This window comes from Burkholderia sp. 9777_1386 (genome assembly GCF_015712265.1).
Taxonomy (GTDB): Bacteria; Pseudomonadota; Gammaproteobacteria; order Burkholderiales; family Burkholderiaceae; genus Burkholderia; species Burkholderia cenocepacia.
Map to the genome: position 1 here is coordinate 1 of NZ_JACCQB010000045.1, position 56,145 is coordinate 56,145.

At 64.4% G+C, this 56,145-nt stretch carries 56 protein-coding genes and 1 pseudogene (1 of these 57 only partly in view); 36 read left to right on the plus strand and 21 right to left on the minus strand.

Annotation, left to right across the window (positions count from 1 at the left end):
- Positions 1-300: 300 nt before the first annotated feature.
- Positions 301-867 carry a cytochrome b gene (locus tag H0X91_RS26515; RefSeq protein WP_034202907.1) on the minus strand — a complete coding sequence of 189 codons (567 nt, stop codon included), beginning with the start codon at positions 865-867 and terminating at the stop codon, positions 301-303.
- A 42-nt stretch (positions 868-909) separates the two neighbouring features.
- Positions 910-1,284 carry a cytochrome b562 gene (locus H0X91_RS26520; RefSeq protein ID WP_034202906.1) on the minus strand — a complete coding sequence of 125 codons (375 nt, stop codon included), beginning with the start codon at positions 1,282-1,284 and terminating at the stop codon, positions 910-912.
- 164 nt (positions 1,285-1,448) lie between these two features.
- On the opposite strand from H0X91_RS26520, the gene H0X91_RS26525 reads away from it, so the two are divergent.
- The 18 genes from H0X91_RS26525 to H0X91_RS26610 all read left to right on the plus strand — a co-directional run bounded on the left by H0X91_RS26525 (position 1,449) and on the right by H0X91_RS26610 (position 20,641).
- Complete coding sequence (locus H0X91_RS26525; RefSeq protein ID WP_034202905.1) at positions 1,449-2,111, plus strand: response regulator transcription factor; 663 nt, start codon at positions 1,449-1,451, stop codon at positions 2,109-2,111.
- Complete coding sequence (locus H0X91_RS26530; protein ID WP_196433508.1) at positions 2,111-3,460, plus strand: ATP-binding protein; 1,350 nt, start codon at positions 2,111-2,113, stop codon at positions 3,458-3,460. The genes H0X91_RS26525 and H0X91_RS26530 overlap by 1 nt, the downstream gene beginning before the upstream one ends.
- 798 nt (positions 3,461-4,258) lie before the next feature.
- Entirely contained in the window at positions 4,259-4,906 is a 648-nt protein-coding gene (locus H0X91_RS26535; RefSeq protein ID WP_012493063.1) for a lytic transglycosylase domain-containing protein, read from the plus strand.
- Between the two features lie 24 nt (positions 4,907-4,930).
- Positions 4,931-5,284, plus strand: a complete 354-nt coding sequence (locus H0X91_RS26540; protein WP_012493064.1) for a TrbC/VirB2 family protein — start codon at positions 4,931-4,933, stop codon at positions 5,282-5,284.
- Positions 5,285-5,303: 19 nt separating this feature from the next.
- Positions 5,304-5,624 (plus strand): type IV secretion system protein VirB3, encoded by a 321-nt coding sequence (locus H0X91_RS26545; protein WP_152332077.1) that lies wholly within the window; start codon positions 5,304-5,306, stop codon positions 5,622-5,624.
- Between the two features lies 1 nt (position 5,625).
- Positions 5,626-8,106, plus strand: coding sequence for a VirB4 family type IV secretion/conjugal transfer ATPase (locus tag H0X91_RS26550; protein WP_196433500.1), 2,481 nt, complete (start codon positions 5,626-5,628; stop codon positions 8,104-8,106).
- Complete coding sequence (locus H0X91_RS26555; RefSeq protein ID WP_124633340.1) at positions 8,103-9,254, plus strand: type IV secretion system protein; 1,152 nt, start codon at positions 8,103-8,105, stop codon at positions 9,252-9,254. Before H0X91_RS26550 ends, H0X91_RS26555 begins: the two co-directional genes overlap by 4 nt.
- 15 nt (positions 9,255-9,269) lie before the next feature.
- Positions 9,270-9,980 carry a P-type DNA transfer protein VirB5 gene (gene virB5 / locus H0X91_RS26560; RefSeq protein WP_196433501.1) on the plus strand — a complete coding sequence of 237 codons (711 nt, stop codon included), beginning with the start codon at positions 9,270-9,272 and terminating at the stop codon, positions 9,978-9,980.
- Between the two features lie 181 nt (positions 9,981-10,161).
- Positions 10,162-10,866 (plus strand): virB8 family protein, encoded by a 705-nt coding sequence (locus tag H0X91_RS26565; protein WP_006488313.1) that lies wholly within the window; start codon positions 10,162-10,164, stop codon positions 10,864-10,866.
- Complete coding sequence (locus tag H0X91_RS26570) at positions 10,863-11,687, plus strand: TrbG/VirB9 family P-type conjugative transfer protein (RefSeq protein ID WP_124633342.1); 825 nt, start codon at positions 10,863-10,865, stop codon at positions 11,685-11,687. Before H0X91_RS26565 ends, H0X91_RS26570 begins: the two co-directional genes overlap by 4 nt.
- Positions 11,680-12,903: a type IV secretion system protein VirB10 gene (gene virB10, locus H0X91_RS26575; protein ID WP_109341878.1), complete on the plus strand. Its 1,224-nt coding sequence runs from the start codon at positions 11,680-11,682 to the stop codon at positions 12,901-12,903. Before H0X91_RS26570 ends, virB10 begins: the two co-directional genes overlap by 8 nt.
- A complete protein-coding gene (virB11, locus tag H0X91_RS26580) occupies positions 12,900-14,051 on the plus strand; it encodes a P-type DNA transfer ATPase VirB11 (RefSeq protein ID WP_196433502.1) in 1,152 nt (383 codons plus the stop codon). The genes virB10 and virB11 overlap by 4 nt, the downstream gene beginning before the upstream one ends.
- A complete protein-coding gene (locus H0X91_RS26585; RefSeq protein ID WP_012338854.1) occupies positions 14,044-14,418 on the plus strand; it encodes a hypothetical protein in 375 nt (124 codons plus the stop codon). The genes virB11 and H0X91_RS26585 overlap by 8 nt, the downstream gene beginning before the upstream one ends.
- Positions 14,415-16,127 carry a type IV secretory system conjugative DNA transfer family protein gene (locus H0X91_RS26590; RefSeq protein ID WP_062910119.1) on the plus strand — a complete coding sequence of 571 codons (1,713 nt, stop codon included), beginning with the start codon at positions 14,415-14,417 and terminating at the stop codon, positions 16,125-16,127. Before H0X91_RS26585 ends, H0X91_RS26590 begins: the two co-directional genes overlap by 4 nt.
- A complete protein-coding gene (locus H0X91_RS26595) occupies positions 16,124-17,971 on the plus strand; it encodes a PriCT-2 domain-containing protein (protein ID WP_124633343.1) in 1,848 nt (615 codons plus the stop codon). The genes H0X91_RS26590 and H0X91_RS26595 overlap by 4 nt, the downstream gene beginning before the upstream one ends.
- Before the next feature lie 74 nt (positions 17,972-18,045).
- A complete protein-coding gene (locus H0X91_RS26600) occupies positions 18,046-19,059 on the plus strand; it encodes an LPD7 domain-containing protein (protein WP_185643678.1) in 1,014 nt (337 codons plus the stop codon).
- Positions 19,060-19,179: 120 nt separating this feature from the next.
- The gene (locus H0X91_RS26605; protein WP_230205738.1) at positions 19,180-19,584 is read left to right on the plus strand and encodes a hypothetical protein; all 405 of its coding nucleotides are present in this window, start codon (positions 19,180-19,182) and stop codon (positions 19,582-19,584) included.
- Position 19,585: 1 nt separating this feature from the next.
- Positions 19,586-20,641, plus strand: coding sequence for a relaxase/mobilization nuclease domain-containing protein (locus tag H0X91_RS26610; protein ID WP_196433503.1), 1,056 nt, complete (start codon positions 19,586-19,588; stop codon positions 20,639-20,641).
- Positions 20,642-21,153: 512 nt separating this feature from the next.
- On the opposite strand, the gene H0X91_RS26620 is transcribed toward H0X91_RS26610, so the two are convergent.
- The 3 genes from H0X91_RS26620 to H0X91_RS26630 all read right to left on the minus strand — a co-directional run bounded on the left by H0X91_RS26620 (position 21,154) and on the right by H0X91_RS26630 (position 24,358).
- On the minus strand, positions 21,154-21,963 hold the full coding sequence (locus tag H0X91_RS26620) for a TlpA family protein disulfide reductase (RefSeq protein ID WP_124633345.1): 810 nt from the start codon (positions 21,961-21,963) through the stop codon (positions 21,154-21,156).
- Between the two features lie 579 nt (positions 21,964-22,542).
- Entirely contained in the window at positions 22,543-23,133 is a 591-nt protein-coding gene (locus H0X91_RS26625) for a DUF4410 domain-containing protein (RefSeq protein ID WP_034202893.1), read from the minus strand.
- A gap of 220 nt (positions 23,134-23,353) precedes the next feature.
- Positions 23,354-24,358 (minus strand): hypothetical protein, encoded by a 1,005-nt coding sequence (locus H0X91_RS26630; RefSeq protein ID WP_196433504.1) that lies wholly within the window; start codon positions 24,356-24,358, stop codon positions 23,354-23,356.
- A gap of 183 nt (positions 24,359-24,541) precedes the next feature.
- Here H0X91_RS26630 and H0X91_RS26635 point away from each other — a divergent pair, with 183 nt between their 5' ends.
- From H0X91_RS26635 to H0X91_RS26645, 3 genes are all read left to right on the plus strand, one after another.
- Complete coding sequence (locus tag H0X91_RS26635) at positions 24,542-24,793, plus strand: type II toxin-antitoxin system Phd/YefM family antitoxin (protein WP_124633346.1); 252 nt, start codon at positions 24,542-24,544, stop codon at positions 24,791-24,793.
- Positions 24,793-25,212, plus strand: a complete 420-nt coding sequence (locus H0X91_RS26640) for a type II toxin-antitoxin system VapC family toxin (RefSeq protein WP_196433505.1) — start codon at positions 24,793-24,795, stop codon at positions 25,210-25,212. Before H0X91_RS26635 ends, H0X91_RS26640 begins: the two co-directional genes overlap by 1 nt.
- A gap of 119 nt (positions 25,213-25,331) precedes the next feature.
- Complete coding sequence (locus tag H0X91_RS26645; RefSeq protein WP_060265443.1) at positions 25,332-26,057, plus strand: class I SAM-dependent methyltransferase; 726 nt, start codon at positions 25,332-25,334, stop codon at positions 26,055-26,057.
- A 162-nt stretch (positions 26,058-26,219) separates the two neighbouring features.
- On the opposite strand, the gene H0X91_RS26650 is transcribed toward H0X91_RS26645, so the two are convergent.
- Both H0X91_RS26650 and H0X91_RS26655 read right to left on the minus strand, forming a co-directional pair.
- Entirely contained in the window at positions 26,220-26,684 is a 465-nt protein-coding gene (locus H0X91_RS26650) for a hypothetical protein (protein WP_012493077.1), read from the minus strand.
- Positions 26,685-26,762: 78 nt separating this feature from the next.
- A complete protein-coding gene (locus H0X91_RS26655; RefSeq protein WP_077021669.1) occupies positions 26,763-27,164 on the minus strand; it encodes a hypothetical protein in 402 nt (133 codons plus the stop codon).
- 167 nt (positions 27,165-27,331) lie between these two features.
- Between H0X91_RS26655 and H0X91_RS26660 the strand changes: the two genes are divergently transcribed.
- The gene (locus tag H0X91_RS26660; RefSeq protein ID WP_227743184.1) at positions 27,332-27,655 is read left to right on the plus strand and encodes a helix-turn-helix domain-containing protein; all 324 of its coding nucleotides are present in this window, start codon (positions 27,332-27,334) and stop codon (positions 27,653-27,655) included.
- 273 nt (positions 27,656-27,928) lie between these two features.
- Here the strand turns inward: H0X91_RS26660 and H0X91_RS26665 are convergent.
- Positions 27,929-28,403: pseudogene (locus tag H0X91_RS26665) on the minus strand (GNAT family N-acetyltransferase).
- Between the two features lie 235 nt (positions 28,404-28,638).
- Between H0X91_RS26665 and H0X91_RS26670 the strand changes: the two are divergent.
- Complete coding sequence (locus H0X91_RS26670; RefSeq protein ID WP_196433506.1) at positions 28,639-30,303, plus strand: ABC transporter ATP-binding protein; 1,665 nt, start codon at positions 28,639-28,641, stop codon at positions 30,301-30,303.
- Between the two features lie 18 nt (positions 30,304-30,321).
- On the opposite strand, the gene H0X91_RS26675 is transcribed toward H0X91_RS26670, so the two are convergent.
- Entirely contained in the window at positions 30,322-31,359 is a 1,038-nt protein-coding gene (locus tag H0X91_RS26675) for an aldo/keto reductase (protein ID WP_034202889.1), read from the minus strand.
- Positions 31,360-31,486: 127 nt separating this feature from the next.
- Between H0X91_RS26675 and H0X91_RS26680 the strand changes: the two genes are divergently transcribed.
- The 3 genes from H0X91_RS26680 to H0X91_RS26690 all read left to right on the plus strand — a co-directional run bounded on the left by H0X91_RS26680 (position 31,487) and on the right by H0X91_RS26690 (position 34,217).
- Positions 31,487-32,368 carry a LysR family transcriptional regulator gene (locus H0X91_RS26680; RefSeq protein WP_006494625.1) on the plus strand — a complete coding sequence of 294 codons (882 nt, stop codon included), beginning with the start codon at positions 31,487-31,489 and terminating at the stop codon, positions 32,366-32,368.
- A 176-nt stretch (positions 32,369-32,544) separates the two neighbouring features.
- The gene (locus tag H0X91_RS26685; RefSeq protein ID WP_006488445.1) at positions 32,545-32,844 is read left to right on the plus strand and encodes an ArsR/SmtB family transcription factor; all 300 of its coding nucleotides are present in this window, start codon (positions 32,545-32,547) and stop codon (positions 32,842-32,844) included.
- Positions 32,845-32,864: 20 nt separating this feature from the next.
- Positions 32,865-34,217 (plus strand): pyridoxal phosphate-dependent decarboxylase family protein, encoded by a 1,353-nt coding sequence (locus H0X91_RS26690; protein WP_196433507.1) that lies wholly within the window; start codon positions 32,865-32,867, stop codon positions 34,215-34,217.
- 3 nt (positions 34,218-34,220) lie between these two features.
- Here the strand turns inward: H0X91_RS26690 and H0X91_RS26695 are convergent, their stop codons facing one another.
- Positions 34,221-35,138 carry a LysR family transcriptional regulator gene (locus tag H0X91_RS26695; protein WP_006488454.1) on the minus strand — a complete coding sequence of 306 codons (918 nt, stop codon included), beginning with the start codon at positions 35,136-35,138 and terminating at the stop codon, positions 34,221-34,223.
- Positions 35,139-35,282: 144 nt separating this feature from the next.
- Between H0X91_RS26695 and H0X91_RS26700 the strand changes: the two genes are divergently transcribed.
- The 5 genes from H0X91_RS26700 to H0X91_RS26720 all read left to right on the plus strand — a co-directional run bounded on the left by H0X91_RS26700 (position 35,283) and on the right by H0X91_RS26720 (position 43,603).
- Positions 35,283-36,506 (plus strand): Zn-dependent hydrolase, encoded by a 1,224-nt coding sequence (locus H0X91_RS26700; RefSeq protein WP_006488437.1) that lies wholly within the window; start codon positions 35,283-35,285, stop codon positions 36,504-36,506.
- 119 nt (positions 36,507-36,625) lie between these two features.
- Entirely contained in the window at positions 36,626-37,093 is a 468-nt protein-coding gene (locus H0X91_RS26705) for a cupin domain-containing protein (RefSeq protein WP_006488377.1), read from the plus strand.
- A 326-nt stretch (positions 37,094-37,419) separates the two neighbouring features.
- Positions 37,420-39,885, plus strand: a complete 2,466-nt coding sequence (locus tag H0X91_RS26710) for a GH92 family glycosyl hydrolase (protein WP_006493304.1) — start codon at positions 37,420-37,422, stop codon at positions 39,883-39,885.
- A gap of 65 nt (positions 39,886-39,950) precedes the next feature.
- Positions 39,951-42,629 (plus strand): GH92 family glycosyl hydrolase, encoded by a 2,679-nt coding sequence (locus H0X91_RS26715; protein ID WP_060265462.1) that lies wholly within the window; start codon positions 39,951-39,953, stop codon positions 42,627-42,629.
- A 152-nt stretch (positions 42,630-42,781) separates the two neighbouring features.
- A complete protein-coding gene (locus tag H0X91_RS26720) occupies positions 42,782-43,603 on the plus strand; it encodes an SDR family NAD(P)-dependent oxidoreductase (RefSeq protein ID WP_034202882.1) in 822 nt (273 codons plus the stop codon).
- A gap of 87 nt (positions 43,604-43,690) precedes the next feature.
- On the opposite strand, the gene surE is transcribed toward H0X91_RS26720, so the two are convergent.
- From surE to H0X91_RS26735, 3 genes are all read right to left on the minus strand, one after another.
- Complete coding sequence (gene surE / locus H0X91_RS26725) at positions 43,691-44,470, minus strand: 5'/3'-nucleotidase SurE (RefSeq protein ID WP_062910114.1); 780 nt, start codon at positions 44,468-44,470, stop codon at positions 43,691-43,693.
- Between the two features lie 189 nt (positions 44,471-44,659).
- The gene (locus H0X91_RS26730) at positions 44,660-44,968 is read right to left on the minus strand and encodes an AzlD family protein (RefSeq protein ID WP_006486305.1); all 309 of its coding nucleotides are present in this window, start codon (positions 44,966-44,968) and stop codon (positions 44,660-44,662) included.
- Positions 44,961-45,695, minus strand: coding sequence for an AzlC family ABC transporter permease (locus H0X91_RS26735; protein WP_058902653.1), 735 nt, complete (start codon positions 45,693-45,695; stop codon positions 44,961-44,963). Before H0X91_RS26735 ends, H0X91_RS26730 begins: the two co-directional genes overlap by 8 nt.
- Positions 45,696-45,820: 125 nt before the next feature.
- Between H0X91_RS26735 and H0X91_RS26740 the strand changes: the two genes are divergently transcribed.
- The 3 genes from H0X91_RS26740 to H0X91_RS26750 all read left to right on the plus strand — a co-directional run bounded on the left by H0X91_RS26740 (position 45,821) and on the right by H0X91_RS26750 (position 47,900).
- The gene (locus H0X91_RS26740; RefSeq protein ID WP_006486309.1) at positions 45,821-46,279 is read left to right on the plus strand and encodes an Lrp/AsnC family transcriptional regulator; all 459 of its coding nucleotides are present in this window, start codon (positions 45,821-45,823) and stop codon (positions 46,277-46,279) included.
- Between the two features lie 225 nt (positions 46,280-46,504).
- Complete coding sequence (locus tag H0X91_RS26745; RefSeq protein WP_062910113.1) at positions 46,505-47,074, plus strand: hypothetical protein; 570 nt, start codon at positions 46,505-46,507, stop codon at positions 47,072-47,074.
- Between the two features lie 148 nt (positions 47,075-47,222).
- Positions 47,223-47,900: a YebB family permuted papain-like enzyme gene (locus H0X91_RS26750; protein ID WP_006486296.1), complete on the plus strand. Its 678-nt coding sequence runs from the start codon at positions 47,223-47,225 to the stop codon at positions 47,898-47,900.
- Positions 47,901-47,954: 54 nt separating this feature from the next.
- Here H0X91_RS26750 and H0X91_RS26755 read toward each other — a convergent pair whose 3' ends face one another.
- From H0X91_RS26755 to H0X91_RS26775, 5 genes are all read right to left on the minus strand, one after another.
- Positions 47,955-48,587 (minus strand): LysE family translocator, encoded by a 633-nt coding sequence (locus H0X91_RS26755; protein WP_058902654.1) that lies wholly within the window; start codon positions 48,585-48,587, stop codon positions 47,955-47,957.
- A gap of 142 nt (positions 48,588-48,729) precedes the next feature.
- Positions 48,730-49,599 (minus strand): PASTA domain-containing protein, encoded by an 870-nt coding sequence (locus H0X91_RS26760; protein ID WP_060265467.1) that lies wholly within the window; start codon positions 49,597-49,599, stop codon positions 48,730-48,732.
- 106 nt (positions 49,600-49,705) lie between these two features.
- Entirely contained in the window at positions 49,706-50,038 is a 333-nt protein-coding gene (locus tag H0X91_RS26765) for a DUF2322 family protein (RefSeq protein WP_006493310.1), read from the minus strand.
- Between the two features lie 53 nt (positions 50,039-50,091).
- Positions 50,092-51,525 (minus strand): MFS transporter, encoded by a 1,434-nt coding sequence (locus H0X91_RS26770; protein ID WP_058902656.1) that lies wholly within the window; start codon positions 51,523-51,525, stop codon positions 50,092-50,094.
- 22 nt (positions 51,526-51,547) lie between these two features.
- The gene (locus tag H0X91_RS26775) at positions 51,548-52,249 is read right to left on the minus strand and encodes a flavin reductase family protein (RefSeq protein WP_027812970.1); all 702 of its coding nucleotides are present in this window, start codon (positions 52,247-52,249) and stop codon (positions 51,548-51,550) included.
- 211 nt (positions 52,250-52,460) lie between these two features.
- Between H0X91_RS26775 and H0X91_RS26780 the strand changes: the two genes are divergently transcribed.
- Both H0X91_RS26780 and H0X91_RS26785 read left to right on the plus strand, forming a co-directional pair.
- Positions 52,461-52,787 (plus strand): thioredoxin family protein, encoded by a 327-nt coding sequence (locus tag H0X91_RS26780; protein WP_006485487.1) that lies wholly within the window; start codon positions 52,461-52,463, stop codon positions 52,785-52,787.
- A gap of 10 nt (positions 52,788-52,797) precedes the next feature.
- Positions 52,798-53,217 (plus strand): secondary thiamine-phosphate synthase enzyme YjbQ, encoded by a 420-nt coding sequence (locus tag H0X91_RS26785; protein WP_012493085.1) that lies wholly within the window; start codon positions 52,798-52,800, stop codon positions 53,215-53,217.
- 88 nt (positions 53,218-53,305) lie between these two features.
- On the opposite strand, the gene atsR is transcribed toward H0X91_RS26785, so the two are convergent.
- From atsR to H0X91_RS26800, 3 genes are all read right to left on the minus strand, one after another.
- The gene (gene atsR / locus H0X91_RS26790; protein ID WP_058902657.1) at positions 53,306-55,126 is read right to left on the minus strand and encodes a hybrid sensor histidine kinase/response regulator AtsR; all 1,821 of its coding nucleotides are present in this window, start codon (positions 55,124-55,126) and stop codon (positions 53,306-53,308) included.
- Position 55,127: 1 nt separating this feature from the next.
- Positions 55,128-55,631: a molybdopterin-dependent oxidoreductase gene (locus tag H0X91_RS26795; RefSeq protein WP_006485477.1), complete on the minus strand. Its 504-nt coding sequence runs from the start codon at positions 55,629-55,631 to the stop codon at positions 55,128-55,130.
- A 68-nt stretch (positions 55,632-55,699) separates the two neighbouring features.
- Positions 55,700-56,145: the 3' portion of a response regulator gene (locus H0X91_RS26800; RefSeq protein WP_006485493.1), read on the minus strand. The gene runs 430 nt beyond the window's last position; 446 of the gene's 876 nt are visible here — the last part of the coding sequence; its start codon lies beyond the right edge, outside the window; the stop codon is at positions 55,700-55,702.

The window sequence follows — 56,145 nt, forward strand, 5'->3', positions numbered from 1 at the left end:
GGGACATCAGCCACTACCTGATGCACCGGTACAACTGGATACGGCCGCATCAGTTCAATGACGGACTGGCGCCGGCGGTTGCGGAAGAAAAACTTAACGCAGTGTCCGGGATCAGTTGACCACTACAGGCCGCCGAGTGTATCTCAGGTCTTGGGAAGATTTCGTGTGAATGGCTCACCTTTTGCAAGGTAAGCGGAAATATCGACTATCGACACTGCCGCATGCTTTCCGCAATGCACGTGCGAATGAAGTCGCTTGCTACGACGTGCGTGAGCATCCGCTGACCGTTGTGTATGTCGCTCAGTTGCGGTCACCAGAAGAAAGCGTGTGTCGCGCGACGCGCGTGGGCAAGGGCAGAATGCGCGACAACACGTTCTCGGACTTGAAAAGTTTGTGTGCGAGCGCGCCTAGCACGTGCAAGCCAACCAGTGCAGCCAATCCGTAAGCCGTCAGCGCGTGCAGTTCTCCCAGCCAGTGCGACAGTTCGTGGCTTTTGGGCACCAGCGTCGGCAGCGAGACAAGTCCGAAGCAATTGGCGGTGTGTCCAGCCGCATTTGTCTTCATCCACCCGAGCACGGGAATGGCGAGCATCAGCACATAGAGCAATCCGTGGACGCAACGTTCCGCAAGATGATTCAGTGTGCCGGCCGGATTGACCGACGGCGGCAACTGGCGACGCATGCGCAGCCGATTCACGATGCGAACCGCCACGAGTACGAGAATGGCGACGCCGATCGACTTGTGCAGGCCGACGAGGTCCTCGTTGTCGTCCAGCAGCAAGCCGACGATCAGGTTGCCGATCAGCGCGGCGGCCAGCAGCCAGTGCAGCAGGCTGATCGACAGCGGATAACGGGTAACGGTTTTCATGACGGAATGCCTGTTCAGTGTCGAAAGCGCGCTCGGCCCGGGTTAGCCGAGCAGGTCGTGATAGTGTTTTTTCGAACCGTTGATTCGCCGCAACGCTTGCTTCGCGCCCGGTAGATCATTTGCTTCGATGGCCCGGTCGACGACGGTCAGTTCATCGCGTAACGTACGCATGCCTTCATCGTAGGTCGGCTGGTCATTGCGATAGTGCTGGCGGCTCGCCTGTTGCACATCGCTTTCTAGCCGGGTCACGTAGCCGGACATTTCCGGAATCGTCCGACTGTTCATCGCACCCTGCATCGCATGCTTCATGTCCCGCATCAGTGTCTTGATTTCGCCGGCGTGGGCAGGGGCGGCTGCCACGGAAAGCAGCACGCCCAGCGTTGCGCAGAAACGGAGTCTGAATGACAGGCTGTTCATGGTTGTCGGCTCGATTGCGTATGTCGATGACCGCGACCTTATGGTGCCGACGTTAACGGATTCTTAAGGACCTGATTTTTCTACGACCCGCTTGATGCGGGCCCGCGCCTGCGGTTATCGTGCGGCAATGGACGTCATGTCCGGACCAACAGGAATGCAACGTCATGCGGGTGTTACTCGTGGAAGACAATAAGCTGATCGGAAGCGGGGTGGAGGACGGCCTAATTGAGGCCGGCATGACGGTTGACTGGGCGCACGATGGCAGGCATGCGCAACTCGCACTCGAAACCACGCCGTACGACCTCGTCGTGCTCGATCTTGGCCTGCCGCGCATGTCCGGAACCGAACTGCTCGAGTGGATTCGCAAGCGCCGCGACCATACGCCGGTGCTGGTAATGACGGCCCGCGACACGGTGGCTGACCGTGTGAGCGGCTTGAGTGCGGGCGCCGACGACTACCTCGGCAAGCCATTCGACCTGACCGAGCTGATTGCCCGCTGCCGTGCGCTCGTGCGGCGCTCGCAGGGCCGCGGCACAGACACAATCGAATACGGCGACTTGTCGGTCGATCCCGCGCTGATGGCGGCCACGCGCGGCACCGACCGGATCGCACTGACGTCGCGAGAATGCGCGTTGCTGGTCGAGTTGCTGGCGAACCAGGGCCGTCCGCTCTCTCGCGCACAGCTCCAGGATTGCCTCTATGGCTGGAATGAAGAGATCGAAAGCAACGCGATCGAAGTACACGTGTCGAATCTGCGCAAGAAGCTAGGCGCCGACCTGATCCGGACGATTCGTGGCGTCGGGTACGTGGTGGAGAAGGAATCGTGATGCGCTCGATCCGACAACGGCTCACCTTGCTCGTGCTGTCGGGTGTCGTGGTGATCTGGGCTTACTCGCTGGTGTCGAGCTACCGTCAGGCAATTCACGAAGCGGAGGAGTGGGACGAAACCCGCATCCAGCAGATCGCCCGGGCGTTCGCCGCGCTCAATGCTTCCGATCTCCCGGCCTTTGCGGACATCGCGCTCGGTTCGTCAGAAGACGACGATGGCGACGACGATGCCTCGCCGCGGATGCTGTATGAGGTCAGCGACGCCGGCGGACGAATCCTGGCCGCGAGTCCCGGGCTTGCCTCGCTCGATCTGCCGGTGTTTCCGGCTGCGGCATCGAGTCCGATCCGACTTGGCAATCCGAAGTGGCACGCCTACGTGCTGACCGATGCCGCGCGTGGCCGTACGGTGCGCATCTTTGAGCAACGTACGCGTCGTTCGGATCTGTCCGCCGAGGTCGCGCGTCGCGTCGCACGGCCGCTCGCATTCGCGTTGCCCGTGCTGGCAGTACTGATCTGGCTGGCCATTGGCCGCAGCCTGACGCCGCTGCGCACGTTGTCTGAAGCGATCAACGCACGTTCGCCCGACAGCCTCGACGCCATCGGTACGACCGGCATTCCCGACGAAGTGCGGCCGTTGGTCGCTGCGCTCAACACGTTGTTGCAGCGTTTGCGCGACTCGATCGACCGCGAACGCGCGTTCACCAGCGACGCAGCGCACGAGCTCAAGACCCCGCTCGCCGCGCTCAAGGTTCAGGCGCAGGTCGCGCTTACGGCACGCGATCCGGACCGTCAGCGACGCGCGATGCAACGGGTCGTCGAGGGCGTTGACCGCAGTACGCATCTGGCGGACCAGTTGCTCGCCCTGGCGCGACTCGACGAGACCGTGCAGTTGCCCAGCGAGGACGTCGATCTCGAGCGCGTGGTGCAGACCTGCATTAAAGACTACCAAGCGCGTGCAGACCGCAAGCGGATGTCGCTGATATCCCTCGTCGACGGTCCGGTCGTCGTCCATGCACCGTTGACGTTGGTCCGCGTATTGCTTGATAACCTCGTCGAGAATGCGATCAAGTACGGTTGCGAACAGGGCAACATCGAAATCGCATCGTGGCAGGGTGCCGGCTCGGTCAGCCTTCAGGTGCGGGACGACGGCCCTGGCGTCCCGGACGAAGATCTATGCCGCTTGCAGGATCGCTTCTTTCGCGGCGCGGGTCACGATGAAAATGGCAGCGGCCTGGGCCTGTCCATCGTCGCGCGCATCGTGGCAAAACTGGGCGGGAGTCTGAAGTATACCGGCGGGTTGAACGGCGGCGGATTCGGCGTTAGTGTCACGTTACCTGTGTCGGCTTGACCTGGGTTTGCCGTCACTCGAAGATCGAAAGTTGATTCGCGCCATCTCCCATGTGCTAGATGCGCATGCGACGTTCAAGGCATCCCTTAAGTACAAACTCAATATATTTCGAATTTTGAATGAATTTTGCATAATTGTATCTCTGTCGCCGGAAAGCCTCGTAATGCCTAGGTCGATATCTCCGCACTTGAACGCACCGGCATAGCGAGTATTCGATTCATGGCGATATGGAAGTAGATTTCAGCTGGACATCGGGGCTTCAATTTGCGCCGATGCCGCCACCCGGACAGTCCGCTGGTTAGCCTAGGAAGCGAGCCCTGATAGTGCCGGGGTCGGGCACAGGCCCGCGCATTGTTGTGTCTGTGGACAACGCGACGAGCCGGTTCGGATGCGGTACTTCACGCAAACTGAATCGACCTTCAGCTGCTTCGGAGCGACGTGAGCGGGTATCGAGCGGCGCGGCAAACCGGGGCGCACTGACACGGTTTAATAGACACACACGTTCGAGCCGATTCCGTTTTCAATCGGCGATACAGAGCCAACCCGACGGGAAAACCCGTCGACAAGACGGGTTTGGGTCTGTGCTTGACCGCTGCTTGAATTCCCTCGTGTTCCCGCCATCGTTTGCGCGGGACCAACGGCGAGGGGACAGATCATGCGTGTGAACGATAATATGGACGTGATATCGCTTCGCGGCCGAGCCGAGAGTGCGACTGCCATGCGGATGGCCGGTCCGGCCGTATTGATGATATGTCGATCCGATAATATCAGCGCGGGCTGCGCCAGCGGAGATGGGCGATGACCACGCAGGACTTCGTGGCGTTGGCTCAGCAGTGTGCGCCCGCCGTCGCTCCGCAGACGTTGGCTGCCATTGTGCGCATCGAATCGGGATTCAATCCCTACGCTATCGGCGTCGTCCATGGTCGATTGGCGAGACAGCCTCGGCATGAGAACGAAGCGATCGCCACGGTCGAGGCATTGCAAGCGGCAGGCTGGAACTACAGCGCAGGCCTCGCGCAAATCAATCGAGCAAACTGGTCCCGTTACGGATTGACCGCGAGGACCGTCTTCGACGTCTGTCGGAACCTGAGCGCTGGTGCGGCGATTCTTCGGGCATGTTTTCTGCGCGCTCGCGTCATTCATATCCATCCACAAGAGGCGTTGCGCGCTGCGCTGTCGTGCTATGCGAGCGGGAATTTCGTAACCGGATTTCGCGTCGGATATGTGCGACGGATTACGGAAGCAGCGGCGTCGGGCGACACTTTCGTCCCTGCGCTGACGTCAGTTGCAAAGCCGATTCCGGTGATACCCGACCGTGTGACTGGGTCTCGGGCTGAGAGCCGCGGGCGCTCGACTCCTGTGTCTCCTCCACCCTCGAACCCGAACGACGATACAGCGCAAAGCCAAAATAACGGTGGAGTCGCAGGCAGTGCCGTGATCTTCTGAGCAAGGCAGGCAGAATTCGGCCGGATGGAGTGCATTATGAAATCTGTATTCCTAATTAATATAAGCGTCGTGAAATTGAGAAAAACGTATGTTGCGTGGATCTCGTTGAATTGGCGCCGCATCGCAGTGCTCAGCGTGCTTGTCATGGCAACCCCCACGGCATCTGCGCAACTCAGTCAGGTCAATACCTTGCTGATCACTATCCAGAACACGTTGCTCGGTGTAGGCGGGGTGGTGTGTTCGATTTCCATCATCTGGGCTGGCTTCAAGATGATGTTCCAGCACGCCCGGTTTGGCGATATTGCGCATGTTTTCATCGGCGGCCTTTTCGTTGGGTGTGCAACGGTCATTGCTGGCATGTTGATTCCGACGGCCTAACGTGAACACGGAGCTGATTGTGGACACACTCTCTGATCCTGTATTCAAAGGCTGCACGCGGCCAGCGATGCTATGGGGCGTTCCACTTGTACCGCTGTTGACGGTCGGTGGCGGTATGCTGATCCCGGCAATCTGGGTATTGATGGCGAGTGCGGCTTTGGGCGTCGCAATCGCACTGTTGATCGTTCCCGTGTTCGCGACAATGCGCATGATTACGCGTCAGGACGACCAACGTCTCGCTCAGCGCATGCTACGCGCGAAAATGAGACTGCACCAGCGCAACCGACGCTTCTGGGGCGCGCATGCCTATGCGCCGATCCGATTTAAGGCGCGAGGGTGACATGAGCGCACCGTCGGCACATGCAACCCTCATACCGCGCGAAGTGGTGCTCGCAGATTTCATCCCATTTTCGTCGCACGTCACGGACCGCGTGATTCGCACGCGCGAGGGTGACTATATACAAATCTGGAAGGTCCCCGGGATTGCTTTCGAGACGGCCGATCCTGCCGATATTCTCGCGCGTCATGTGACCTTCAATCAATTGGTGCGTAATTTGCCGGGTGGCCACGTCGCGCTATGGACGCATCGGCTTCGGCGGCGTACTGCGGACAGATTCGAGACGACCTATCTCAACCGATTCTGTCAGGATTTGGCTGAGCGCTACTACGCGAGCTTTGCCGGTTACACGATGATGACCAACGAGCTTTACGTGAGCGCCGTATATCGCCCTCACCGGACGCGATTGGGGCGGCTGTTTAGTCGTGCGGCACGCCGTACACCTGACGATATTCAGCGCGATCAACAAGACGCATTGCGTGCGTTGGCCGATATCGCTGCGCAGATCGAGACTGGTCTCAAACCGTGGTCGCCGTGTGCGCTCAGCGTGTATGAACGCGGCGATCCATTGACCAAGCGGCCCTGTCGCTATTCCGCCGCGCTTGAGATGCTTGGCTACCTGGTTAACGGAACGTGGGAGCCGGTACCGGTTGGATACGGTCGAATTTGCGACACGTTACCAACCTCGCGCCTGTTCTTCCACCGTGAGAAGCTCGAGATCCGCACACCTACGCGTACCCGCTACGCGGCATTGCTCGACCTGAAGGACTATCCGGAGCAAACCGAGCCAGGCATGCTTAATGGATTGCTCTACGGCGATTTCGAGTACATCGAAACGCAAAGCTTTACCGTGCTCGACCGTCCCAGTGCCAAGGAGGCGCTCGAGCGCCAGCGCAACCAACTGATTGCGGGAGATGACGTTGCTGTCTCGCAGATCGAGGCAATGGATCAGGCCGCGAACGATCTCGTCAATGGCGATTTCGTTTTGGGCGAGTACCACTACACGTTGGCCGTGCTGGGAGATACCTTGGATGAGGTAGTGCGGCATGTCGCTCAAGCACGAACGAAGCTTGCAGACGCCGGCTTCCAGAGTGCGCTCATTGATCTGGTCGCCGATGCTGCGTGGTTCGCGCAGTGCCCCGGCAACTGGCGATACCGACCGCGAGAGGCGAAGCTTACATCACGCAACTTTTGCGCGATGGCCAGTTTGCACAACTTCGCGACTGGAAAGCGAGAGGGTAATCCGTGGGGCGAAGCTATCACGATTGTCAAAACGCCCAGCGGGCAACCGCTCTATCTGAACTTTCACGCAACGCCCGAGAAAGTCGACTCAAACGACGAGAAGGCGCTTGCCAACACGCAGATCATCGGCCGAGCCGGTGCAGGCAAGACCGTGCTTGAACTGTTCCTGCTCGCGATGGCAATGAAGTACGGTGTGATGGGCGTGCTCTTCGACAAGGACCGAGGAGCGGAAATCGGGATTCGCGCCATGGGTGGTCAGTACACGGTATTTCACCGTGGTGAGCCCACCGGCATGAACCCGTTCCAGTTGGAAGTGGACGAGGCGACACACAGTTTTTGGATGCGTCTCGTGTGCAAGCTGGTCGACAACGGAGTACCACTGTCCGCGAAGGATGAGCTCGATATCTCTCGCGCGATCCGGGAGGTCGCACGCATGGATCGATCGCTACGTCGGTTGTCCATGGTCAGGCAACTCTTGCCAAACGTTGGAGATAACAGTCTTCATGCGCGGCTTGCCAAGTGGTGCGCCGGCGGGCGCCTCGGGTGGGTGCTCGATAACCCGGTTGACCGGATTCATCTAGATGCGCACCAATTGTTCGGCTTTGACGATACAGAACTGCTCGACGATCCGGAGGTATGTGCGCCACTGACGATGGTGTTGCTGCATCTGACCGAACGCCTGATCGATGGGCGGCGTTTCATCTATGTGATGACCGAGTTCTGGAAGCGCCTGCGCGATCCGGTGTTCAGCGAGTTTGCCAACGACAAGCAAAAGACCATTCGCAAGCAAAATGGCCTGGGCATCTTCGATACCCAGTCGCCTGCGGACGTGCTGAGCAGTCCGATCTCTCGTGCGCTTGTAGAGCAGACGGCTACATTCTTCTTCCTCCCCAACCCGAGCGCAGACCACGATGATTATGTCCACGGTTTCAAGCTGACCGAAGCAGAATTCAACATTGTGAGACGCATGGGTGAGCACAGCCGGCTGTTCTTGGTCAAGCAGGGTCATCGTTCGGCAGTCGGGCGACTCGATCTCTCGGGATTGGGCGACGTGCTCGATGTCCTGTCGGGCACGTCAGACAATGTTGCGTTGCTCAATACGATCCGGGCCAAGGTCGGGGACGACCCCGATGTGTGGTTGCCGCGCTTTCATGATGCCCTGACTGCTCGCCGGCGCCAGACGAGTGCGTTTCAAACCGCATTGTCGAGCACCGCTACACACGTGCAAGGTGGTGTTCTATGAATGGCCTCTTCAGCGCGGTGGGCGGTACGCTCGAAAATGGTATGCACACGTACGTGAGTGATGCATCGTCTGCGTTGTCGTCCGCGTTAGTACCCGTGGCTACCACGGGAGTGTTGATCTGGGTTCTCGCGTATGGCATGGCAGTGATTCGCGGAGAGGCACACGAGCCGGTGCCGGCATTTGCCTGGCGAGGTATGAAAGTCGTCATCACGCTCGCATTCGCGCTAAGTGCGGGTCTGTATCAGTCCCAGGTCGTCACCTCCGTGAGCGAGGCGACGACTGGCGTCGCCCAGGCAATTCAGGCAGCAGCCGTTCATACCGGCGCGGGAAATGTTGGATGCGGGTCGGTTGAACAAGCGAGCGAGGCAAGCGAACGTGCCGCGGGAATTTACCGGACGCTCGATTGCTATGACCGGCAGCTTAACCTCGTGGTCGACGCCTATTTCGACAAGGCGACCCATGAAGGTCTGAGCATGAGCGGCATCGTCGCAGGTATCGGCGACCTCGCTTGTGGTCTGGTTGCGGCCTTCGGTGGCGCAATCTTCCTGATGGTGCTCGGCGTCGAAGTGATGATGGCGCGTGTGCTGCTCGACCTAGTACTCGCGCTGGGTCCCATATTCATTACATGTGGAGCATTTAGTCCTACTGTTAGATTTTTCGAAGCGTGGACTGCCAAGCTTGTGAACTATGCGCTGTTGCAGGTGTTGGTTGCGGCCTTTCTCGGTCTCGCGCTCGCGGCGTTCTCGGCCAACCTCGCACCGTTTCAAGTGACGACTGCGGATCCGGACGCTTCTGCCGATGCGCTGGCCGCTGCAGCCCGTCAAGCACTTCAAGCGAGCGCCCCGTGGGCGGCAGCTTTCGGCATGTTTGTTACATCCGTGCTGCTGGCGATGATTGGGTGGCAGTTGCCGGCCGTGGCTTCGGGGCTTGCGGGCGGTGCGACTGTCTCGGGTTTTGGAGCGTTTGTCGCCGGCTACGCATCCAGACAGGCCGCCGGTGCGATGGCCTTCGCACTGCGCAGTGCAAACCGAAGCGCATCTTCCGCCGGTCGAATATCGAGGCCAGGCGGATTCGCGAGCACCGTCTCGCCGCATTCTCACGCCTATCAACGGGCTGCACGCGAGCAGCTTGACCGTGCGCACGACTGAACAGGAGACGAAGCCATGAAGCGATACCTATTCACGCATACCGTGCTGATGAGCGCCGTTGTTGCGGGTGTGGCGTCTTTTATTGAGCCGGCAAATGCGGAAATCTATTCGGTCTATGACGAGAAGAACGTCGCCCAGGCGATTGCGATGGTTGGGCAGCTCAAACAACAAGTGCAGCAGGAGATGGCGTTGTACCGCTCCATGAGTGGCGCGCGCGGCTTTGGTGCGTTGCTGGATCGACCGGGGGTGGTCAATGCGCTGCCGGACAATTGGCAGAGCGTGTATGCCGCGATTCGCGAGGGGGGGTATGCCGGGTTGACTGGTCCGGCTCAGGCACTGCGCGCGCAAAGCAAGCTCTACGACTGTGAAGACCAGCAGGGCATCGATCAGCGAATTTGCCAGCGCGCGTTAAACAAGCCATTTCAAGATAAGGCGCTTGGTCTGCAGGCATATCAGACCGAGCTTGCCGAACTTGACCGGATTGAACTTCTGATGCGGCACATCGACACGACACGGGATCCGAAGGGTATCGCGGAACTGCAAGCACGAATCCAGTCGGAGAGCGTGGCAGTCGGCAACGAAATGACGAAGTTGCAGATGTTCAAGATGCTCGCGGAAACCGAGGATCGCTTGATTGCCGAGCAGCAGACTGAACTGCTCCTCAAGCGAGCGGGCAACACGCGTCGACTCCAGGATCAGATGGCGCCGGTCACGTTTGGCCGATAAGGAGAACTGCGATGACCCGCCGTTGGGCGATGTGCATGCTTATCGGGCTGAGCATGTCGATGTCCGGGTGCAACGGTGTGCCGTCGAGTCTCGTGCTACCCGATGGAGCTCACCGCGTACCGGTTAATCAGCAACTGCCGGTGCCGCCGGGGGCGAGCCTGTCGCTGGATGGAGCTTGTCCGTGAACGATCAAAGCGATTATCGACGTGCGCTTGATTTTGAGGCGTCTCTCACCGCGTTGCAGGCATGCTCCGAGCGTCGTGCATGGCAAGTGGCGTTTGCCGCCGTTATTGTTGCGATCGGTTCGGCAGCGGCGCTTGCCGTTATGACGCCGTTTTATCGCGTGGTGCCATTGCCTATCGAGGTGAACAAACTCACCGGCGAGGCGCAACTCATCGAGGTGCTCGACGCAAAACACGTGCCACTGCGTGAGATCGAAGACAAGCACTGGGTCGAAGTCTATGTACGGGCTCGCGAGCGCTACGACTGGGGACTGTTGCAAATGGATTACGACCGTGTCCTGGAGATGAGTGACGAATCGGTCGCGCGCGCGTATCGTCAAATCTACAGTGGTCCGAACGCGTTGGATCAGCAACTGGGCGCGTCAGTTCAATACCGCACCCGAATAGTATCGACGACGCTCGTGCCCGACGAGCCGGGACATGCTGTCGTGCATCTCGAGCGCACGGTGCGCAAGAACGGCATCGATACCGGTGAGCCAGCAAAACGTTTTGTGATTACGCTCGCCTTTACCTACCGCCCCACGGTGCTGGTGCGGGAACGTTCGGCCATCGAAAATCCATTCGGCTTCAAGGTGACGGCGTACAGCCGAGATGCGGAGGATACGCCACCTCCTCCACAGCCCAGTGCAGGAGCGGGCCGATGAATACGCTCGCGACCATGGCGATCCTATTAACGTGCTTTGCGGCGCAAGCGGTCGACGCCCACATCACGCCGGACTGGACGCGCGATGCCAGGGTGCGCAAAGTGCGTTATGTGCCAGACGAAGTCGTGCGCATTATTGCGCAGCGCGGCTTTGCCACCCACGTCGAGCTGGATCCGACCGAGCACATTCTTGTGGTTGCGCCAGGGGACCGCGACGGCTGGTATGTGGTAGCCAATCGGGGAGACCATGACGTCTATCTGAAGCCGAAACTCGCCGCTCATGACACGAATCTCATTGTCCGGACCGATCGGCGCAGCTACAGCTTTGACCTTCTCGTTCTGCCCCTGAAAGCACGCTTTGGCAACGCGCACGAGATGTACCGGGTAAGTTTCGTGTACCCGGACACCGCTGCGTCGGATGCGTCTATTGTCGCGCGCTTGGCGTGTTTGCAGAACCGGCTGTCTCAACCGTCTGTCGTGCGTAACGCCGCGTACTCGATGCAGGTCATGCCACATGCCGAGGATATCGCACCGTCCGCAGTATGGGACGACGGTCGCTTTACGTACATTCGAATCCCCAACAATCGTCGTATACCCGCGATCTTCCGAGTTGAGGACGATGACACCGAACGCGTGGTGGACAAGCACATGGACCGTGATGTGGTGGTCGTCCATGAGCTTGCCCGCCGACTCGTGTTGCGTCTGGGCGATGAGGCGGTTGGTTTGTGGAACGACGCATTCGACATTGATGGTGTCGCGCCGCAGCACGGTGTGACGGTCGACGGCGTGCGCCGCACGCTGCGGAGTCGCGAACATGACTGAGGACACTTCGCCCAACGGCGCAGCGACGGACGACGAGATTCGTCGCACCAGCCAGGCAGATATGGATACAGGTATGGGATCCGAATCGTCTGCCATGCTCGATCGCGGCATGCCCAGCTTGGATGGGTTCGGGCGACGATCGTTCATCAACTGGCTAGTACCGCTCGCGATCATCGTACTTGCGCTAATAGGCGCGGTCTGGACAGTTCATGGTGTGCTCGCTCACCGAGACGAGGCTGCGCGTGCGCGCCGCAGTGCGCTCCATGCGCGAGGCGCACACGAAAAGGTGTTCGACGAGGTGCCGGCACTTGCCGAGTCTGCGTCAGCCGCTGCAATGCCCACACCGACGCCAGCACCGGCCGCGGTACAGCCTGCGCCGTCCAGTGATCGTGCTGCTCCGTTACGAAGCTACTACGACGCACCGTTACTCGCCGTGGGGGCCAGCAATGGGCAAATGGCAGGCGCGAGCGAGAGTGAGTCAGCTTCCCCCAGTATTTTGCCCGTGCAGGCGGACCAGCAGCCGTCGAATGCAACTGCCGGTATGGCCGAGGAGCGGTCGAAATCCTTCTCACATCCGCAGTCTCAGGCGCTCGCGCCGACGCGCGTGCCGAAGGTGATGGCAGCGTTTATCGGCAACCGCAGTTTGCTACTCGCTCAGGGCACGAAGATCGATTGCGCGGGCGACACCGCGTTCGATTCTACCCAGGCAGGTATATCGACTTGCACGGTCGCACGTAATGTCTATTCCGACGACGGGCGCGTGGTGCTGATCGAGCGAGGCTCGCAAATTAATTGCGAATACCGCGCGAATCTTTCACCTGGACAACGCCGTGTATTTGTTCTGTCAGCACGAATTGCTACACCGCACGGTGTCACCGTACAGATCGATTCGCCGGTAGCCGACGCGCTGGGCCGCATGGGTATGGATGGATCGATCGAGAATCACTGGGGCGCGCGCGTGGGCGCGGCCATGATGCTCGGACTAAGTCACGATGCGATCGGTTATCTGGCCACGCGCGGGGGCAATGGCAACGGCACGATTGTCTACCAGAACACGCAGGCGCAAGGCAACGACATGGCCACACGCGTACTCGATCAGACCATCAATATTGCTCCGACGCTCAGACAACATCAGGGTACCGAGTTCACGATTGTTCTGGCTCGCGATCTGGATTTCAGTTCGGTCTATACGCTGGAGCCGGAGGGGTTGCGATGAAGGCGTTCGAGGCAACACTTCAGCCGCAAACTGATCGCGTAACCGATGCGATGCCGGTGTTACCCGATGATGCATCGGTGACGGAGCTGATGCGTTCATTCGCACCGTTTCTCGCCGACGAAGCCGTAACGGAGCTCGTGATCAACCGACCACAGCGTATTCTGACCGAAACCCATCGGGGGTGGCAGGCACACGATTTACCAGAACTCGATTTCGAACGTCTCATGGCGTTCGCCGTGGCGATTGCCACATTGACGAATCAGGGTGTCTCGACCGAGCATCCGCTGCTTTCCGCACTGTTACCGGACAACGCGCGTCTCCAACTCGTGGTGCCGCCCGTGGTGCCGTCGCGGACGGTATCGGTCACGATCAGGCGCCCGAGCGCGGATGAAAAGACGCTCGAGTGCCATCGCGCCGACGGCATGTTTGAGGATACGGTTTGGCGACACGTAAGCGGTCTAGGCAAGACCGGCCAAGCGTTGCGCGCAGTCGATCGGATGCTCGTTGAGCAGCTTGAAGCGCGTGATTTTGCCGCCTTCTTCGAAGGCGCCGTGCGAGCACACCGCAATATTGTCATTGTCGGCAGCACGGGCTCCGGCAAGACGAGCTTTATGCGCAGCTTGTGCCGATACCTGGGAGCAACCGAGCGCATCTTGACGATCGAAGACGTACGCGAGCTGTTCATTCGGCATGTCGAAAACTGCGTCCATCTTCTTTATAGCAAAGGTTCGCAGGGACGCGCACACGTAACGCCTGCAGATTTGATTGCCTGCGCCATGCGCATGCGCCCGGACCGGGTGTTGCTTGCCGAGCTCCGAGGGGCGGAAGCGTACGACTTCCTGAAGCTTTTGACCACGGGGCATGCCGGCTCGATGACGAGTTTTCATGCGTCCAGTGCGGGCATTGCCATCGAGCGGTTTGCGCTCATGGCAAAGGAGCATCCCGAGGCAGCCGCTTGGAACATTGCTTCGCTCAAGCGAGTGCTGCGCTTGACCATCGACGTGATCGCTCACATGGAGGCGCAGCCCGTATTGGACTCGCACGGTGTGCAGGTCGGCAAACGCTGGGCGATGACCGAAGTCTGGTTCGACCCGCGCGAGAAGGCCGCTATCGAGTTTGACCCAACCGAGAGGTACTGCGATGGATGACATGTCCGGGACGCTTGCTCCAGTGTGGCGTGTGACGATTCTCACGCTTGCCATCACGATCGGGATATACGCCGAATTGGCTGCTGCCGAATGGTTGGCTTCATGTTTGTTATATGCAAGCGTGCATCTCAACCCACTTCGGGCAGGGTGGTCAACCTGGCTTGATGCGCTAGGGGCATGGTACGACGGCCGTCTTCCGAATATGGGGCGACGTGTGGCCGGTGCGGGCCTCATAGGGATGCTCGTCGCCTTCGGCGGCCCTGCGCTTGCCGTGTATACGTGGCTGGAACAAGCAGGCCGCAGGCCCTTGTATGGCGACGCGCGCTTCGCGAACGATGCGGAGATTCGTCGGGCGGGGCTGTTATGAGACAGATTGCACCCGCGAAGTCTCAACCGACGCTTGTGGTGGGCCGTTGGCGTGGCCGCTACCTGCGCTTTGCCGGTCAGCAATTCGTGCTACTTGCCGCGCCTGCTCGTTCAGGAAAAGGCGTGGGGATTGTGATCCCGAATCTGCTGAGCTATTCCGACTCCGTGGTCGTGCTCGATATCAAACAGGAAAATTTTCGCCTCACGGCGGGCTTCCGGCGCGCGCACGGACAAGCTGTGTACCTGTTCAATCCGTTCGCAGAGGATGGCCGCACGCATCGCTACAACCCGTTGTCGGTCATCGCAGACGGTATGTTTCGCGTCGGCGATATTCTGGCGATCGGTTACGTGTTGTATCCGGCCGGCGGGCATGACGAATTCTGGAAAGACCAGGCACGCAACCTTCTGTTGGGACTGGTCCTGCTGCTGTGGGATTTGCGCGAGGCCCGTCGTGCTGGCGCGAGCGGAGTGCCCGACTATCCGATCACAATGGGCGAGGTACTGCGGCAATCATCGGGAAATGGTCTGCCCGTCAAAACCTACTTAAACCGGATGCTTATACAGTATCGACAGTACTTGAGCCGCGCCTGTATTGATGCACTGAATCGATTCCTCACGAATGACGACAAGGTTCTGGCGAGCATTCTGGCCACTTTTAATGCGCCACTGACGATCTGGGCCAACCCGATTGTTGACGCGGCGACGAGCGCGAACGACTTTGATCTGCGAGACGTCAGACGCCGCAAGATGTCCGTATATCTTGGCGTGACGCCCGATCACTTAAGTGAAGCGGCGATACTGATGAATCTGATGTTCTCGCAGCTCGTGAATCTGAACACGAAGGAGTTGGCAGAGGACAATCCGGCACTGAAATATCAATGCCTGCTGCTGCTCGACGAGATGACGGCGATTGGAAAAATCCAGATTATCGCGCGTGCGGTGGCTTATATGGCGGGCTACAACTTGCGCCTGCTCTCGATCGTGCAGTCCGACTCGCAGCTCGAGTCTGTTTATGGCAGAGCTGACGCGAGGACCATTGTCACGAATCATGCGATGCAGATTCTCTTCGCCCCGCGCGAACAGAAGGACGCCAATGCCTACTCCGAGATGCTCGGCACGCGCACGGAGCGATCGCGCAGCACCAGCCGATCGAATGGCATGTTCGGTGCGCGCGGCGGTGCGAGCGAGAGCTTTTCCGATCAACGTCGTGCGCTGATGTGGCCGCAGGAGATCAAGGAGCTCGCTCGCGACAAGGAAATCATTCTTCTCGAAAATACCAAGCCGATTTTGGCGGACCGGATCTGCTACTGGCGCGATCGTGCATTTACTTCACGGGTAATGGACGCGCCGACTGTGCCTGCGCTCGATCTCATGCGATTTGGTGCACAAATTGAGCAGCGGCTGCGCGAACTGAGCGATGACGACGTCGATGATCAGACGGGCGAGTTGGCGCATGTGCGAGCGGACTATCTGGAACTTGTACACGCCTGGGATCCGCGCGAGCTGCCGCAGGCGCTGGACAATGTCAGTTGCGAGGAGGCAGCCGCATATGTGGATCGGCACTTCACGCTGCTGGGGGTGCCGGCTGACGACGTAGCGCGCGCCGCACGTCGTTTGGCGAGAGACGAAGATGGCATGACTGATACTGAGACGGGCGCGCGCAAGCGCGACCCGAGCCCCGTCGCGCGGGCAAGTGGTGGTGTTCAATGAGCGTTGCATATATCAGTGAGGCCGATCGCGTGCGCGCTGCTTTGGCGGCGATTCCGGCCGGCGACTATTCGACATGGGTCGACATGGCGTTCGCCGTGAAGCATGGGCTTGGCGAGGCAGGTTTTGATCTGTGGGATGCATGGAGCCAGACGGCGCCGAATTACGATGCACGATCGGCGCGTGCGACATGGCGCTCGGCGAGCGAAAGTGGGGCGATCACGCTTGCGTCGTTGTTTTGGCTTGCCCGCGAGCATGGGTTCGATCTGGCCGGCTCGCGCGCGTTTGGCGATCGCGCGGCGCGGTCCGCGTCGGCGCATGCCCCCATTGTGGGCGCCGACGCCTCACTCGAGCGCAAGCGCCGGGCGCGCCGCGCCGCCGTCGCTCGACAGGCGCTAAGTATCTGGAATTGGGCACGACCGGTGGCACCTGACCATCCTTATCTGGCGCGCAAGCAGATTGCGCCGTTGCCTACCTTGCGCGAGCTGGAAGCAGAAGAGTTGCATATGCTGCTCGGCTACGTCCCGAAATCCAATGACACTGCTCTATTGGGACGTGTGTTGATCGTGCCTGTTCGTATCGGCCACCAGATTTCGACACTCGAGCTGATCGATTGCGAAGGGCGTAAATCATCGCTGGCAGGCGGTGCGAAGGCGGGAGGCTGGTGGTCTGTTACGCCCGAACAGCATCGACGCGACGCGTGCTTGCCGGTGCTGATTGCCGAGGGTGTGGCCACTGCCGTATCCGCATGGCAGGCGACAGGGTGGTACACGCTTGCGGCTTTGTCGAGCGGAAATTTATCCAAAGTGGCTACGGTATGGCGCGCGCAGCACCCAAAGGATGCGCTTGTGATTCTGGCCGATCTCGGTGCTGGATTTACGCATGCGGAGCATGCGGCGCGCAATGCCCATGCACGACTGGTCGTTCCTCGGTTCGCATCAGGGGCGCATATTGCGAATCAGTTGCCGACCGACTTTAACGATATGGCGGTGCTCGACGGAAAGGAGGCGGTCGGCGAGCTGTTGCGGCGTGCGGTACTGGAGACACCGGCGCCTACATCGACTGACGCCAAGGCGAGCCGGACGCAAACCGAGGGTATGTCGTTTTACTTGACGGGAGATGCAGACATGGGATCGAGGAAGACGGACAAGGGCACGGGGGCGGACGACGTGCGCCGGCACGCCGAGGCCGACAGCTCGGACGGTGATTGCGCGTCGACGCAGCCATCTGGTACTCCGGAGGAAGGGAAACAGGCTTTCACCCACGAACCGGCGGCGAGCTCAGTCACCGAAACCACGGACGACGGCCAGCATTCGAACCAGGGGCCACGTCATGCGACGGGCGAACTCATATACGGGCTCGACGCCGTGCCCACGGAGGTCAAGGTGGCGGCCGAGCGCCGGTTTGGGGCTGTATTGAGGATGTCCACACCACGAGAGAATGGAGGTCCCTATCGCGGGGAGGTGCTCAATACCGAGCATTTCGTTGTTCAAGAGGTGGCACCACGCAGCGTGGTGTTCCATGCGAAGGGAAGGATGACATTCGTGTCGGACCGGTTACGGTGGATGGACGAGCACCATCGCCTAAATGGCGCGGACGTACAGATTGTCTACGAAGGTGAGCGCGCGAAGCTGTACCCGTGGGACCGGGCTCGCGATCAGCTTGAGCGGGCGGTTGCATCACTGAAAAAATCTGCGCGGGAAATGGGGCTCGACGGCATGGACGCGAAGCTCGACGCGCTGCATGCAGCGTCATGGGCGCGCGTGAAAGCTGCACGTGCGGCCGCGCTCGCGCAAGCCAGGTCACGCGTGGACGGGCGTGGCGACATCGACGACCCGCAGCGGTAGCGATTCGGTCATGCGCAATATGGATGGTGACGCCGCGCAGCTGAGCATTGCGCGACGCATAACCGGTGAGGTACATGATGGATGATACCCAGTCGCCGGCGCTTTTCGCACCTAGTGCGGACTTCGCCATGAACGCCATCGAGCCTGAATGGACTGCGGACGTCGACATAGCGCGACGTCGTCCGTCGGACCGCTTTCCGGCACAACAATTCGGCTACCTCGCAATGCTTGCGCGTCGGTGCAGCGAGTTTGATGCGGCGCGCGCCCTGCTACGAGAGCAGGCTGGTGGCAGCCGCTTCGAAGCGGGGCGTGACGATGCAGGCACTGATGGTGTGTCCGATACCGGCGCGATAAATTCGGTGCCGAAGTTCACGGAGATCGCAGACGCGCCAGAGCGAGTTAGGCGAAGCTACCTGCGCGCCGGCAGTCAATATTTCCTGAAGGAGGCCCCGTACCCTCTGGCATTCGAGGATCGGGGGCGATATCTCGTCACGATGCAAACTCGTACAGACATTGTTGCTTCCATGATGGATATGGTGCAGGCGAAGGCGTGGACGCGCATTCGCGTGTCGGGGCACGACGCCTTTTGCCGCGAAGTATGGCTGCAGGCCGTTTCAATCGGTATTGAGGTAAGCGGGTACACACCGAAGCCTGCCGACCTAGCGCGCCTTTCTGAGTTGAACGCGCCCACGGAGCACACACGCGATCGCGACTCCGAGCGTCCTGTGTTGCAGCCGCAAGTAGGGACGACTGCAACGCCTGCGGGTGCCCGCGACGAAAGTCCAGACCGTCGCATGGGCGCACCGGTGCGCCACTCGAGAGCGCTGGACGATGAGATTCAGCTCGCCGTGATTGTGGCGGCTATGCGCGAGCAGGGTTTCAGTGATCGTTCGGTCGATCGTGTTAAGCGTCGCGCTGTGCGCATGCTCGACGCGCTTCACGCTGAGGGCGTCGAGCTTCCCCGACCTCGCGTGTTCGATCCGACGGCTCCTTCCGCGCGAGCGGAAAAGGACGAACCCCAGCAATCGTCTGCCCCGTCGCGAGAAATCAATCACGCACCCGCCATGCAGTTGCCTGGCCAACGGTAGACGAACATGGGATCGCGAAACCGAGCGCGCATTGCGGTCGAACTGGGCGCGCTAAAGCCTTTGTGGCAGGCACGATGTGCGCAAAACGGGGTGAGCGCCGGTGAGGGCATCAGGCGGCTCGTGGCCGAAGCACTGGACATTGCCCATGACCCGCCGGACACGGCCGCAATACTTTCGATGCCGAGCGAGCCGTTTGTACGGATCGGTGTGGGTCTGATGCCGGCCGAGTTGCAATGTATCAAAGGGCTGGCCCATGTCCAGGGGTTCACCGCCAATCGATGGATTGCTGCGTTAATTCGCGCGCATCTGACCGGAGAGCCGCAACTGGGAAACCGGGAGATGATGCTGCTTGCGGAATCGAATCGGCAGCTCGCCGCGATTCGTACGCGACTGGGTGAGCTCGCGCGCGACACGGGCGAGGGCCACCACGTGCCCGATTGGGAGCACGCGCGCGCCATGATCCTTACACATCTGCGTTTTGTCGCACAGTTGCTGCAAACCAACCTGGACCGATGGAGCCGTTGACATGCCGTTTCCCAGACAGTACGTCGATGCGCTGCTCGTCAACTGGGGCGATCGACTGTTTCACGATCCGCTACGGCATGTGCGCGCCCCGCATCTGCCCGGCGTGGCATTGCCGCGCGATGCGCGGCGTCTGCGCGAACGGCTGGCTTTGACGCTTCGGCGCGCGCTCGAGGTCATGGTCAAGATTACCAACAAAGCATCAGGCGCACAGGGCATGGGTGCGGTGCGTCGACACCTGCAATATATTTCACGCGATGGCCATGTCGAGTTGGAAGACCAGGACGCGCGCGTGTTGATCGGAGACGCTGCCCTGCAGGACCTCTTTGACGAATGGCGATGGGGTGGTTGGGGGATGCCGGAGGAGAGCCGGCGTCGGGAAACCTTTAATCTGATGCTATCAATGCCGGCGGGCACGGACCGCGCGGCCGTCCGAGAGGCGTCAAGGGCGTTCGCGCGCGAGATATTCGGCGACGGACGATTGTACGTGTTCGCACAGCACGATGACCAGCCGCATCCGCACGTACATCTGTGTGTTCGGGTGCGTGGTCCTGACGGGCGGTGTCTGAATCCGCGCAAGCGGGACCTGCGCACATGGCGCGAGGTATTTGCGCGACAGTTGCGCGAACACGGGGTCGATGCGAACGCAACGCCGAGGCTGGCGCGCGGTGAGACACAACGCTTTCCGACGCAGGCCGTGGTACGAATGCAGTCTCGTGGAGTTGCCCCGCGTTTTTACCGATCGGTGCTGGATGAGCGGGCGCAAATGGCGTTATGGGATGCGCATATCGAAACATTGGCAGTCTGGCGTGGGGTCGCGCAAGCATTGGCCCATTCCGGTATCCCTGAAGACCGAACCATGGCAATGGCTATTGTGAATTTTGTGCAGCACATGCCGGCGAGGCAATTGGAGCCCGGCGCTACCCGACTCGACTCGGCCACCACGTGCTCACATCGTGCCCCCCCTCATGAGCACAGGTATATCGCTCGCTTCAAGGGTAAGCAGCGCAGTGTTGATGACAGGCCACCCGAACCGGATCCGCTATTTGACCGAGATTGATCGCCTTTCCGTCAGCCGTGTTTGGGTGTCGGGTGCGCGATTCTGCACGCATGACGTATGCTGCCGCGAACGGCGATTCGTGTGCACACACTGTTGGTTCACGGGTGTCGTGCGATTGTGGTACCGCGGCTGATGGGCACTGGGTAACGTGATGGCGTCCGTCGGCCTGACCGGTTCGCGACGTAGACCGGCGCCGTCAGTGTTCACGTATGCAGAGCTTGCATCTGCTTTCGCGCATGCTCTGGCCTGGCGTCGAAGTCACGCGGCTTCATGTCGAGCCCTTAGGCGTAGGCAGATTCCATATCGGCAATGCCCATCAGGCGGAGCGCGGCATACAGATACGGAGTGAAGGCATCCGTCTCCTGGCCGATGTGCAGGCCGTCGCGCGAGTTGGCCACGATCGCGCTGACACCTTCGACGAGGCTTATCGGATAGGTCTTCGTGTACCGATTTGTCGCGCTCGAAGCTCGGAAGTGATGAAGCGGCGTCGCTTCCCGATCCGCCGCCGGGCATTACTGCCCGAAGCGCTGCGTGACGGTGTCCTTCAGGCGCGCTGCAGTCAGCTCGCCCATGTGCGATTCGACGAGCTCGCCTTTCGCGTTGAAGAACAGCGTGGTCGGCAGTCCACGCGAGCCATACGCATGCATCGCGTGCAGCGACGGATCGAGCAGCACGTGATCGAAACGCAGGCTCTGCTGCTCGAGGAACGCACGCACGGCGTGCGCGTTTTCTCCCTGGTTGAGCATCAGCACCGTGATGCCCGGATGGTCGCGCTGCGCCTGTTCGAGGATCGGCATCTCGCGCCGGCACGGTGCGCACCACGTCGCCCACAGGTTCACGACGACCGGCTTGCCGACGAAGCCCGCCGGCATCACGGGCGTCGAATCGAGCGCCTGGAGCGGCATCGCGGCAAGCGGCGGCGCGCCCCGCTGCAACGTCGCCAGCGTACCTTGCGCTATGCCCCACGCGCCTAGGCCCGCGACGATGCCGGCTAGCACCGGCCGACGCAGCGCCGGCAGGCGGCGCAGGCGCCAGGCTGCGAACACCAGCGCGGCCGCGATACCGATGCGCGCGTCGAAGCCCCCATCGCCGAGCGCGACGATCGCGCGCGGCGACGCCGCATAGTCCGGCCACCATTGCGCGACATAAGCGACCCGCGCCGCAATCAATCCGAGCAACAGCACGTCGAGGATCAGGCTCGACGCGCTCTTGTGATGCCCATCAGGCGGACGGCGCTGGATGAGGTGCGCGACGAGCCACGCCAGCAGCGCGGCGACAGCTACCGCGACGACGCGGATCGAGAAGGGACCAATGCTCAGCATGCGATGGGAAAAATGGACGTGATCGAGCGGGACAGGAGCGCAGGTGGGCCGTCGCAGTGCTCAAGCCTTCGACGGTCGTGCGGTGTTTCGACCGGTTGGCGCGTATGGGGGTTCCCTCAGAGAACGTAACGGCGTATTGCGGGTCGCGATGAGTGCCCCGGGGCAGCTCACGAGGGCGTGACGTTCACGCCAGCTTGCAGCGAATCAGACCAGTCTGATGGTCAACGGCATACCGTTCATCAACAATACGCAGACCGGTTTGGTGTGGTGTCCACCGGTATCCCGCCTAGGGATCTCTCCTTGCCGGCCGCTCCGCTCGCGAGCGGCCGCTTTTTTGCTGTCATGCGTGCGCGCGTGAATGCCTTGTGGCGGTCGGTGGGCGCGGCCGCACTCCGATGCATATCGGCTGATTTAACGGAATAGGACCGCTGCCAGATGCGAGCACCGGGCATTCACTCGCGCATTGCAGGACGCATGATGGTCGGTTCGTGACCGGCGAGGCAGTGCGTTGATGGCAGCACCGGGTCTGCCGCCATGGCCCGACGGGCCGCACATCCGCGATCCGTCGGGCGGCGGGCCTTACAGCCTCTTCGACGCTGCCGGTGCCGCGTCGCCTTGCGTGGCCGCGGCCGTCGGATCGAGCGTCGCGAGCGTCTTCTCGGTGAATTTCTCATATAGCCAGTCCATGCGCATGCTGTCGATTCCGGCGATACCGCCGAGCGCATACGACGCCGACACCTTGAAGTGGTCGACCGGATGATTGTCGGCATCGGTGAACGTGACGGTGCCGTCGACGTAATCGCTGCCGGCCATGAAGCCGAACATGACGGCCGAGAAACTTGAGCGCACGCGAATGCCAGTGACTTTGACATTCAGGTGCATCGCATCCGTTGCATCCGCCTTGGCCAGCAGCTTGCGTGCGTCCAATGCGTGTTCGATTTTCTCCTGCAGTTTCTTTGCGTCGAACTTCAGGTTGTCTTTCAACGCTTCCTGCGCGGCATTGTCGAGCGTGACCGTCACGATCACGGGCTTCTTGCCGAATGGGGTCGTTGATGCGGTCACGGCGGCCCCGGCCGTATCGCTGGCGTCGCGCGTCACGCTGCTGGCGCAGCCCGACAGGAAGCCGATCGTCACGAATGCCAGAGCGGCATGGCGGATAAGAGATTTCATGATTTGGTCTTTGATTGAGGTTATTGGAATGGGCTCTGTGGCCGAGCGGGAATCTAGCACGGAGCGATTCCATTCAAATCGTCGAATAGATCGAAAATCGATGCGGTGTTTGGTCGACGCGGCGCGATTGACCGAGGAATGGTCGAAATAATGGGCAGTGCGTGATGAACGGCGGTGGAGATCCGCTATAGCTTGCGCGGCGGCGTCTCTTGGCTCGCGGTTATTGGCCGTTGCCCGACACCGCTTCGCCCAATCGATACGCGGTAAAGAACTCGTACCACGGCGACCCTTGCGCGACCGGTACGCCAAGCGCCGCCGTCCGCTGTTTCAGCGCACCGAATACATCGCCGATGAGCGCATTCAGCGTCCTGTCGCGAAATGGAACCGGTTGCGTCCGCCCCGCCGCGAACGCGCCATACGCGATCGCCAGCAGGAGGGCGCGGTCGTCGGTGCCCGCGATCGTCGCGTTGATCGTTTCGACGAAGCGTGGCCGGTCTTCGTCGCGCGCAGCGGACAGGCACAGGAACACGATCGCCGACAGTTCATGCCGGTCCTTCACCCGCAGCAGCGCGGGCAGCCCTGCAACGATCCGTTCCACCGGTTCGTCGCGCAGCGCATCGCCGAAGTCGAGCACGGCGGTCATCGGGTTCGTGTCGGCTTTCAGGCGGTCGAGCGCCGGTTGTGGGGTGGACGACGCGCCGTCCTGCGCCTCAGCGGGCGCGGACCGCAACGCATCGGCCACCTGCTGCGTCCACTCCGGAAAGATCATCCGCACGTTGCCGAACTGCTCGCCGCCTTCCGCGGACGGATTCCAACGATAGACGATCGTGCCGCCGCGAATGAACGGCGAATACAGATGCTCGGCCGTTTGCGGTAGCGGCCGCCGGTTGATCGGCAGCCACGCGAGCGTGAGCCAGTCGTAGCGACCCGTCGCGGGCACCGCCGGGCTCGAACTCGCGACGACCTGCCACGTGCCGCGATTCGCATAGCGGCGGCGCGCGTCGGGTACCGGGACGGTCTGACCTTTCGCGGTGTCGAAATACGTCGTGCCGGTGACGTTCGCGCCGCTGTCTGCGGCCGGCGTGATGACGGAGATGACCCACGACGCGCCGTCCGCCGAACGGTAGTCGGACGGCCGCAGCGTCGCCACATCGTGCACCATACGTGTTTCCGCCGCGACGGGGCTCGGCGGGGCATCGGCGGGCACGGCATAGATACTCGGCATCGATTTTCCTCGGAATCGGTGCGCATCGTCGAGCGGAGGCGATGCGCGGCGGTGCGGATTGTTTCTCGTAACTGTAGGACGTTGCTACCGGCATCGCGAGGAACCCGCCGCACAGGGCGACGAATGACACGGAATCATATATTGTAGTAACAAACCTACATATATGGCTTCCAGGAGTTCATCGTGAGCATCACCACGCTCTCGAGTCGTGAACTCAACCAGGACGTGACCAAGGCAAAGAAGGCGACAAAGGACGGCCCCGTGTTCATTACCGATCGCGGCAGGCCGGCCCATGTGCTGCTGAGTTTCGAGGAATACCAACGTCTCACCCGGCAGCAGCGCAACATTGCCGACGCGCTCGCCATGCCCGGTGTCGGGGACGTCGAATTCGACCCGCCACGCGCGAACGTCAAGATCAAGGAGGTCGATTTCTGATGATGTTAGTTCTCGATACCAATGTGGTTTGGGAACTCCGGAAAGTGCGGGCGGGCAAGGCGGACAGGAACATGGCGGCCTGGTGTTCGACCGTCGATGCGTCGGTGCTGTTCGTCTCGGCGATCACGATCATGGAGCTGGAGGCAGGTATCTTGCAGATCGAGCGCAGAGATGCGGGACAGGGGGCGCTTCTCAGGGCATGGCTTGACGGGCACGTCCTGCCCGAGTTCGCTGGTCGCGTGTTACCGGTCGATACTGCTGTCGCCCAACGATGCGCACGGCTTCATGTGCGGGACCGGCGATCCGAGCGGGACGCGCTCATTGCAGCGACGGCGATCGTGCATGGCATGACCGTCGTGACGCGCAACGTTGCCGATTTCGTTGAAACCGGTGTCGCGATTCTGAATCCGTGGGATTGAGCGAACCAATCGACTTGCTCCCGACGGAAAGCGGATTCCGCTTGCACGCAATCGCGTCGATGCGCTTCGGCTTACCATGCGCATCTTGGGCCTACGACGCAGACCGATCGGGAGCACGCATGACCGACACGAAAGCCATTACCGAACACTGGACGCGGGTCGCCGACCAATGGATTGGCTGGGCCGGCAAGCCGGGCCACGATGCGTTCTGGAAATATCGCGCGGGGCTCGCGGCCTACATCGGTCGCGGCACGGGCGTCGCGCTGGAGGTCGGCTGCGGCGAAGGCCGCGTGAGCCGTGAGTTGAAGGCGCTCGGTTACGACGTGACCGCGAGCGACGCGGTGCCCGCGATGCTCGACGCGGCGCGCCACGCGGATTCCGCGCATCGCTATCAACTCGCCGACGCGGCGGCGCTGCCGTTCGACGCGGCCAGCTTCGATCTCGTGATGGCGTACAACGTGCTGATGGATCTCGACGACATGCCGCGCGCGTTGAACGAGGCGCGCCGCGTGCTGAAGCCGGACGGGACGCTATTCATCTCGATCGTGCATCCGTTCCGCGATCGCGGCGCCTTTGCCGGGCCACAGCCCGATGCGCCGTTCGTGCTGACGGGCAGCTATTTCGGGCGCGAGCATTTCGACGGCGTGGAAACGCGTGACGGGCTGTCGATGCATTTCGCGGGATGGTCGCTGCCGCTGCAGGCGTACATGCAGGCGCTGGAAGCGGCCGGGTTCGCGATCGTGTCGTTGCGCGAACCGCCGCCCGATCATGCCGATACGGATCAGTTGAAGCAGTGGGCGCGCGTGCCGCTGTTTCTGTGGATCAAGGCTCGGCCATTGCGTTGAGCGCGTGCGACTGATAGGCGACGCGGATGCTTCGCGCGATTTTCAATTCGAATGTGTGACCGACTCATCGCGCGCACCTATGCTGAACGAGCGCGAGTCGGCACCGTGCTTTCGCGCCTCGACATCTTATACTCGCAGCGTGTCCGCAACGCTGAACTTGCGTTACACAACCTGCTGATCGTCGCTGGTCTCGATCGAAACAGACAAGAACTGCTTGCCACGCGCTGGTGCACCCGCCGGTTCCAGTCGCAAGAGAAAATCGAAATATCGCTCCGGGAGCTTTCCAAGTTGTTCCTGGATCGCTGCCAGCTTGATGAGGCACTGGGCGTCCCAGTTCATTCCGACAACAAGCTCGCTCGTCACGCCGTTCCACTCGCTAAGTAGAATAGAGGCCGCACGAGCATGCTCTTCGGCGAAGCGTTCGATGCGTTGTTCGATGTAACGCGCATCGTCACGCATCAACGTACCCGAGATACACAATGAAACGGTATGCGCGACGGCGTCGTGTTTCACGTACACGCTGGCGATACCGCTCAGGTGCCGGGATACCCGATCGAGTTGTTCATCGTCCAAGTCGTCCTGGACGGACAGTGCGCCTGAGAGGCTGTACGGTGCGGGCTCTTCCATTGCGAACCTCCAGAGGTTGGGGGGAAATCAATGTCCCGATTGGGCCTAGAATTCCAGCTTTTAGCTAGGCTAGGCGGATTATCCGAGCGGAGCTGCCAGTACCTGAGTGTTTTGAGCATCAGAATGTGGCGGCGTAGACGTGTGATGCCGGACGTATTCTGTCGCCGGACCTTTCAACCGCTCGACATGTCGGCCCGGCGCGAGAGACATGAGAGATCGTTCCCCGAACCGTATGCGACTGAATACGGCGACGGTCCGGGCCCACTTCTGGGAGAATTCTTTCAATTTTCCTTCAATGGAGGTGACTTCTTGATCGGTAAGTGCACCGCGAAGGCGGATCATGACCGAATGCGTGACGGCGTCGGTGACGCAGTAGACGGTCGCGGAAGCGGGCAAGCTCTGCGCGAACTGCTGTGCGTGATTGCGTCGGAAGTGACCGACGACGGAGAGTGCGCCGCAGATTTCATAGGTGGAAGTCATAACGCCTCCTGTGAGAGAGCGACGGCATTGTCAGATGCATCTCGCTACCGTCGGTATCCGATCGACCATACCTGCCATGTTATGTATCAAATGAGCATATGTCAATAAAAATGAATCAACCGGATATATTTTCCGTACGCCTGAGGCTGGAGCGAAAGCGACTGGGGATGAACCAGACCGAATTCGCGGCGGCGGGAGGCGTTCAACAACATGCGCAGGTCAACTACGAAAAAGGGGCGAGGCTTCCGGACGTGAGTTATCTGGTGGGGATCGCGGACTTGGGTGTAGATGTCCAGTATTTGCTGACTGGCCGTACGTCCGACCCCGTAACTTTGGCGCTAACCAGCGACGAAGAACTGCTCCTCGCGGGCTTTCGAGAACTGAAGCTGCGAGAAAGGCGCGGGGTGCTGGCGCTCGTGGCTGCGATCAATGGTACGCCGACGGAACGACCGGGGACGGACAAGCCGTCGGATGAGACCGAGGGCGTTTGATTTCGTGGGACATGCGAGGAGCGTATAGCCGAAATTTGAGGCCGCAGAGCAGGGGAATGGCCGATCAACAGGATTAATCTGCCCCCATTATTGGCGACGAAAACTGAGACATCGAAATGGTGTCCCCGAGGATACAAAAATCCGGTGAAAGGACGAATTTGTATCCCGCGGGCTACCCGGGGTTGGGGGCCATGTCCCCCCGACGGTCGGGGTGCACGTGGCGGGTCGTCGATGCGTTGAATGAGAGTGAGTTGAATACCCGATCAACTGTACTCAGCGCGGAAGCATCTTTCTGTAAATCCTGCCGTTCGTGCCGCGCCGGTGTCGTCGGGCGCGCTGCGCTGTGTGATCCGTCGCGTGCGTCTGCCAGCCAGTGCACGTATTCGGCACGATGTCGGCGCGCGGCGTCGTACACCGCTTCGATCAGCGCGCGGCCGACACCTTTGCCGTGTTCGCTGTCGAGCGTGGACAGATCCTGCAGATAGCAGGACGGCCCGACGTGCGTCGTGCTGCGGTGGCGCAGGAATGCGCGAACCCGACCGGCCTGCCGTGACGCTCCGCGACCAGCGCGAACACCGGTTCGTAGCCGTCGAAGGAGCGCGACCACGTGAGCTGCGTGATGTGCGGCGGTAGCGTGGCGTCGAAGCGGCTATCGAAGAAGCGGTTGTGATCCCATTGCGGCAGCCATTGATCGTAGTCGTCTACTCCCAACCACGCGTACAGTCAGGCCGGTATCGGCAACGTTCATGTTCGTGAGCCTTTCGAGGAGGGAAGAGCGTTGCCGGCCAGACCGGTCGCGGGGCGCAACGACAAGAGGGCAGGGGCACGATGGGGGGGCCGCGGTGCTCGCGTTTTCTGATGTCACAGCGCAACTGCATGCGGCTACCGTCGTGCAGCCCGAACGGTGCGGTGGGCTTTCTTTCAGTCTGCTAGACTTTTTGGCCGCCTGTCGCCATCCGGGCCGCGCCCCGGTCCATTGCGCCATGAACGAACACCACGCACCGAATCCGATCACCGAGGTGCTGCGCGCCTACTGGAAGGCCGATCGCTGGATGTTACTGACGGTTGCGGCCGTCGTCGTGCTGTCGAGTGCCACCGCCGTTGCCGCTCCGTATCTGTTCTCGCGCCTGATCGACGCGCTGTCGCATCGCGGCGCGCTGCACGCGCTCATGGCGGGCTTCGTGGTCTACGCGGTGCTGCTGGGCCTGTCCAGCGCGCTGCAACGCGTCGTGCAGTACCTCGCCTTCATGACGTCCGGGAATCTGGGATTCATCACCAGCACGCGCTTTTTCGAGCGTGTCCTGAAGAAAACCACGGCGTTCTTCGTCGAACACAATCCCACCGAAATCCAGAGCGCGAATACGCGCGGCAGCCGCGCGCTGGCGGTGCTCGTGCAGCTTGCGCTGATGGATTTGATCCCCGGCACGCTCCAGATCGTCTTCACCCTCGTCACGCTGGGCGCAATGATCAACCTCGAAGTGGCGGCCATCACCGCTGCGTATGGCGCGATCGCGGTGACGATCGCGATCGTTTCCGCGCGGCGCTCGCGGGTGTACCTGGATCGCGCGATCGAGGCCGGGCAGGACAATGCGCGGTTCGTCGGCGGCGCGATCAACGCGATGGAGACGCTCCGGCATTTCGGCAGCCACCGCTGGATGAGCGAGCGTTTCGCGGAGAAGGCGCGCGCCGAGCGCGACAACTGGCGCGCCTACGTGATGCAGCACGTAGGTTTTCTTGCGCTGCTGGGGCTCGGCCTCGCAGTCCAGTTCTCGGTAACGTTCTGGCTGCTGTTGCCGCGTCATGCGGCCGGCGCGCTGTCGATCGGCGACATCGTGCTGTTCAACACGCTGCTGCTGCAACTGAACCTGCCGTTCGACATGCTCGCGCGCTCGATCGACGAGAGTGTGCGCTCCCGCGCCGCACTCGTGCCGTTCACCGCGCTCTGGACGGCGCCCGAGGAGCGGCAGGTGTCGCACGCGTCGGCGTTCGTGCCGCGCGAAGGGCGCATCGTGTTCGAGCGCGTCGGCTATGCATACGGCAACGGGCGCGGCGTGCGCGACGTCGATTTCGTGGCCGAGCGCGGCGGCATCACGTTCATTGTCGGCGAAACCGGCGCGGGGAAGTCCACTGTCTTCAGGCTGGCGTTGAAGTCGATCGAGCCGACCGCCGGGCGCATTCTCGTCGACGGTGTCGATCTCGCGACGATCGACCGTGCCGACTGGTACGGCGCGGTGGCCATCGTGCCGCAGGACGTCGTGCTGCTGAACGAAAGCCTGGAGGACAACATCCTGCTCGGCCGGCCACGCGATGCGCGGCGCTTGCGTGACGCGGCCGCGAAGGCCACGATCCTGCCGTTCATCGAGGGCTTGCCGGACGGGCTTCGCACGACGGTCGGCGAGCGCGGGCTGAAACTGTCCGGCGGCGAGCGTCAGCGCATCGCAATCGCCCGCGCGCTGTACGGCGATCCGACCGTGCTGTTTCTCGACGAGGCGAGTTCCGCGCTCGACGAAGCCACCGAGCGCGACATCATGGAGCACGTGCGGCTGCTGGCGCGCGACGTCACGGTGATCGCGATCACGCACCGGCGCTCGGTCATCGGACCGACCGACAAGGTCGTGCGGCTTGGCACGGCCCGCGTGCCGGCCTGATGCCCGTACCTCCACGACTTACCCGCGCATCGGCGGATTGAGCCGCGCGAACGCCGCTTGCCGGCGATACGGGAAGTACGGATACGGCGCTTCCACCGCGCTTGCCGCATCGAGTTTCGCGACCTGCGCATCGGTCAGCGCCCAGCCGACCGCGCCGAGGTTCTGCCGCAACTGTTCCTCGTTGCGCGCGCCGACGATCACCGACGACACGGTCGGCCGCTGCAGCAGCCAGTTCAATGCGATTTGCGGCACCGTCTTGCCGGTTTCCTCCGCGATCGCATCGAGCGCATCGACCACGTCGTACAGGCGCGCGTCGTCGACCGGCGGCCCGTAGCTGGCCGTTTCATGCAGCCGGCTGCCTTCGGGTAGCGGCGCATTGCGCCGGATCTTGCCGGTGAGCCGCCCCCAGCCGAGCGGGCTCCACACCAGCGCGCCGAGGCCCTGGTCCGCGCCGAGCGGCATCAGGTCCCATTCGTAGTCGCGGCCGACGAGCGAGTAGTACACCTGGTTCGCCACGTAGCGCGACCAGCCATGCCGGTCGGCCGCCGCGAGCGACTTCATGATCTGCCAGCCGGCGAAATTCGACACGCCGATGTAGCGCAGCTTGCCCGCGCGCACGAGATCGTCGAGCGTCGACATCACTTCCTCGACCGGCGTGCCGGCGTCGAACGCATGGAGTTGCAGCAGGTCGATGTAGTCGGTGTCGAGCCGGCGCAGCGCGTCGTCGACGGCGCGCACCAGCCGTGCGCGCGACGTGCCGGCGTCGTTCGGGCCGTCGCCGGTCGGCAGGCCCGTCTTGGTCGAGATCAGCACCTGGTCGCGGCGCCCCTTGAGCGCGGCGCCGAGCACCCGCTCGGACGCGCCGTCGGAATACACGTCGGCCGTGTCGAACAGGTTGACGCCGGCGTCGAGGCAGATGTCGATCAGGCGGCGCGCTTCGTCGACGTCGGTATTGCCCCATGCACTGAACAGCGGACCGGTGCCGCCGAAGGTGCCGGCGCCGAAGCTCAGCACGGGGACCTGGAGGCCGGAGCGGCCGAGCGTGCGGTATTCCATCTGCGTTTCCTTTCGTCGTATGGGCGCGGCGCGGCCGCGGATCGATCGTCAGGCGATCAATGTACCGTTTGCGCCTTTCCCGGATAATCCAGAGGATGGCGAAAATATCCTTCGGAAGGGGCGAATAATGCTGCTCGACAACCTCGCGCTATTCCTGCGCATCGTGGAGAAGGGCGGGCTGGCCGCCGCGGGTCGCGAGGTCGGTCTGTCGCCGGCCACGGTGTCCGAGCGGCTGACGGCGCTCGAGCGTCACTACGGCGCGGCGCTGCTCACTCGCACGACGCGCGCGATCAGCCTGACCGACGAGGGCCGCACGCTGGTGGACGGCGCGCGACGCCTGCTGGCCGAGGCCGACGAACTCGAAAGCCGCGTGCGGCTGGGCGTGCAGACGCTGTCGGGGCCGGTGCGGCTCAGTGCGCCGGCCGATCTCGGGCGCGAGCGCGTCGTGCCCGTCGTCGACGCATTCCTGGCCGACCATCCGGGCGTGACGGTCGACCTGCATCTCGGCGACGGGTATGTCGACCTCGTCGGGCAGGGGCTCGATTTCGCGATCCGCCGCGGCACGCTGGCCGACAGTTCGTTGCGCAGCCGTTCGCTCGGCCGTGCGCGGCGCGTGGTGTGCGCGTCGCCCGCGTATCTCGCCGCACATGGCACGCCAATGCATCCGGACGAACTCGCCGCGCACGACTGCATCGTGATGCGCTTCGGCCAGGAGCTGTATGCCGAATGGCCGTTCGGCATCGACGGCGTATTGAAGCGCGTGGTGGTGCGTGGCCGGCGCGTCGCCAACGACGGGGCGCTCGTGCGCGCGTGGTGCATCGCGGGGCACGGCATCGCGCTGAAGTCGCTGGTCGACGTCGAGCGCGATCTGGCGTCGGGCGCGCTCGTCGAGATCCTTCGAGACTTCTCGCCGGGCGAAGTCGATCTGCAGATCGTCTATCCGGGGCGTGCGGCGCAGCCGCGGCGTGTGCGGGCGTTGATCGACAGGCTGGCACAGGCGCTGGCCTGAAGCACGTTGCCTGACGCGCTTCGAGCGGTTGAAGCGGCGATCTCGCTGCGATCACATCGAATGTGCGCCGGTGCATGCCGGCGAACGTCGTCATGCGTCGAAATCCCCCTTCGACTGCATTGCCCACATTTCGTCATTTAGCTAATATTCAAAACGTTAAACGAATCCACACCCCCATGGACGACGTCACCCGCCTCAGCGCGCTCGCCAACGAAAGCCGTCTGGCCGTGATGCGCTGGCTCAGGCAACCGCGCAAGCATTTCCCGCCGCAGCCGCATGGTGACGTCGACGAGCTCGGCGTGTGCTGCACGTACATCACCGAGAAGCTCGGCATCGCGCCGGCCACGACCACGCGCCACATGCGCATCCTCGCGGATGCCGGGCTCGTGCAGGCGACCCGCGTCGGCAAGTTCACGTACTACAAGCGGATCGACGGCGCGCTGCAGCGGCTCGGCCGCGATCTCTCGCAACTCTGACCCTGACCGAGGCAACCGACATGGACGAACTTTCCCTGCTGGCCGACGCCGACCGGCGCGCGCACGCGTATCTGGCTGCAACGAACGAGCGGCGCGCGTTTCCCGACGCGGCCGCACTCGCCGGCCTCGCCGCATTCGACGAGCCGCTGCCCGATGCAGGCCGCCCGGCCGACGACGTGCTGCGCCTGCTCGACGAGCACGGCACGCCCGCGACGGTCGCATCGAACGGCCCGAACTACTTCGGCTTCGTGATCGGCGCGACGCTGCCGGCCGCGGCGGCGGCCGAGCGGCTGATGCTCGCGTGGGACCAGTGCGCGTCGTCGTATGCGAATTCGCCGGTGGCCGCGACGCTCGAGCGCCAGGCCGCGCGCTGGGTCGTCGATGCGCTCGGGTTGCCCGAAGGCAGCGCGGTCGGCTTCGGCACGAGCGCGACGGCCTGCACGCTCGTCGCGCTGGTGGCCGCGCGGCGCGCGCTGCTGGCGCGCAAGGGCTGGGATATCGACGAGGACGGGCTGATCGGCGCGCCGGAAGTGAAAGTCGTGATCTCCGCGCTCGCGCACATCACGGTGAAGAAGGCGCTGCGCGTGCTCGGCTTCGGGATGAAGCGCATCGTCGTCGCGCCGGTCGATACGCACGGCCGGATCGACCCGGCGCAGTTGCCGCCGCTCGACGACATGACCATTTTCTGCGTGCAGGCGGGCGAAGTGAACACCGGCGAATTCGATCCGTTCGCGGCGTTGAATCCGCCCGCGAAGGCGGCCGGCGCGTGGGTGCACGTCGACGGCGCGTTCGGCCTGTGGGCGCGCGCGTCGTCGAAGCGCGCGCTGACGGACGGCGTCGACGGCGCGGACAGCTGGACGACCGACGGTCACAAATGGCTCAACACGCCGTACGACGGCGCGATGGTGATCTGTCGCGACGCGGCCGCGCTCGCCACCGCGATGAACAGCGACGCCGTCTACCTGAGCGGCGCGCACGATGCGCAGAAGAACCTGAACCTCGAATTCTCGCGACGCGCGCGCGGCATTCCCGTGTGGGCCGCGCTGCGCTCGCTCGGCCGCGCCGGCGTCGCGACGATGGTCGAGCGGCATTGCGCGCAGGCGGCGCGGGTCGCGGACGGCCTGCGTGCGGCCGGCTACGACGTGCTGAACCGCGTCGTGCTGAACCAGGTGCTCGTGCGCGCCGGCACCGACGAGGAAACGGCGGCGATCCTCGAAGCCGCGCAGGCGTCGGGCGACGTGTGGTTCGGCGCGACCGTGTGGCAGGGGCGGCCGGCGTTCCGGATCAGCGTGTCGTCGTGGCGCACCGAGGACGCGCACATCGATCGTCTCGTCGCGTTGCTGACGAAGCTGCGCGGCGTGCACGTGGGTTGAGCGTCACGCGTCGTCCGCGGCCGACACGGTTGCGGACGCACCCTTCAGGCACTCGATGAAGTGCAGTGCGGCCGGCGTCAGCAACGCATGCCGCCGCATCACGATCGCGACCGTCAGCGCCGGCATCGGCTCGGCGAGATTCAACGCGACGATCCCGCGCGACTGGCGTTCGACCTCGGCGAGCGGTCGCGCGAACACGCCGAGCGCCTCCGTCTGCGACACGAGCCCGAGCGTCGCGGCAAACGATGGGCAGTGCACCACGCGTTTCGGTACGTCGAGGCCGAACGGCATGAAGATCGAGCGGATCAGGTCGTCGCCGCCTTCGCCGTAGCGCGGCACGCACCAGTGCGCATCGACGAGCTCGCGCAACGAGCGGGCCCGCGCGAGCCGATGCCGGCTTCGCGCGACGACCGCGAACGCCGTGCGGAACAACGGAATGCTCGCGAATTCGTCCGGGTCCGGCAGCGCGTTCGACAGTTGGTGCGTGACGATGAAGTCGAGCGAGCCGTCGCGCAGCCGCGCGAGGTCCGTCGCGGTCAGTGCATCGTCGACGTTCAGCGTCGCGCCGGGCAGGTCGCGCGTGAAGGCCGCGAACGCGCGCGGCAGGATCGTCAACGCGACGGTCGGGCTGACCGCGATCGATACCGAGCCGGTCGTGCCAAGCCGCAACTGCTCGATCTCGTCGCGCGTGCGCTGGATCTCCTCGACGATCAGCCGCGCGCGAATCGCGAATGCGCTGCCGTAATCGGTCAGCGCGATCCCCTTGACGCTGCGCACGACGAGCGGCACGCCCAGCTCGTGTTCGAGCTCGCGCACGATGCCGCTGACGGCCGGCTGCGTGACGCCGAGCGCACGCGCCGCACCGCGAATGGTGCGATGCTCGGCGACCGCGAGAAACGCATCGAGTTGCTTGAGCTTCATGGGCGATCGATCCAGTGAGAAAGAAAGCACGGGGGGCCGGGTGGAACGCCGGGTGACAAGTAAAAATTATCGTCCACAACGAAATCTTGGATTTTTCTTATTGGGTCGAGTGTATATGCTCGGTGCTTTTCAGGAGCGGCGACGATGATGCGCGTGAACCAGCAGAGACTGTGGGATTCGCTGATGGAGATGGCGACGATCGGCGCGACCGCGCACGGCGGCAGTTGCCGGCTCGCGCTGAGTGACGACGATGCGCAAGGCCGGCGCCGCTTCATCGCATGGTGCGAGGCCGCGGGCTGCGAAATCCGCATCGATCCGATCGGCAACGTGTTCGCGCGCCGGCCCGGCACGCAGCCCGGCTTGCCGGCCGTGATGTGCGGCAGCCATCTCGACACCCAGCCGCTCGGCGGCCGCTTCGACGGCGTCTATGGCGTGCTCGCGGGCCTCGAGGCGATCCGCACGCTGAACGAGCACGGCATCGCGACGCGGCACCCGATCGACGTCGTCGCGTGGACCAATGAGGAGGGCTCGCGCTTCACGCCGGGCATGATGGGCTCGGCCGTCTATGCAGGCGCGCTCGATCTCGACTACGCCCTGACGCGCCCGTGCATGCAGACGGGCGTGCTGCTGCGCGACGAACTCGAACGCACCGGTTTCGCCGGCACCGCGCGCGAGCGACAGATGCCGAAAGCGTATTTCGAAGCGCATATCGAGCAGGGGCCGGTGCTGGAGCAGGCCGGCTTGCCGATCGGCGTCGTGACGGGGGTGCAGGGCATTTACGAGCTCGACGTCACTGTGACCGGCTTCGAGTCGCATGCGGGCACGACGCCGATGAGCGTGCGCCGCGACGCGATGGGCGTGGCGGCCGCGATGATCGCCGCGATCGTCGAGCACGGCCATGCGTTCGATGCCGATGCGCGCGTGACCGTCGGCCATGTCGCGTGCGAGCCGAATTCACCGAGCACGATACCGGGCAAGGTGCGCTTCAGCGTCGACGTGCGCCACCCGTCGCGGCCGGCGCTGCAGCAACTCGTCGCCGATATCGAGGCGATCTGCATGGAGCGCACCGCGCTGCGTGGCACGCGCGTGCAGGTGCAGACGATCGCCGAATACGCGCCGGTGGTGTTCGATGCGGACTGCGTCGCGCGCGTGCGGCAGGCGACGGCCGCGGCCGGCTATCCATACCTGGAGATGTGCAGCGGCGCGGGGCACGACGCGGTGAACCTGTCATACGTCGCGCCGTCCGCGATGGTGTTCGTGCCGTGCAAGGCCGGGCTCAGCCACAACGAAGCGGAAGATGCCGATCCGGTGCACCTCGCGCACGGCGCGTCGGTGCTCGCGAACCTGCTGGCCGATTGCGCGCGTTGACTGCGTCGCCGGGTGCGGTTCGGCGCGCCCTTGCCAGCGTGAAAATGTCGGACAATGGCCGCTGCGCGCGCCGCGCCGGCGCTGCGTTCAACCGAAGCATTCACGCTTGCGAGATCCCCATGTCGACTCCCTTTCCCCGGGAACTGCTGAAGGCCGCCGATATCGCGAAGATGGAACCGACGCGCGCGGTGCATTCGCTCAATCCCAATGCCGTTCGTCTCAAGCGCCCGCTCAGCGACCTGACCGGGCTGACCCAATTCGGCGTTCACCTGCTCACGCTGATGCCCGGTCACGAATCGGCCGAATATCACCGCCACCTGTACGAAGAGGAATTCGTGTACGTGCTGTCCGGCACCGGCGCGGTGACGATCGGCGAGCACGCCAGCGAAATCGGGCCCGGCGATTTCATCGGCTTTCCGCGCGGCGGTGACGCGCATACGGTGCAGAACACCGGCGATGCGCCGCTGGAGCTGCTCGTCGGCGGCCAGCGGCTCGAGCACGACGTGTGCGAATACCCGCGCATCGGCAAGCGGCTTTATATCGCGGGCGAGCTCGAGGAGTATGTCGAGCTGCCGAAACAGCCGTAATGGCGAATTGCATTCGCCGTGACGGATTCCGTATAAAAATCGAATCAATCGCCTTTTGTTTAGATAAACAAAATAAAAATTCGTAAAAACACGGGGTAGAGAAAACGCGTTTATTTGGGCACGCTGGTGTCCATTGTCCGTTTCTGGGCGCCGGTATTTCGATAGGTCGGCGCAGCTTTTTTCGGATACCAGAATGCGGAAATAAATACGCGCCCGGCATTTTCGACCGATTGCGCGGGTGCGCGACAAGTCACGAAAAGATTCCTGATCGAAAGCTCAGTAGTTCGAACCAACGGCTTGATTCAAGAACGAAACGGAGACAGGCGATGTCGAGGAACTGGGGGTTGGGAACGGCGCTGCTGGCGCTGTGCGTGGCCGTGGCTTCTTGCGGCGGCGATGGCGATTCGCCGTCGGCCGTGGCGGCGAACATGTCGACGTCCGCGCAGTCGCAGGGCAATGAGAACGGCAACGGCGGCAACGACAACAGCAACGGCAACGAAAGCGGCAACGAAGCGGCAAGGAAAAACGCCGACATCCGCGTCGTCCAGTACGTCAACCCGCTGATCGGCACCGACTACGCGACCGACCAGCCGGCCGACCCGGTCGGCTCGGGTCTCGGCGGCGGCACGTTCCCCGGGCCGACGGTGCCGTTCGGGATGATGCAGTGGAGCCCGATGACGCCCACCGCGCAATACGACGGGCGCAAGGGCGACGGCTCCGGTTTCTCCGGCGGCTACTGGTACGGCGACACGTCGATCAACGCATTCAGCATCCTGCATCTGAGCGGCACCGGCTGCTGGGCGAACGGCGGCTACCTGAACGTGATGCCGCAGCTCGCGCCCGGCGACGCCGGCACGCCGGCCACGTTCGATCACGCGAACGAAACCGCGCAGGCCGGCTATTACGGCGTCACGCTCGGCAACGGCATCAAGGCCGAGCTGACGACGACGTTGCGCACCGGCTTCGCGCGCTTCACGTACCCGGCGCTCGCGCAGGGCCAGCAGGCGACGATCGCGATCGATCCGACCGTGCTGAACAACCGCGCGCAAGGCACGACGAGTGACACGGTCAGCCAGGTCGGCGACCGCGCGCTGTCGGGCACGATCGCGGGCGGCGGATTCTGCTGGGCCGGACATGCGGTGCCCGTCTACTACTACGCGGAATTCAGCCAGCCGTTCGCGGCGAAGCCGGCGCTGTCGAACAACCGCCCAGTCACGCTGACCTTCAACGTCGACAGCAAGCATCCGGACGTGATGATGAAGCTCGGCATCTCGTTCGTCAGCGAAGCGAACGCGAAGGCGAACCTGCGTGCGGAGAATCCGGCAACGGATGCGCGAGGCGAACGGAACTGGCGTTTCGACAAGGTGCGCCGCGCGGCGAGCGCCGCATGGAACGCCCGCCTGAACGCGATCCAGGTCGCGGGCGGCAGCGATGCCGACAAGACCAAGTTCTATACCGCGCTGTATCACGCGTCGCTGCATCCGAACGTGTTCAACGACGTGAACGGCCAGTATCCGGATTTCTACGCGTCGAACGGCGCATCGACCGCGCCGACGCGTCGGGTCGAAAACGGCCGCACGATGTACGCGAATTTCTCCGGCTGGGACATCGACCGTTCGTTCATCCAGTTGCAGGCGCTGCTCGATCCGGTGCGCACCAGCGACATCGTGCAGTCGCTCGTGCTCGATGCGAAGGCCTGTGGCGCGTTCCCGCGCTGGGCGTACTTCAATACGGAGACGGCCGTGATGCCCGGCGATGCGGGCTCGATCATCACGGCGAACGCGTATGCGTTCGGCGCTACGCACTTCGATACGCAGGCCGCGCTGTCGATCATGAAGGCCAGCACCGCGCCGGGTGCCGCGTGCGCGGGCACGCCGGTGATGGGCAGCCGCGCGGACTACGACCGGCTCGGCTACGTGCCCGCATCGGGCAGCGGCGACAACCAGAGCGCGTCGAACACGCTCGAATACGCCCTGCGCGATTTCGCGGTGTCGCGCTTCGCGACGGCGCTTGGCGACACGGCGACGGCCGGCGCGCTGCTGAAGTCGAGCGGCAACTGGCAACACCTGTTCGATCGCGGCGCGATCCGGCCGAAGACGTCAGCCGGCGCGTGGGTCACCGACGGATCGGGCTTCATGGAAGGCAATGCCGAGCAATACACGTGGTACGTGCCGCACGATCTCGCCGGCGTGATCGCGCAGGCGGGCGGCGCCGCGCCGGTCGTCAAGCGGCTCGACACGTTCTTCACGCACCTGAACATCGGCACCGAGCAGCCGTATTTCTACGTCGGCAACGAAGTGACGATGGCCGTGCCGTGGGTCTACGCGTGGGCCGGCGCGCCGTCGCATACGCAGCGCGTGCTGCACGCGTCGCTCGCCAACGCATTTGGCCCCGGCGCGGCGGGGCTGCCCGGCAACGACGATCTCGGCGCACTGTCCGGCTGGTACGTGTGGGCCGCGCTCGGTCTCTACCCGGTCGTGCCGGGTGTGAGCGGCGTTGCGCTGTCGAGCCCGCAGTTCGAGGCGATCACGGTGCGCGTCGGGCAGCAGGACGGCAGCTACCGCCTGCTGCACATCGCCGCGCCGGGCGCGGGTTCGGGCGACAGCGCGTCGTTCTACGTGAAGTCGCTGAAGCTGAACGGCACGTCGTGGCCCGCCGCGTGGCTGCCGCTCGAGCACATCGCGAAGGGCGGGAAGCTGACGTATGCGATGACGGCGGATGCGAGCGCCGCGACGTGGGGCGCCGATGCATCCGCGATGCCGTCGTTCCCGCGGGCGGCGGGCGCGCAATAGGGCGGGAGGATCGAAGAGCGGGTCTTGCCGACAGGATCGACGCAGAGAGAGGGAGGGACGAACGGATGAAGCTACGTCACGTGGTGGGTATCGGATGCCTTGCCGTGTTGTCGGGGTGCGGGGGCGATCAGGGGGCGACGGATGCGAGCGTGCTCGCGCAGATGTCGAACGCACCGGGCAACCAGAACGATCAAGGCAACCAGAACGACCAGGGCGATCAGAACGATCAGGGGGAAAACGGCGGCGCGCACAAGCGATCGGTGTTGCGTAGCGTCGATCCGATGATCGGCACGGCCAACCTCGACATCAACGCGGACTGGAGCAGCGGCGTGCGCGGCCACGGCCACGTGTATCCGGGCGCGACCGTGCCGTTCGGCATGGTGCAGCTCGGGCCGGACACGGCCGGCGGCGCGCATACGCTGCCGTGGAACTGGGATCGCACATCCGGCTACCAGTACGACGATCCGTTCATTACCGGCTTCACGCATACGCACCTGTCGGGGACCGGCATCGGCTCGGGCGGCGAAGTGCGGTTCCTGCCGACGCTCGCGCCGGTCGATACCGCGACGCTGGCCAAGGTTGCCGCCGATGCATCGATCACCTACGACGCGTCGTTCAGCCACGACGACGAAACCGCGAGCCCCGGCTACTACCGGGTGAAGCTGGCGCCGGTCGGCAGCGGCAACACGCCGTGGAACGTGCAGGGCGCGAAGATTCTCGCGGAAATGACGGCGACCACGCACGCGGGCGTGCATCGCTACACGTACTTCCCGAGCGCGGCGACGCAGAAACGCAGCATGATCGTGAGCATCGACAACCCGATCGGCGGCTCGACCGCGAGCGGCAAGATCCAGGTCGTCGACGCGCGGACGATCGCCGGCTGGCAGTTCACCAACAACTGGGCGAACGACAAGCCGACGTATTTCGTCGCGCGGTTCTCGAAGCCGTTCGATACGCAGCACGTCGCGTTCAGCGCGGACGGCTTCAAGGCGTACCTGACGTTCGCCGACGGCGGCGACGGCGCCGCGGTCACGGTGAAGGTCGGCATCTCGCCGTCGAGCATCGCGGATGCGCAGGCCAATCTCGCGTCGGAAGTCGGCGCGAAGTCGTTCGACCAGGTGCGCGGCGCGGCGGAGCGCGTGTGGAGCGCCGCGCTCGACCGGGTCCGGATCAAGGGCGGCAGCGCCGACCAGCGGACGATGTTCTACACGTCGCTGTACCGCACGATGCTCGCGCCGACGGTCTACAACAACGCGGACGGCAGCTACGTCGGCATGGATTCGTCGAACGACGGCACGACGTCGCCGCCGACCACCAGCAAGCATGCGAACCCGGGCTTCGACTATTCGTCGACGTTCTCGCTGTGGGACACGTTCCGCGCCGAGGCGCCGCTGATGACGCTGGTGCAGCCCGAGCGCGTCGACGGCTGGGTCAAGTCGCTGCTGACGCAGTTCGCGCAGAACGGCAAGGGCGAGCTGCCGGTGTGGCCGCTGGCGCAAACGGAAACCTTCACGATGGCCGGCCACCCGTCGATTCCGATGATCGCGGATGCGTACCTGAAGCACCTGACGAGCGCGGGCATCGACGACATCTGGACCGCGTTGACGACCACGCAGCGCGCGAGCGCGCACGGCTTCGACCAGTATCGCCAGCGCGGCTACGTCTATGCGGGCGACAACGCGTCGGTGTCGACCACGCAGGACTATGCGTTCGACGACTGGGCGACGGCCGCGGTCGGCAAGGCGGCCGGCAAGAGCACGGCCGACTACCAGCCTTATCTGACACGCAGCCAGAACTACCGGAACGTGTTCAACCCGGCGCCGAACAACGGCTGGAAGTTCTCGCAGCCGAAGGGCGCGCAGGGCAACTGGGTCGCGGGCTTCGATCCGACGGCCGCCGAGAAGACCGACTTCTCCGAATCGAATTCGTGGGTCGACACGTGGAACATCTTCCACGACTTCCCGGGGTTGATCACGCTGCTCGGCGGCACAAGCCAGTTCATCGCGCAGCTCGACCGCACGTTCGATCCGGCCAACCCGCTGACCTTCCAGTACAACCAGGGCTTCCCGGACCTGACCGGCCGCAGCGGCCAGTACTTCGCGGGCAACGAACCGGCGAACCACCTGCCGTACCTGTACGACGTCGCCGGCATGCCGTCGAAGACGCAGGACCGCGTGCGCACGGTGATGGACGACATGTACTCGCTGACGCTCACGGCCGGCGATCGTGCATTGCTGAGCGGCGACAGCCTGAAGGCCGCGCTGAACGATCCGCGGCGCGTGCGCGATGCGGCAATTCCCGGCAACGACGACTGCGGCCAGTTGTCCGCGTGGTACGTGCTGTCCGCGCTCGGCATCTATTCGCTGAATCCGGTGGGCGGCGTGTTCTATTTCGGCACGCCGCTGTTCGAGGAGGCGTCGATCGACATCCCGATGGCATCAGGCAGCGGCACCGGCGGCGCGTTGACGTTCGGCGGTGCGCGACGCTTCACGATCACCGCGCATACGGCGTCGGGCGCCGCACCGTCGTCGGTCAATCGCTACGTGCAGTCGGTCAGCCTGAACGGCGCGCCGCTGCATCGGCCGTACATCACCTATGACGAGATCAAGGCCGGCGGCAGGCTCGATTTCGTGATGGGCTCGACCCCGAACGATGCGTGGGTCGGCCAGTGGAACGGCCAGGACCCGAACAGCGCGCTGGCGCCTTCGCTGCTGGCGGCCGGCGGCACGACCCGCGCGCAGTAGCAGCGCGCGCCGTCAACGCGCGCCGCCGGCGACGCTGCCCGACTCACCGGGCAGCGCGCGCGGCGGGCACGAAGGGGCCGGATCGATTGCGCCTCGATCCTGTGCCTCGTCGCGCTTATGATGCGGGAACGCCACTGACTGGGTTCCACGCCATGGACGCGCCGCTGCCGCCGATGTCTGCCCCGATTGCCGAAACGGCACCTGAAACCGAAACCGCCGGCGAGCCGCGCGCGGCGCGCCTGCACCGGCCGGTCGCGCTCGTCACCGGCTCGACGTCGGGGATCGGCGCGGCCGTCGCGCGGCGTCTCGCGGCCGACGGCTACGCGGTGATCCTGCATTCGCGTCGCTCGGCCGAGACCGGGCGTGCGATGGCGCGCGAACTCGGCGCGGCTTACGTGCAGGCCGATCTCGCCGACGATGCCGAGCGCGTGAGATTGATTCGCGACGCGCTCGCCGTGCACGGGCGGCTCGACGTGCTCGTCAACAACGCGGGCGTCAGCCGCGTGATCGCGCATGACGACCTCGCGGCCGCCACGTCCGACGTGTGGCGCGAGATGCACGAAATCAACGTGATCGCGCCGTTCCGGCTGGTGGCCGAAGCGGAGGCCGCGCTGCGCGAGTCGGCGTCGCGCGGGCGGGCCGGATGTGTGGTGAACGTCAGCTCGCATGCCGGCGTGCGGCCGAAGGGCGCGTCGATTCCGTATGCGGCCGCGAAGGCCGCGCTCAATCACACGACACGGCTGCTCGCCCGCACGCTCGCGCCGGCGATCCGCGTCAACGCGGTCGCGCCGGGGCTCGTCGATACGCCGCTGACCGCCGACTGGACGGACGCGCAGCAGCTCTGGCGCGAGCGCGCGCCGATGCGTCGCGCGGCGACGCCGGACGATATCGCGCAGACGGTCGCGATGCTCGTCGCGTCCGATTACGTGACGGGCGAGATCGTGATGCTCGACGGCGGGTTGAACCTGACTTGATGGGGTGACGGGCGACGGCTGACGCGGTGAACCGGCGGCGCGCGCATCGTATGCGCCACCGCCGGGTCCGTTCGAACGCGCGATCGATCAGCCGAGGTTCGACCGCAGCCGTGCGAGCGCCTGATCGTGCGTGCGCTCGAACTTAAGCGGCGTGACCGCGATGTACCCTTCGCCCAGCGCGACCGTTTCCGAATCCGCATCGTCGTCGCGCGGCGCGCGCGCGAGCTTCAGCCAGTGATAGTCGATCTCGCGCGGGTCGCGTCCCGACACGATCTCGACGCCCTGCAGCGTGCCGGCGCCCTGGTTCGTCACCTTCAGGCCGCGTACGTCGTCGGCCGGCCGCGGCGGGAAATTCACGTTGAGGCACGCGTCGCTGTCCCAGCCGGCGGCGACGAGCCGGCGGATGACGTCCGGCGCATGCGCGAGCGCGGTGCCCCACGGCACCGCATTGCGATCGGTGAAGGCCTGGCTCAGCGCGATGGCCGGCACGCCGACCAGCATGCTCGTCATCGCCGCGCCGACCGTGCCGGAAAACACCGTTTCGGTGCCGAGGTTCGCGCCGCGATTCACGCCGGACAGCACGACGTCGGGCCGCGCGCCCTTCATCAGGTGGCTGACCGCGATCGCGACGCTGTCGCCGGGCGTGCCGCGCACCGCGAAGCGGTGCTCGCCCTTGCGATGCACGCGCAGCGGTTCGTGCAGGCTCAGCGAATGCGACGTGCCGCTCTGGTCTTCGGCTGGAGCGACGATCCACACTTCGCGGGCGAGTTGCGTGGCGACCTGTTCGAGTATGTCGAGGCCGGGCGCGTCGAATCCGTCGTCGTTGGTGAGCAGGACACGGTCGAACAGCGGGCGGGTTGCTTGCATCGGGGCGATCCTCGCGAAGGGCAATCAGACGGGAAGGGCGGCGTGGCGCAAGCCACAAGGCTAGCACTCCCGCGCGAGGATCGTCGTGTCGCGCGCATGACGTCGGCCGGCGTGGACGTGAAAACGGGCGCATCGCGCGCCCGTTCGTCGTGTCGTGGAATGCGGTGCCGGGGTGGCCGGCGGCACCGCTCAGCCGAGCAGGTAGCGCAGCAGGCCGGCCGACACGACGCCGACGATGACGGTCGGCAGGATCGACAGGCGCGTCGCCGCAAGCAGCGTGAGTGCAAGCGCGAGCAGGTCGGCCGGGCGCGTCGACACGAAGGCCGGCGCGATCACCGAGATCAGCACGCAGCCGGGCACGTTCTCCATCACCGACGCCATGCGCGGGCTCAGCGTGCGGTTGCGCAGCAGCACGTAGCCGAGAATGCGCGACAGGTAGGTGGTCGACGCCATCAGCACGATCGTCGCGACCGTGCCGAAATCCGGAAGCTCAGGCATCGCGCGGCTCCCACAGCAGCGCGGCGATCAGCCCCGCGCAGGCGCCGGCCGCGACGTACCACGCACCGGGCAGCGCGAGATGGGTGGCCGCCGCGACGACGAGGCTCACGAACCACGGACGGCTCGCACGCACGCCTTTCCACATGCCGCGCAGCAGCACCAGAAACACGGCCGTGAACGCCATGTCGAAGCCGTACTGTTCGACGTTGCCGATCGTCGGGCCGACCGCCGCGCCGAGCGTCGTCATCGAGATCCACGTCAGATAGAGCCCGATGCAGATGCCCGCGTAATAGGGCACGCTGATGTGCGTGGCCGAGCGCTCGCGTGCATCGGCGAGCGACATCGCCCAGCTCTCGTCGCACATGAAGAACAGCGCGACGAACGCGCGGCGGCGCGGCAGGCGCCGGATATACGGCTCGAACGCGGCGCCCATCAGGATGTGGCGCGAATTCACGAGGAACGACATCGCGACGATCAGCGCGATGTGCGGCGGCGACGTCCACAGATGGATCGCCGCGAATTCGGAGCCGCCGCCGAAGTTCAGGCCCGTCATCATCGGCACCTCGAACAGGCTCAGTCCTTTCTGCGCGGCCTGCGCGCCCAGCACCAGCGCGAACGGCACGAAACCGAGCATGACGGGCAGCGCCGCGCGCAAACCGCGACCCATCTCGGCGACATAGGCGGGCTTGTTGCGAAGCCCGGACGACGTTGAAACGCTACTGCTCATCACTCCTCCTTCGGGGGAGGAATTGTCTGCTTTTTTGACTCGAATCGGGTTGCGTTGTCGCCAGATTTTTCTCAGAATTTGGCATTGAACGCGTGATACACGAATTTTTTGGAATCCGATGCCAAATGAAACTTGACGCTATCGACCGCCGGATCCTGAGCGCGCTGCAGCGCGACGGCCGTATGCAGAACGTGGAGCTCGCGCACGAGGTGGGGCTGTCGCCGTCGCCGTGCCTGCGGCGCGTACGGCTGCTCGAGGAAGCCGGCGTGATCGAGAAGTACGTGGCCGTGCTGAACCCGGCGAAGGTCGGCAAGGGGCTGACGATCTTCACGCGCGTGTGGCTGAAGGGGCAGGACGCGGAATCGGTGAACCGTTTCGCCGAGGCCGTCCAGCAGATGCCAGAAGTCGTCGAATGCCACCTGATGGCCGGCGACTGCGATTTCCTGCTGCGCGTCGTCGCGGCCGACATCGACGATTACCGGCGCTTCCAGATGGAATACCTGACGCGCATCCCCGGCGTGCTCAGCGTGAAGACCGACATTCCGATGCAGAAGGTCAAGCTCACGTCGGCGCTACCGACCTAGCGCGAAGCGGGCGCGCGGTGGCGCGTCGACGCGCGGTCATCGCGCGGTGACAATCGCCCGATACACTGACGGGGTGAGTCGCGTCGCACGGAGTGCCGGTGCGCTCGCGTACTGTTCGATGTGCAAGCAACTAACGGTCAATGCCGACGCGATCGGCCCAGCGGCGCTGCGTGGCGCGCCGGGCCGCGCGTCGCAGAGGATGCGTTTCTTCCTGTCGAGCCCTACATGCAGCCATTCAATACGCCGTGGAATTCGCTGGAAATCGTCAAGCTCGCGCTCGGCGTGCTGACGCCGTTGTCGGTCGCCTGTCTCGGCTGGCTCGTCGCGCGCCGACTGAAGCGGCTCGAGCTCGTGCAGTGGACCAACCAGCGGCTGATCGAGAAGCGGCTCTCGCTGTACGACACGGTCGCGCCGCAGCTCAATGCGCTGCTGTGCTTCTACACGTGGATCGGTTACTGGAAGGACATCTCGCCGGACGACGTGATCCGCGCGAAGCGTGACCTCGACCGCACGTTCCACATATACCGCTACCTGTTCGACGACGACGTGTACGACGCGTATCACACGTTCATCCACGCGTTGTTCGAGATGCATACGGGGCCGGGCCGCGACGCGCGGATCCGCTCGCTGATCCAGGCGCCCGACGGCGACCGCAGCGTGCACGGTTCGTATCAATGGAAGCTGGCATGGTCCGAGCGTTTCTCGACCGCGAATGTCGTGTCGAAGGACGACGTGCTGCGGCATTACACGCGGTTGATGGAGCGGCTGCGCGTGGCGCTGGGTGCGACGCGCTGAAGGGTGCTGGGTTCGGGCGCTTCGCGTGTCACGCCAGTATCGAAATCCGCCACCCGGCGGCGCGGATTCCCGCCCTTGCAGATGAAGCGGATGCGGCGTGCGGCTGCGCCTGCCATGCTCGCGCCATGTCCACTCGCGCGAGGTTCGTATGGTCGTCGACACCGGCCGCCAGCCGCTTCTGATCCGTTCGCCCGGCGCGCGCCGGCGGCTCCTTTTCGCCGGCGCTCCCGACTCGCTTGCCGAGCCGTTGCCGGCCGAACCGGAAATCGGCGACATCGTCTTCATCCGCGTCACCGTGCGGCCGTTTCTCGAAGTGGCGAGCGCGACGCGTTCATGGACGAATCACGTCGGCATCGTCGTCGGCGAGCGTGGCGGCGAGACGCTGATCGCCGAAAGCACGTTTCCGCTGTCGCGCGTCACGACGATGTCGCGGTTTCTCGCGCGCTCCGATCGCGGCGCATGCGTGATCGCGCGGCTCAGGCAGCCGCTCGACGCCGCGCAGCGTCGCGAACTCGTCGCCGCGGCGATGCGCCGGATCGGTGTGGTCTACGACACGGGTTTCAATCTCGCGTCGCGCCGGCAGTTTTGCTCACGTTTCGTGCGCGAGGTCGTGTGCGAGGCGACGCGGATCGTGCTCGGCGACGTCGAGACCTTCTACACGCTGCTGCACCGGAATCCCGATCATCCGCTCGGCTTCTGGAGGATCTGGTATTTCGGCCGGATTCCGTGGCACCGCCGCACGGTGACGCCGGCAAGCATCCTCGATAGCGGTGCGTTGCGCGTGGTGATGGACACGCGTGATTCGGGTACCGGTCGCGACGACTGACGGCCTCGCGTGTCGTCGGGGCGCGCACGGTTCCGTTCGCGCTGCTGGCTGCCCTCAGTGCCGTCCCGCTATCGCGAGCCGCGCCGCCAGCACCACGAACACCGACCCCAGCAGATACTGCGGTACTTTCGACGGCCGGCGGCGCGCGCCGATCCGCTGGCTCAGCCGGCTCGCGGACAGAATCACCGCGCCGTTCACGACGATCCCGATCAGGTTGAGCACCGTCGCGAGCACGAGAATCTGCACGGCGATCGAGCCGTGCTCGGGCCGCACGAACTGCGGGAACAGCGCGAGCACGAACAGCGCCATCTTCGGGTTCAGCAGGTTCGTCGTCAGCCCTTGTCGAAAGATCGTCGCGGTCGAATGGCGACGTGGCGACGCGACGGGCGACAACGCGGTCGCACTCGAACGGAAGGTTTTCCACGCGAGATACAGCAGATACGCGGCGCCTGCGAAGCGCACCGCGTCATAGGCGAGCGGCACCGCAACGAACAGCTGCGACAGACCGAACGCGGCCGCGAGCGCGTGGCAGTAGGTGCCGGCCTGGATGCCCGCGAGCGTCGCGAAGCCGGCGCGTCGCCCCTGGCTCACACTGCGGGACGCGATCAGCAACATGTCGGGGCCCGGCGTAATGGTCAGCGCGAGACACGCGCCGGAGAACAGCGCGAGCGTGGAGAAGTCGATCATGGCAGTCCCTTTTGCGCGGGCGGCGTAAAAGGGAAGCCAGTTTAGGAGGGCGGGCGAAGCCGGTCAATCGAGCGAACGGACGATGGCCTGGCGGCACGGATCGCATGACGCATGCATCGCGCATGCGCCGCCTGCAAGCCGTTCACTGCTTGCGACAGGCAACCTGATAGTCGATCACGGTGTTCTCGGAAGGCCGATCCGGCTCGCCGCCCACCGTCGTCACGCCGAGCACGCCGGCCGCATTCCGGTAGCGCAGCGCGCAATACCCGACGCCGGTGCCCGAGCACGCTTCGGCTTCGATAATGCCGCGCTTCGCGAGCGTTGCAGCCCCGTCCATCGCGTCCGGCTTCTCGCGCGGCCGCAGCGGTTGCCAGCCATGCGCGATCAGTATCTTGCGGGCCGCGTCGAGCGGCTTGCCGTATACGTTCGGCACGACCGCGCGGCCGCTGCAGTGCGTGCTTTCGGCGGCGACGCGGGTCAGCCGCAGGCCGCCGTTTTCCTCGTGCAGCTCGCCGACGGGCGCTCCGGGGCCGTCGCCGCCCCAGACGAGCAGTGCACCATTCTCCAGACGATCGACCGAGCCGAGCTGCCAGCCTGCCTTGCGCGCCGTGTAGCCCAGCGCGACGAGCGTCGCGCCCTCGAATACGCCGAGGTTGCCGTTGCGCGCGAAACAGATTGCGCTCGTGCCGGCGTTGAATCCGCTCGCGAAGCTCACGACCGTGTAGCGCCCAAGCGGTGCCTCGGATGTCACGATCCAGTCGCGCTTCGCGACTTCGCGGCCGGCCGCCGTGGTCGGCTTCGCGCGATATTGCGTGCAGAACGGATCGAGCGAACCTCTTTCAGGCGAGTGCGGCAGCGTGCCGAGCGGCACGAGCGACGCTCCGACGATATCGGAGGCCGTGCGCAGCGGCTTGGCCGATGCCGTGCCGCCGAACGTGGCGCCGGCAAATACCGCGACCGAAACGATCGACGCCAGATGCCGGGTGAGCGGCGAGGCAACGGAAGGAAGCACGCTGGTTGTCTCCGGGGAAAGTGGGACGGGCGCGGCAAGCGCTTTTTCGCCCGTCCGTCACGGTCGCGCGCGCCGCCTGGCGGCACGCGTACGTGTCGCCGCCGACTCAGTCCTTCGCGACGACGTCGATGCGCAGTGCGTCGCCGCCGGCCACGATCGCCAGCAGACGATCGACGTTCGGGTGCGCGCCCGGACGATTGCGCGCGTCGGCCGTATGCTCGGCGAACACCGCGAGGCCGTGCTCGGCCGCTTTCGCGTCGAGCGTGCCGAACGCCTGCTTCAGATAGTGGTACACCGCGAGCGAGCCCTGCTTGCCTGGCTGGTTCTCGATGGTCGCGACCACGTCGCCGTTCGCGCCGACGAGATCGATGCGCGCGATGCCGTCGATGGCCGGCAGTTGCGCGAGGTTGTCCTTGAATACTGGGGTCGGTTGAATCACTGAAAACACTCCGTCGGTTCGGTCATGGGCCAAGGTGCGTGGCCGGCCGTATCTTATCCGATCGGCCTCGGTGCGCCGGCCCGCGTGCCGGTGCCGGCCGTGCGCCACGCGAGCGCCGCGCCCGCGAGCTGCAGCGCGCTGCCCGTCAGCATCGCGACCCGCAGCCCCGACGCGCCGCCGCCGCACGCGTCGTACAGCGCGCCCAGCAGCGCGACGCCGAAGACCGCGCCGATCATCCGCGTCACGTTCATCAGCGATGCCGCGGTGCCGGCGCGCGCGGCGTCGACTGCGCCGACGGCCGTCGCGGCCAGCGAGCCGACCGCGAGGCCGAGGCCCGTGCCGGTCAGCGCGAGCCCCGCCTCGGCCCACGCGAGCATCGGCGCGTGCGGATTCGTCGACCCGGCCGCGCCGATGCCGATCGCGGCGAGCCCGAGCCCCATCAGCGCGACGCCGCCCGCGCCGGCCGTGCGTGCGCCGACGCGGGCCGCAACGGCACCGGAGCCGAACGACACGAGCGCGAACGGCACCGACATCGGCAGCAGTGCGAGGCTGGCGCCGCTGGCGTCGAGCACGTGGTGGCTTTGCCATGCGAGCGGGAGCACGAACAGCATCCCGTAGCCGCCGAACGTCATGGCGCCGTTGCCGACCAGCATCCCGCGGAACGCGCGATTCGCGAACAGGTCGAGCGGCACGAGCGCGGCCGTGCCGAGCCGCCGTTCGATCCGCACGAACAGCGCGATCGCGGCCGCGCCGGTCCCGATTAGCAGCGCCGCGCGCTGCGGGTCGTGGCGCGCGTCGATCGTCGCGAATACGACGCAGCCGATCGCGATCGCACCGAGCACCTGCGCGGCCGGATCGAAGCGCCGGCCCCGCGGATCGGCCGATTCCGGCACGACGGCGCTGGCGAGTGCGATCGCGGCGATGCCGAACGGAATCACGACGCCGAAGATGCTGCGCCAGCCGAACGCGTGGATCAGCACGCCGCCGAGCGTCGGGCCGACGATCATCGCGATGCCGCCGCACGCGGCCCAGATGCCGAGCGCGCGTGCGCGTTCGGCCGGATCGCGCCAGAGCACGCGGACGATCGCGAGCGACGCGGGGATCAGCAGCGCGGCGCCCGCGCCGGCGAGCGCGCGGCCCGCGATCAGCACGCCCAGCGTCGGCGCGAGCGCGCACACGACCGACGCGCCGCTCAACACCGTCGCGCCGAGCACGAATGCACGCCGCCGACCGTACAGGTCGCCGATCAGGCCGCCCGTGAGCAGCAGCACCGCATACGCGAGGTTGTACGCGTCGATCACCCACTGCAGCGCGCTGACGCGGGCGCCGAACGCGGTGCCGATCGGTTCGGTCGCGAGATTGACGATCGCCGTGTCGATCTGCGCGATCAGCACGGCGATGCACAGCGCCGGCAGCACGAGGCGATGCCGGGCCGGCGCGGCGACATCGGCCGCACGGGTGGCAGCAGGGCGGCGTATCGGATTCACAGGCGTTCTCCCGCGCGCTTCATTACCGTGCGCTACCGGCCAGCGTGCCCGCGTCGCGCGAACGCTCGATGTCGGGGCTGCGATACGCGCGTTCGGGAATCTCGGCGAGCCGCGACGGATGCACCTGCCGCGGCGCCAGCCCGTAGAACTTCTGGAAGCTCATGATCAGCGGCGACCACTTGTCCGGATCGATGCGGTCCGGATGACCGTCCATCAGCAGGTCGGGATGCACGTGCACGCGCTGGATGCGCAGCTCGAACACGCGGATGCGGCCGCGCAGGTCGGGCGTGTCGTCGCCGATTCCGTAGGTGGCCGCGACGACCGCCTCCATGTGCACCGGGCATTCGAGCGCGCGCGGCGGCGTGACGGTTTGCGATGCCGCTTCGGTCAGCCCGGCCGTGCCGAACTTGTCCGGTTCGAATACGTAGCCCTTCGCGCGTTTGCCGTCGGGTACCGGGTACGTGCCCGTCGTGCGCGCGATTCGGTCGACCGCGTCCGCCTGCGCCGACGACGGCAGGTTCAGCACGCATTCGCCGGTGCGCAGCAGGTTGCGGGTGGTCTGCGAACTGGCGGCGATGCCGATCACGCCGCGCCAGCCGAGCCAGAACGCGGACGAGATCGGCGCGAGATTGGCCGTGCCGTTTTCGTTCAGCGTGCTGACCAGCACGACGGGCGTGCCGAAGTAGAGGATGTTCGGTTCGGTGACGCAATGCGGTGCATTCATGGTCGAGGCCTTTGTTGACGGGATCGGTTCCCATGCTGATCCCGTCGCGGCGATGCGGCGCTCCGAATCTTGTCGTGTCATTCCGGACGATGCGCGCGGACCGCGCCGGCAGCGCGCGGGCTTTTCCGCTACAGTAAGAAATCGAAGGCCGCACCCGCCCGCATCGCGCCGGCGCGTGCAGTCACGTTCCGCCAACGCACACGAGGGCCTGATGGACACCGAGCAACGCTACACCGCCAACGCGCCGACCCGCGCGGAAGTCGACGCACTGGGCGGCGCAACCGTCATCGAATTCGGCGCGAACTGGTGCGGGATCTGCGCAGGCGCGCAGCCCGCGATCACGGCGTCGTTCTCCGCGCATCCTGCCGTGCGGCACTTGAAGATCGAGGACGGCCCCGGCCGTCCGCTCGGCCGCTCGTTCGGCGTGAAGCTGTGGCCGACGCTGGTGTTCCTGCGCGACGGGGTCGAAGTCGCACGCGTCGTGCGCCCCGCCGACGCGAAACAGATCGAAGCCGACGGCTTCGCCGCGCTGGCCTGAGGTCATGGCGATGCAACAGGCCATCACGCACGTCGGCGTCGACACGCGCGGCGGCGGCCTCGTCGAAATTACGCCGCAGGTGCGCGCGTTCGTCGACCAGCAGGCGATCCGAACCGGCCTGCTCACGGTGTTCTGCCGCCATACGTCGGCGTCGCTGCTGATCCAGGAGAACGCGGATCCGTCGGTGCAGCGCGATATCGAACGCTATTTCGCGACGCTCGCGCCCGAGGACGACACGCGCTACGAGCACGACACCGAAGGCGCCGACGACATGCCCGCGCATCTGCGCACGGCGCTCACGCAGGTGCAACTATCGATCCCGGTCGAGCACGGACGCATGGTGCTCGGCACGTGGCAGGGGATCTATCTATTCGAGCATCGTCGCGCGGCGCACCGGCGCGATATCGTGCTGCATCTGCTCGGCGAGTAGGCGAGTAGGCGAGTAGGCGAGTAGGCGAGTAGGCGAGTAGGCGAATCGCCGGGCAACGGGCACGCGTGATGCCGCGCCGGCGCGCGGCTCAGGCGAGCAGTGTCTCGACGAGCGCGCCGAGCTCGCGCAGGTGGACCGGCTTCGGCAGGAACGCGTCGAACACCCGCTGGTTCTCGCGCAGCGCCGCCGATTCATACGCGCTGACGCCGAGGATCGCCGGATGCCGACCGTTGTCGTCGGGTTCCGCCACCGCCCGAATACGCCGCGCCACGTCGAATCCGCTCAGGTCCGGCAGTTCGAGATCGAGCACGACGAGGTCGTAGCGGCCCGTGCCGAAGCGCGCGACGCCTTCCTGCCCGGTGCCGCACAGATCGGCGTCGACGCCGAGCGCCGAGAGCATCGCGCCGAGCGTTTCGCGCGCGTTGTCGTTGTCGTCGACCACCAGCGCGCGCCGGCCGTGGTACGCCAGCGCGGGCGGCGGCGCGGGCGCATCGCCGGCGGCAGTGCCGGCCGTATCGACGCCCGGCACTTCGACCGGCAGCGTCACGACGAACTCGCTGCCTTCGCCGACCACGCTGCGCACGTCCACATGCCCGCGTAGCGTCGTCACGATTTCGCGCACGACCGCGAGCCCCATGCCGATCCCATCGACGTGCAGCCCGACCGCGTCGTTCGCGCGATAGAACGGCTCGAAGATCTTCGACAGATGTTGTTTCGCGATGCCGGCGCCGGTGTCGCGCACGGCGATCTTCAATTGCTGGCCGGCCGCCGCGTCGGCAAGCGTGATCGCGACCGTGATCGAGCCGCCGACAGTGTACTTGACCGAGTTCTCGATCAGATTCGACAGCACCTGTCGCAGCAGCTTGCGATCGGAGCGGATCGCGAGGCCGGGCGGCTCGACGAGCTGCGTGACCGCGATCCGTTTCGCGACGATCTTCTCGCGTAGCGGTTCGAGCGCTTCGGCGAGCAGCGGCGCGATGCCGACGGTCTCCAGTTCGGCGACGCGCTTCGTCGAGCGCAGCTTGATGTAGTCGGTGAGGTCCTTGACGAGCGCCTCCAGCGACAGCGCGGAGTTCTGCAGCCGCCGAATCGTCTTCAGGTTCGCGTCGGACTGCGAGCGCGCGAGCAGGATCTCGATCGATCCGCAGATCGCCTGCAGCGGCGTGCGCAGTTCGTGGCTGACCATCCCGAGGAACGCATTCTTCGCCTCGATCATCTCGAACGCGCGGTCCGACGCCTTGCGCTCCGCATCGAGCGCGGCGTTTTGCCGTTCGAGCAGGTCGTCGCGCGTGCGCATCGTATAGAGCAGCAGCAGGAACAGCGCGCACAGGAGCACACCGAGCACGATGCCGAGGATCAGGATCGCGCGCTGTTTGTCCTTCAGTTGATGGAACGTGAAATCGCGCTGAGCCATTTCGATCGCGCGGAAGTAGTTCGCGAGGCCGTTAACTTTCGGCCAATACGCATTGACTTCGTCGATCACCTGCCGCGCCTGCATCGGCGACTCGCGCAGCAGCGGCACCTCGCGCTTCAGGCGCGTCATGAATTCGCCCAGCGCGTCGATCTCGTTGCGCGCGCGCGGGACGCGCAGCCAGTATTGGGACACTTCCGACGGCCGCTGCAGGAACCCGAACGACACCGACAGGCTGTCGAGCTGCATCTGCACGTGATCGAAGTCGTCGTCCTCGCGCGTCGCGTAAAGAATCAGCTGACGATCGAAGCGCGTATAGACGTTTCGGTATTGCGCGGCGGTCCAGAACACGCCTTCGCGCGGCCCCTCGAGCACGCCCTCGTTGACCGAGGTGGCGAGGAGATCCCACAGCAGGAACGCCCACGCGGCGAACCCCATGATCCACAGCGAGCCGAGGACCAGGATGATTTTTCTATTTTTCCATCGCCGCCGCGTCATGTCACTTCACGGTCAGACCGATGATCTGCCACGCGAACTTGGCTTCGCCGAGCGGCGTCTTCAGCTCGTCGGGATACTGGTCTCGCGGATACATGATCCACAACGGGCCGTAGTTGTCGTTGCCGAGCACCTTGCCGTTCATCGTCCGCGCGAGGATCACGCCGTACTTGTCGGCGTCCGACACGGGAATCGTGAACGTGTATTCGTCGATGCAGCGAAATTCGATCTGCGTGCCGTGCGCGCCGACCGTCTTCAGCACGTCGGACAGGCGCGGGCCGGTGAAGGTCGCCTTCGGCGTCCAGCTCGTCGACGTGACGATCGTATGCTGCGGCAGCGCCATCAGCGCCTGCTCGGAAAAGACGTAGCTCATCTTTCCCTGCTGGTTGCTCTTGCTGATCTTGCCGTCGACGGTGAACGTGAACGACGACGCGGCCCACGCCGCGGTGGCCATCCCGAGCAGGCAGGTTGTCAGCAGGCTTTTGATCCAGATGGTTGAAATGCGCATGTTTTTCCCTCGGTCTTATGGTGCGTGTAGCGGGTTGTCGCGCCGGTCGCCGTTTCCGTGCTCGGTGCTCAGTTCGTCGCGGCCGCTGCCGCCGGCAGCGTGAGTTTCAGTTCGCGGGCGACTTCCGCGAACAGGATCGGCAGGCGCACGGGCTTTTCTTCGCAGCGCGCGTTGTAGTGCGACACGATGTGCGCAATCTCGTCCTCGCTCGCTTCGCCGGTCGAGATCTTGCCAGTCAGCAGGAAGATCGGCGCGCCGCTGTTCTCGCTCGAGCGGATGCCGCGCACGAGTTCGGCGGCCGTCTGGTCGCCGAGCATCCAGTCGAGGATGTAGCCATCGAAATCCTCGACCTCTAGCGCCTTGCGGAAGCTCGCACCGTCGAAGTACGGAATCGCGTTCACGCCTTTCTCGATGAAGTATTCACAGACCGTTTCGGCGACGTCGTGCGAATCGTCGACCACGGCGATGCGCGCCGCGTACACATTCGGCTGCGCCGAGCGCAGCTCGATCACGT

Excerpts from the sequence above, each read along its gene's own strand:
- virB10 (WP_109341878.1), top strand. The coding sequence starts at position 11,680 with ATGACTGAGGACACTTCGCCCAACGGCGCAGCGACGGACGACGAGATT.
- H0X91_RS26705 (WP_006488377.1), top strand. The coding sequence starts at position 36,626 with ATGTCGACTCCCTTTCCCCGGGAACTGCTGAAGGCCGCCGATATCGCG.
- H0X91_RS26730 (WP_006486305.1), bottom strand. The coding sequence starts at position 44,968 with ATGCCTGAGCTTCCGGATTTCGGCACGGTCGCGACGATCGTGCTGATG.
- atsR (WP_058902657.1), bottom strand. The coding sequence starts at position 55,126 with ATGACGCGGCGGCGATGGAAAAATAGAAAAATCATCCTGGTCCTCGGC.
- H0X91_RS26795 (WP_006485477.1), bottom strand. The coding sequence starts at position 55,631 with ATGCGCATTTCAACCATCTGGATCAAAAGCCTGCTGACAACCTGCCTG.
- H0X91_RS26720 (WP_034202882.1), top strand. The coding sequence starts at position 42,782 with ATGGACGCGCCGCTGCCGCCGATGTCTGCCCCGATTGCCGAAACGGCA.
- H0X91_RS26550 (WP_196433500.1), top strand. The coding sequence starts at position 5,626 with ATGAGCGCACCGTCGGCACATGCAACCCTCATACCGCGCGAAGTGGTG.
- H0X91_RS26650 (WP_012493077.1), bottom strand. The coding sequence starts at position 26,684 with ATGGAAGAGCCCGCACCGTACAGCCTCTCAGGCGCACTGTCCGTCCAG.
- surE (WP_062910114.1), bottom strand. The coding sequence starts at position 44,470 with ATGCAAGCAACCCGCCCGCTGTTCGACCGTGTCCTGCTCACCAACGAC.
- H0X91_RS26735 (WP_058902653.1), bottom strand. The coding sequence starts at position 45,695 with ATGAGCAGTAGCGTTTCAACGTCGTCCGGGCTTCGCAACAAGCCCGCC.
- H0X91_RS26625 (WP_034202893.1), bottom strand. The coding sequence starts at position 23,133 with ATGAAATCTCTTATCCGCCATGCCGCTCTGGCATTCGTGACGATCGGC.
- H0X91_RS26780 (WP_006485487.1), top strand. The coding sequence starts at position 52,461 with ATGGACACCGAGCAACGCTACACCGCCAACGCGCCGACCCGCGCGGAA.
- H0X91_RS26750 (WP_006486296.1), top strand. The coding sequence starts at position 47,223 with ATGGTCGTCGACACCGGCCGCCAGCCGCTTCTGATCCGTTCGCCCGGC.
- H0X91_RS26740 (WP_006486309.1), top strand. The coding sequence starts at position 45,821 with ATGAAACTTGACGCTATCGACCGCCGGATCCTGAGCGCGCTGCAGCGC.
- H0X91_RS26525 (WP_034202905.1), top strand. The coding sequence starts at position 1,449 with ATGCGGGTGTTACTCGTGGAAGACAATAAGCTGATCGGAAGCGGGGTG.
- H0X91_RS26530 (WP_196433508.1), top strand. The coding sequence starts at position 2,111 with ATGCGCTCGATCCGACAACGGCTCACCTTGCTCGTGCTGTCGGGTGTC.
- H0X91_RS26555 (WP_124633340.1), top strand. The coding sequence starts at position 8,103 with ATGAATGGCCTCTTCAGCGCGGTGGGCGGTACGCTCGAAAATGGTATG.
- H0X91_RS26680 (WP_006494625.1), top strand. The coding sequence starts at position 31,487 with ATGCTGCTCGACAACCTCGCGCTATTCCTGCGCATCGTGGAGAAGGGC.
- H0X91_RS26540 (WP_012493064.1), top strand. The coding sequence starts at position 4,931 with ATGGAGTGCATTATGAAATCTGTATTCCTAATTAATATAAGCGTCGTG.
- H0X91_RS26675 (WP_034202889.1), bottom strand. The coding sequence starts at position 31,359 with ATGGAATACCGCACGCTCGGCCGCTCCGGCCTCCAGGTCCCCGTGCTG.
- H0X91_RS26785 (WP_012493085.1), top strand. The coding sequence starts at position 52,798 with ATGCAACAGGCCATCACGCACGTCGGCGTCGACACGCGCGGCGGCGGC.
- H0X91_RS26685 (WP_006488445.1), top strand. The coding sequence starts at position 32,545 with ATGGACGACGTCACCCGCCTCAGCGCGCTCGCCAACGAAAGCCGTCTG.
- H0X91_RS26590 (WP_062910119.1), top strand. The coding sequence starts at position 14,415 with ATGAGACAGATTGCACCCGCGAAGTCTCAACCGACGCTTGTGGTGGGC.
- H0X91_RS26535 (WP_012493063.1), top strand. The coding sequence starts at position 4,259 with ATGACCACGCAGGACTTCGTGGCGTTGGCTCAGCAGTGTGCGCCCGCC.
- H0X91_RS26670 (WP_196433506.1), top strand. The coding sequence starts at position 28,639 with ATGAACGAACACCACGCACCGAATCCGATCACCGAGGTGCTGCGCGCC.
- H0X91_RS26610 (WP_196433503.1), top strand. The coding sequence starts at position 19,586 with ATGCCGTTTCCCAGACAGTACGTCGATGCGCTGCTCGTCAACTGGGGC.
- H0X91_RS26755 (WP_058902654.1), bottom strand. The coding sequence starts at position 48,587 with ATGATCGACTTCTCCACGCTCGCGCTGTTCTCCGGCGCGTGTCTCGCG.
- H0X91_RS26595 (WP_124633343.1), top strand. The coding sequence starts at position 16,124 with ATGAGCGTTGCATATATCAGTGAGGCCGATCGCGTGCGCGCTGCTTTG.
- H0X91_RS26630 (WP_196433504.1), bottom strand. The coding sequence starts at position 24,358 with ATGCCGAGTATCTATGCCGTGCCCGCCGATGCCCCGCCGAGCCCCGTC.
- H0X91_RS26570 (WP_124633342.1), top strand. The coding sequence starts at position 10,863 with ATGAATACGCTCGCGACCATGGCGATCCTATTAACGTGCTTTGCGGCG.
- H0X91_RS26620 (WP_124633345.1), bottom strand. The coding sequence starts at position 21,963 with ATGCTGAGCATTGGTCCCTTCTCGATCCGCGTCGTCGCGGTAGCTGTC.
- virB11 (WP_196433502.1), top strand. The coding sequence starts at position 12,900 with ATGAAGGCGTTCGAGGCAACACTTCAGCCGCAAACTGATCGCGTAACC.
- H0X91_RS26655 (WP_077021669.1), bottom strand. The coding sequence starts at position 27,164 with ATGACTTCCACCTATGAAATCTGCGGCGCACTCTCCGTCGTCGGTCAC.
- H0X91_RS26645 (WP_060265443.1), top strand. The coding sequence starts at position 25,332 with ATGACCGACACGAAAGCCATTACCGAACACTGGACGCGGGTCGCCGAC.
- H0X91_RS26515 (WP_034202907.1), bottom strand. The coding sequence starts at position 867 with ATGAAAACCGTTACCCGTTATCCGCTGTCGATCAGCCTGCTGCACTGG.
- H0X91_RS26695 (WP_006488454.1), bottom strand. The coding sequence starts at position 35,138 with ATGAAGCTCAAGCAACTCGATGCGTTTCTCGCGGTCGCCGAGCATCGC.
- H0X91_RS26640 (WP_196433505.1), top strand. The coding sequence starts at position 24,793 with ATGATGTTAGTTCTCGATACCAATGTGGTTTGGGAACTCCGGAAAGTG.
- H0X91_RS26700 (WP_006488437.1), top strand. The coding sequence starts at position 35,283 with ATGATGCGCGTGAACCAGCAGAGACTGTGGGATTCGCTGATGGAGATG.
- virB5 (WP_196433501.1), top strand. The coding sequence starts at position 9,270 with ATGAAGCGATACCTATTCACGCATACCGTGCTGATGAGCGCCGTTGTT.
- H0X91_RS26600 (WP_185643678.1), top strand. The coding sequence starts at position 18,046 with ATGATGGATGATACCCAGTCGCCGGCGCTTTTCGCACCTAGTGCGGAC.
- H0X91_RS26710 (WP_006493304.1), top strand. The coding sequence starts at position 37,420 with ATGTCGAGGAACTGGGGGTTGGGAACGGCGCTGCTGGCGCTGTGCGTG.
- H0X91_RS26520 (WP_034202906.1), bottom strand. The coding sequence starts at position 1,284 with ATGAACAGCCTGTCATTCAGACTCCGTTTCTGCGCAACGCTGGGCGTG.
- H0X91_RS26715 (WP_060265462.1), top strand. The coding sequence starts at position 39,951 with ATGAAGCTACGTCACGTGGTGGGTATCGGATGCCTTGCCGTGTTGTCG.
- H0X91_RS26585 (WP_012338854.1), top strand. The coding sequence starts at position 14,044 with ATGGATGACATGTCCGGGACGCTTGCTCCAGTGTGGCGTGTGACGATT.
- H0X91_RS26660 (WP_227743184.1), top strand. The coding sequence starts at position 27,332 with ATGAACCAGACCGAATTCGCGGCGGCGGGAGGCGTTCAACAACATGCG.
- H0X91_RS26745 (WP_062910113.1), top strand. The coding sequence starts at position 46,505 with ATGCAGCCATTCAATACGCCGTGGAATTCGCTGGAAATCGTCAAGCTC.
- H0X91_RS26690 (WP_196433507.1), top strand. The coding sequence starts at position 32,865 with ATGGACGAACTTTCCCTGCTGGCCGACGCCGACCGGCGCGCGCACGCG.
- H0X91_RS26775 (WP_027812970.1), bottom strand. The coding sequence starts at position 52,249 with ATGAATGCACCGCATTGCGTCACCGAACCGAACATCCTCTACTTCGGC.